Origin of the sequence: Amorphoplanes friuliensis DSM 7358, assembly GCF_000494755.1 — a bacterium.
Taxonomy (GTDB): domain Bacteria; phylum Actinomycetota; class Actinomycetes; order Mycobacteriales; family Micromonosporaceae; genus Actinoplanes; species Actinoplanes friuliensis.
In genome coordinates this window covers 2797890-2854633 of sequence record NC_022657.1, presented here as the reverse complement: position 1 = coordinate 2854633, position 56744 = coordinate 2797890, and the positions used below count along the sequence as shown (strand labels likewise).

Here is a 56744-nt window from a genome sequence, read left to right as displayed (position 1 = left end):
CGCTCGACGAGGGCGGTCAGACCGAACGCCAGCAACGGAACAGCGAAGGCGACCTCGTGAAAATCGAAGTCAACCGCTGACTGCAGACCCCAGGACATCCCGTACGCCGTCCCGGCACTCAATCCGCCCGAGCGGCCGGCCAGGCGGATGGCGAGCCGGGTGATCGGTATCGACGACGCCGCGATCAGGGCGGCTTGCGCGACGAGAAGGGTGACCGGGCCGGGAAAGAGCCGGTAGAGCGGGGCCAGGACGGCGAGGACCGGATGGAAGTGGTCGCCCAGGAGGTTGAAGCCGGGCGCTTTGATCGTCGACACGGGTGCGCCGAGGCCGGCGTAGCCACGCACCGCCTGCTCGAAGATGCCGAGGTCGTAGCCGCTGGTCTGCAGCCGCAGGTGCCGGTGGATCGACCAGCACGCGTAGGCCAGGAACAGTGCGGCAGCCAGTAGGTACGGCGCGGTGGTGCTCTTTGTGGTGACGGTACGGGCGTGGACAACGGCTGCGGGCATGCGGCGAGGTTCGAGCACCGCGGCTGAACCGCCGCTTAAGCAACCTGAAGCAGCTTCAGGTGAGCGGCGCCCAGGGAAGTTCAGCGATGAGACAGGCACCGTCGTCGGAGCCTGCGGCGTACAGGGTGCCGCCGTGGCGTACGGCGATGTCGCGGGCGATCGCCAGGCCGAGCCCGGCGCCGCCGTGGCCACGGTCGCGGGCCTCGTCGACACGGGCGAACCGCTCGAAGATCCGTTCCTGGTCCGCCGGCGGGATGCCCGGCCCGTCGTCGCGGACCTCCACACGGACGAGGCCGGGCTCGACTTTTGCGACGGTCACAGTGATGCGCTCACGGGCGTACCGGGAAGCGTTGCTCATAAGGTTGTTCAGCAGCCTGGTCAGTTCCTCCTCGCGCCCGGTCACCAGCGCGGGCCCGGACGCCACTACGGTGAAACGCTCGTCCGGCGGCACACGGTAGCGCCGTTCTCCGACCAGTTCGTCGGCGATCGCGGCGAGGTCGACCGGCTTCCCGCGAGCCGGTGCCGTCCTTTCCAGGCGTGCGAGCAGAAGCAGGTCGTCGGTGAGCCGCTGCAACCTCTCGATGCCGGCGCCCAGCACCTTCAGGTCGGCAACGCCACCGTGCGCGGCGGCGACCTCGACGGTGTTGCGCAGCCCGGCGAGAGGACTTCGCAGCTCGTGCGCCCCGTCGGCGACAAACCGGCGTTGCCGCTCGGCCGCCTCGGCGAGCCGGTCCAGGGTCGCGTTCATGGTGTCGGCCAGGCGGGCGATCTCGTCGCCGGTGCGCGGCCGGCGCACCCGGCTGCTCATGTCGGCGGCGGTGATGCGTGCCAGCTCGGCGCGCATCCCCTCCACCGGGCGCAGCGCACGTCCGGCGGCCCACCAGGCGACCGCGGCGACGAACAGGACGGCGACCGGGAGGCCACCGCGCAGCCAGCGGTCGACCGGGGCCAGGGCAGCCTCCGTGTCGAGCGGGGAGACGAGCACGTAGACGGTTGCGTCGGCGTCCTGGGACTCGGGAGCCCTCGGGACGTTGTAGGTCACCAGGGTGACCTCGCGACCGTCGAGCCGCCCTGGTCCACCGCTGCGGGCGGGTTGCAGGAGCACCTCGGCGTGGCCGAACAGGTCCTCGTCCGGCTCTGGTGGAGTTGCGGGGAAGGCCAGACCACTTTCCCGTGCGTAGTAGGCCAGTTGCCCCTGGGCCAGCAGCACTGTGCCGTGGCTGTCGACCACGGCGAAGCTGACGCCCAGACCGAAATACGGGAACTCGTACCACTGGGCAAAATCGTAGTCTTCCGAGCCGTAGGCCAGCGTGCCCCCGCTCGCGTTGGCCCGCGCCGCCGGCGTCTTGTACGTCGAGGCGATGGCCGGGGCCCGTGACTGCGCAACCGCGACGGATCCCGACACACTGTTCGCGGAGATCTCATGGCGTAACCAGAACGCCCCGCCCCCGAGGCACAACGCAGCCGCCAGCGCCGCCGCAGCCGCAGCCCGGACACGAACCGCCGTCGGGCGCGGCAACCGCGGCCTAACCACGGCCGTCCACCAACCGGTAACCCACGCCGCGGACCGTCTCGATGCTCCGGACACCGAACGGCACATCGATACCCAGGCGCAATGCCCGGATGTAGACCTCCACGATGTTGACGTCACCGTCGTAGGCCGCGTCCCACACCTCGTCCAGGATCTCCGCCTTGCCGACCACCGCGTTCGCCCGGCGCGCCAGACAGGCCAGCACCGAGAACTGCTTGGCGGTCAGCGTGATCGCCGTCGACCCCCGCGAGCAGCGGCGCTGCGCCTGATCCACGACCAGATCGCCCACTCTCAGCAACGCCGGCGTGGGCTCCCCGCCCCGGCGCAGCAGGGCTCGGACGCGGGCCAGCAGGACGACGTACGAGAACGGCTTGGTCAGGTAGTCGTCAGCCCCGGTGTCCAGGGCCTCCGCCTCGTCGTACTCACCATCCTTGGCCGTGAGCACCAGCACCGGCGTGGCGACCTTCGACTCCCTGAGCCGGGCGCACACCAGAAACCCGTTCAGGCGGGGCAGCATCAGGTCGAGGATGATGGCCTGATAGCCCTCGGTCAGGGCGTACTCGAGCCCGGTGACCCCGTCGTGAGCCACATCGACGGTGTAACCCTCCGCCACCAGACCCCGGCGCAGCGACTCGGCCAGTTCCCGCTCGTCTTCCACCACCAGCAGTCGCACCCTGGCCATCCTGCCAGCACCGGGCCTCCAGCTCCTGAAGCAAACTTCAGGTTCGGTACGGGCGTGGGTCAGGCTTGTCCGGCGCGCTGGGCGCCGGTGACGGCGGAGGCGCCGAGGTCGGGCTTGGCCAGCGACCGGCCCGTGGCGGCAGCATCCGACCAGGTCGCCGTGTCGGTGACGGCGGCGAAGTTCGAGTTGAGCAGGGCCATCAGCGTGGTGTGGATCGTCTTGGCGTCGGCGAAACCGGCGTCGTTGGCGATGTTGATCGCACCGGTGGCGTCGGCGAGCACCTCGGCGGCCAGTCCGTGGGTCTCGGCCTCGGCGGCGGAGGCGAGCACACAGTTGTTGGTCATGTAGCCGACGAGAGTGATGGTGTCGATGTCGCGTTCCTGCAGCCAGGCGAGCAGGTCGGTGCCGGCGAAGACGGTGCCGTACTGCTTGACGATGGACTTCCATCCGCCGGTGTTGCGGCTTTCGACCTCCGGATGCAGCTGGAAGCCCGGCTGGGTGGGGTTGAACACGGGTGCGTCCTCCCCCATGGTGTGCTGGACCGCGACGACGGGGATGCCCGCGGCGGTGGCCGCGTCGATCGCTCGCGTGATCTGGATCAGCGAGTCGGCGTGCGGCGGGTACTGGATCTCCAGCGGACCGCTGAAGTACTCCTGCTGCACGTCGATGACGATGAGGGCGCGGCGCGGGTCGGTCATGATCGTGAGCTCCTCGAGGTGGGGTGCCGCCGCGGCGGTGGGCGACATGTCGAGTCTGCGGGCCGCGAGCCTTGCCGACCATTGGCACAGGTGCAGCGTTACGATGAAATCGTGCCAACTTCCGGGGGTGCGCTGCGCATCGCTGTCTACGCCTTCGACGGCGTCACGATGTTCCATCTCTCCGTGCCGCAGCTCGTCTTCGACGAGGTCAGGCGGCAAGGGCTGGGTCAGTGGACGACAGTGCTCTTCGCCGACCGCGCCGGCTCCGTCCGCACCGCTGAGGGGTACCGGATCGGCGACGTCCAGGGTCCCGAGGTCACCGAGGAGGCCGACATCGTGGTCGTCCCCTCCTGGTTCGAGGACGGTCGCGTCGCTGGTGCGCAATTTCGGCGCATCCTGACGACAGCCCATGACCGCGGCGCCACGGTCGCCGGACTGTGCCTCGGGGCCGTCGCCGTCGCCGATGCCGGGCTGCTGTCGCGGCGTACCGCGGTGACGCACTGGCAGGCCGTCGACATGCTGGCGGCGCGTCACCGCGACATCGGCGTGAACGCTTCCGTGTTGTACATCGACCACGGCGACGTGCTGACCTCCGCCGGCACCGCCTCGGCCATCGACGCCTGCCTGCACCTGGTACGCGTCAGGCTCGGCGCCGCGGCAGCCAACCGGGTCGCCCGCAGCCTCGTGGTGGCCCCTCACCGCGAAGGCGGGCAAGCGCAGTACATCGAGCGGCCGCTACCCGCGCACCTGGCGAACGATCCGATCGCCGTCGTGATCGAGTGGGCGTTGCTGCATCTGGCCGAGCCCCTGCCGGTCGAACGACTGGCCGAGGTGGCGCATCTGAGCCGGCGTACCTTCATCCGGGCGTTCCAGGCCTCCACAGGTGTCACGCCCGCAGTGTGGGTGAAACAGCAGCGCCTCGACGAAGCCCGGCGACTGCTGGAAACGACCGACCTCGCGATCGACCAGGTCGCTGACGCCTGCGGCTTCGGCAGCACCGTCACCCTGCGGCAGAGCTTCGCCGCCGCCTTCGACACCTCGCCGTCGGAATACCGCCGGCGCTTCGACGCCCGTACCGGGGCCGGCAACCGGTAGGCCGGAATTCTGGTCCAAGAACGGCTCGATGGTGAGGGCTCAACGCGGGGGCGTTGCTGCCCTGCGGGCCCGGTTCGCAGCGATCAGTTCGTCGAGCGATTCCAGCGTCGTGGTGAGCCCGCCGATGTGCGTGACAAGCTTGTCGCGCTCTTCCACCAGACGCTCGAACGCATGGTCGGACGCGGCCTGGCTCGGCGACACGAGGCACGGCAGCACGCTGAGGATCGTCTCGCTGGACAGGCCCGCCGCGTAGAGCCGCTGAAGGTAGGCGACCCGGTCGACCTCGTCCTCGGTGTAGTGCCGGTGGCCGCCCGCACTTCGCCTGCTGCCGAGCAGTCCCTGCTCCTCGTAGTACCGCAACGAGCGGGTGCTCACGCCGGTGCGCGCAGCCAGGTCCCCGATCCGCATCAGGCTCTCCCAGTGTTTGCTGTCACGAACTCTTGAACTTCACATCCATGTGAAGTTTTAGCGTTCTCGTATGACTTACGCAGACCTGCCGGCCCTCAGGGTCGACGTCCAGCACGGCGTGGCCACGGTCACGCTCGACCACCCGCCGCTCAACCTCCTCGACCGTACGCTGATCACCTCACTGCTGAGTTTCGTGGCGCGGGTCGGCGACGACGACACAGTCCAGGTGATCGTCTTCGACAGTGCCGACCCGGAGTTCTTCATCGCGCACGGTGACATGGCCTTCCTCACCGACCCGTCCGCACTGGCGCCCGACGACAGCCTGCCGCCCGGCATCAGCAACCCTCTCCAGCTCCTGCACGAGCAGATCCGGGCGTTGCGGCAGGTCACCATCGGCAAGCTCGCAGGCTTCGCCCGCGGCGGCGGCAACGAACTGCTCATGGCGCTGGACATGCGTTTCGCGGCGATCGGCCGGTCCGGTCAGGCGCAGCCGGAAACGCTGATGGGCATCTACCCGGGCGGCGGTGGCACGCAGTACATGACCTCGCTCATCGGGCGCCCGCGGGCCCTGGAACTCATCCTCGGCGGTGAACTGGTCGGCGCGGAGCTGGCCGAGCGGTACGGGCTGATCAACCGCGCGGTGCCGGCGGACGAGCTCGACACCTTCGTCACCACACTGGCGCGCCGTGTCGCGGCGCTCGGGCCGACCATCATCGAGGTGGTCAAGACCGCGGTCGGGGCGGCCGACTACACCCGGCCCGACATCTCGGCGGAGAGCGCCCAGGTGGCCCGCCTCTCGTTCCCGGAGGTGTCGGCGCTGGCCCATCGGCTGCTCGCGGCCGGCGTGCAGACCCGAGCGGGCGAGCAGCAGCTCGAGAAAATCCTCAACGAGGTCCTGACGTCGTGACGGGCCGCCGGTCGGCTCTACTTCGCCCAGACGGTGCCGCGAGCCTCGTATTCCAGGATGGTCTCCACGCGTACGGCCACAGCCGCGCCGATCTCGCGGCGGACCAGGTGCAGTGCCAGCTCCAGGCCCGAGGTGACGCCGGCGGAGGTGACCAGATCACCGTCGTCCACCACGCGGGCGTCGATCACCTCTCCCCCGCGAGCGGCCAGCTCCTCCTTCGCGCCGGTGTGCGTGGTGCACGGGCGTCCGGCGGTCAGTCCGGCCTCGGCCAGCAGAATGGCACCGGTGCACAGTGAGGTGACCAGCACTCCGTCCTTCACCGCGGCGGCGAGCTTGCGGGGCAGGTCACCGTCGGCGATCTCGGCCCAGATGCCGGGTCCGGTACGCCGGGCGAAGCCACCGCCGGGTACGACGATCAGGTCGGCCTCGCCCGGCGACCAGCCATTCGCGACGGTGACCTGCGTGCCGAACGCCGCAGTGACAACGCGCGGCGCGCCGCTGGTCACGTAGCCGACGCGCACCGCTCCGGAGCTCTGACGACCGGCGAGGGAGAACACCTCATAAGGGCCGACAAAATCCTGTTCCTCCACGCCGTCGAACAGCACGATCTGGACCCGCATCGGATGCTCCGGCGACCATCCCTTGGTGGCGGCCCGGGCCGGCGCCCCCAACCCGGCTGCGGCGGCTGTTCCGGCCAGGGCCGATCCGAGCAGACTTCTGCGTTGCATCGTGACTCCCCACTATCGGCATATGGAGGTAAGTCGATGGCGGGAGCCGGAAAGTGCCCGGCCGGTTCCACCTTTTGTGACGGGAAGCCGGCCTCAGCTCTTCGCACGCTCTGGAGTGATGCGCAGCGTCACGATCTGGAACGGCCGGAACTCGAGTTCGATGCTGTCCGGGGAGTGCCACTTCTGCTCGTCGACAGGACGCTCGAGGAGGTCGGTCGACCAGGCGGTGGTGAAGGCGAAGCCCGGCCGGATCAGCGAGCGCACCCGTGTTCCCGCTGCCTCGTAGAGCCGCACGATGAGGTCGCCGGAACGGTCCTCCGCCAGCTTGACCGCTTCCACGTACACCGACGGCGCCGAGATACTCACGACGGGCTCGACGCCGTGGTCGGCGTTGTCCACGGCACGGGCCGGAAGATTCATGCGGTAGCCCGCGGACGCCGCGTGGAGGACGTCGGCAGCAACACCGAGCGAGGTACGCAGCACATGAACACCCTGGTCGGCTTCGGGGTCCGGGTACTTCGGCGCCCGCAGCAGCGACTCACGGACCAGCGTGGTGGTCCCCCCGTCGTCGCGGACCGACCGCGTGATGTCGTGGCCGTAGGTGGACCCGTTGGCGACCACGGCGCCGAAGCCGCCCTCCGACACGTGCACCCACCGGTGCGCGACCGTCTCGAAGCGGGCGTGGTCCCAGGTGGTGTTGACGAAGGTCGGCCTCAGGACGTGACCGAACTGGATCTCCGAGGCGGCCTGGTCGGCCCGCAGGTCGAGGGGGAACGCCAGCTTGAGCAGCTTCTCCTGCTCGTGCCAGTCCACGGTTGTCTCGATCTGCACCTCGGCGTCACTTCCGGCCAGCCGGTACCGCTGGACCACGGAGGAGTTGCCGTAACTGTGCCGTACCAGCAGGTCCCGGTCGGTGATCTCGACGGAGTCCGGGGTCCGCAGCTCGGTCACCGACCGCTGGTAGGAGCGGTCGATGTCCCACGCCTCGAACATGGCGGGGATGTCCCGGAAGATCTGCAGCACCGACGCTGCCTCGCCCGGCGCGATCAGGTCCCGGCCGGTGTTCCGGTCGACGAACGAGACGAGGAGACCGGTCGTGTCGAAACGCACGACAACACGGTCGTTCTGCAGCACATAACCGGAGTCGGTCCGCTCCGGGGCCACCGCCGGCCCCGGAGCGCCGGCAACCGTGGCGCCCAGGGCCGTGACGGCATCCGCGATCACGGGGGCGGCATTGAAGACGACCGTCTCCGTACCGTGGCCGGCCAGGGCCCGCTGGGCGGTGCCGATGAGCTCCTCCAGCCGGACGGCGACCTGCCGGTAGTGCTCCTCGGCCTCGTCGTGCACCCAGGCGATCGCCGATCCCGGCAGGATGTCGTGGAACTGTTGCAGCAGCACCGTCTGCCAGATCGATTCGAGCTCACCGTACGGGTAGTCGATCAGCCCGCGGACCGCGGCGGTGGCGCTCCAGAGCTCGGCTTCACGCAGGAGGTGTTCGCTGCGCCGGTTGCCCAGCTTGGTTCTGGCCTGGCTCGTGTACGTGCCGCGGTGCGCCTCGAGGTACATCTCGCCGTACCAGACGGCGGGCTCGGGCAAAGTCCGCCGGGCCTCGGCGAAGAACTGCGACGGTGAGCCGAGCGTGACGCGCGGGGCGCCCTCCAGGTCACCGTTGCGGCGGGCTGCCCCGAGCATCTCGGGGGTAGGGCCTCCCCCGCCGTCGGACCAGCCGAACAGGGTCAGCGAGACGTTCGAAGCGCCCCGTTCGGCGTACTGGCGCTGGGCTTTGGCCAGATCGGCGGCGCCGAGGTCGGAGCCGTAGGTGTCGTTGGGCGGGAAGTGCGTGAAGATCCGGCTGCCGTCGAGGCCCTCCCACAGGAAGGTGTGATGCGGCATCCGGTTGGTGTCGTTCCAGGACAACTTCTGGGTCAGAAAGCTGTCGGTACCCGCTGACAGGGCGATCTGCGGGAACGCCGCGGTGAAGCCGAACGAGTCCGGCAGCCACGCCTCGCTCGACAGGATGCCGAACTCCCGGAGGAAGAAGTTCTGCCCGAGCAGGAACTGGCGCACCAGAGCCTCTCCGCCGGGCATGTTCGCGTCGCTCTCGACCCACATGCCACCGACCGGAACAAACCGTCCCTCGTGGACCCGCTCGCGAATACGCTCGAACAGCTCCGGATAGAACTGCTTGACCCAGGCGAACTGCTGGGCGCTGGAGGCGGCGAAGACAAAGCCGGGGTCGGCGTCCATCAGCGTCAGCACGTTCGAGAAGGTGCGCGCGGCCTTGCGAACGGTCTCCCGGGTCGGCCACAACCACGCCGAGTCGAGATGCGCGTGGCCCACTGCCACGATCGAGTGGGCGCTCGGGTGGGCGGGTGAGGCCAGGACGTCGCTCAGCACGCTGCGGGCCGGCGTGACCGTGGTGGCGATGTCGTCCGGGTCGAGGATGTCGCACATCCGCTCGAGGGCATGGCGGATCGCCGCCCGGCGCGGCGACGCCGGGTCGAGCTGGCCCAGCAGCCCCATGAGAACGGAGACGTCCTGGAGCAGCGCGTCCACCGCGAGATCCCGTTCGACCAGGGCGACCTGGCGCAAGGTGTAGATGGGGTCGGTACCCGCCGTCGCCGGGTCACCCAGGTGGAGCACGTCCGCCCTGCGCGGCGAGGCGAATCCGGACGGCAGTGGTGCACCCCCGGCCGCCGAGGCGAGCGTCGTGACGAAGAAGTGCTCGAGCATGTTCGGGTTCGACGCGGCCTCGACGTAGAAGTCGATCTCCGCACCACCGGCCGGGTCGACGTCCACCACGTGGTTGAACGGCTCGATGCCCTTCACGATCGAGCCGTCGGGCCGGTACACCAGCGCTTCCGCCTGGAAAGCCGGCAGCAGTCCGCTGAAGCCGATGTCCACGAGCAACTGGACCGTGGTGCCGTCGTGTCCCCAGTCCTCCGGCACCTGCCCGGTGACGTGGAACCACGTCGTGCCCCACGGCCTGCTCCAGCGGTCGCCGGCCGAGAACGGCTGGAAGGACTGGCTGACGGCTTCCGCGAACGGGACGGGCTCGCCGGGCACTTCCCAGGCCGTCACCGTGAGAGGGGCGACGCGGCGGAAAAGGCGCGGACCGAGCCGGGTGCTCACCAGGTTGCCGATGCGCATTTGCGCCTGGGTGTCGTTGTCATGCATGGCTGAAAAGTAACACTGAAAAGTTCCAACCGGAACTTTCTTACCTCACTAGAGTTTCCGCAGAGACACCGGGCGACAGGAGGGGGCGAAAATGCCGAACGAGGCGACGCAGAAAGCTTCGTCGGTCTCCGGCACGGGATCCCGCGGGCGCTACCCCAAGGGAATCCTCCGCCGCCAGCAGATCCTCGACCGCACCATCGAGGTCTACGCCGACCTCGGACTCGAAGGCACCTCGTTGCGCGCGATCGGCGACGCCATCGGGGTCAGCCACGCCGCCCTCCGGCGCTACTTCGACACCCGCGAGGAACTCTTCCTCGAAGTTCTGCGCGAGAAGGACCGCCAGGCCCTGGCCGAGGCCCACGAGACCGGGATGGATCGCAAACCGGGGTTCGCGACCATGGCGGCGAACTACGCACTGCGGGCACCGGGGCTGATGGCCCTGCGGCACAGCATGGTGGCGCGGGCACTGGAACCGGGCAACGAGCACTCGCTCGAGTTCTTCCGCGCCCGGTACCGGACGATCCGGCAGGAAGCCAGGGTCATGCTCGAGTTCGCCCGCGAGCGCGGAGCCGTCCGCGACGACATCCCGCTCGACACGGCGGCCGCCCTCCTGATCGCCGCCCTCGACGGTCTGTCCACCCAGTCACTGCTCGACCCCGAGGCCGACATGTACGCCGGCATGGGACTGCTCGAGCACCTGCTCTCGACGGCCGAACCGACGACCTGAGCGCGGCCTGAGCTGCGCGGCACCTCCCGGAAGGATGTCCGACAAGAAAAGTTCCACCCGGAACAATTCGGTGTTACGGTTCGACCACGCGGCGGTAACTGCCGTGTCACCTCAGGTCAGAGGACTCAACGTGGACGAATCGAACAGCACCCCAGTCCTTACCAGCGCCGGCCCGCCCGCCCCGCTCAACGCCGCCGCCGCGGGATCCCGGTACGCCTTCGTGGCGATCCCGCTCGCCCTGCTGGGCTGGGCGATCGCCCTGGTGCCGCCGCTGTCCATCACGATCGCCCTGCGGCTGCGCGAACTCGACCTCGACCGGTCCGCGGCGAATCTCGGCATCGTCCTCGGCGTGGGAGCCCTGTTCTCCTTCATCACCAACCCGCTCGCCGGACGCCTGTCCGACCGCACCACCAGCCGCTTCGGCATGCGCAAACCATGGATCTTCGGCGGCGCCGTCATCGGCTACCTCGGCATCGCCGTCATCGCGTACGCACCGAACGTGGCGCTCGTCGTCATCGGCTGGAGCATCGCGCAGATCGGGCTGAACTTCTGCCTCGCCGCCCTGATCGCCATGCTGCCGGACCAGGTTTCGCCCGACAGCCGGGGCCGGGTCGCGTCGTTCATCAGCCTCGCCCAGAACGTCGGCGGCGTGGGGGCCGCCTTTCTCGTGCAGCTCTTCCCGATCGGCGCACTGCAGGGCCTGGTCCCCAGCCTCGTCGGTGTCGTGCTGATGCTCGCGGTCGTCGCGCCGATCAAGGACCGGGTCCGCACGGAGCGGCCGACCGAGCGGTTCGACCTCAAGACCCTGTTCGGCTCGTTCGTCTTCAACCCGCGCCGCTATCCCGACCTCGGCTGGGCCTGGCTGACGCGGTTCTTCCTCAACACCACGCAGTTCACGGCCACCAGCTATCTCACGTACTTCCTCATCGCCGAGTTCGACGTCAGTGACGCCGACGCGCCGACGATGGTCTTCAAGGCCGTACTGGTCAACGCGATCGGCCTGCTCATCGTCACCCCGATTCTCGGCTGGCTCTCCGACAAACTCGGCCGCCGCAAGCCGTTCGTCATCCTTTCCTCGCTGATCGCCACCGCCGGTCTGATCGTCATCGCGTTGTCCTCGACGATCCCGATGCTGCTGCTGGGCGAACTGATCCTCGGCGCGGGAGTCGGAGCCTTCTTCGCCGTCGAGCTCGCCCTCATCGCCGACGTGCTGCCGAACGAGGAGACCGCGGGCAAGGATCTCGGCGTGGCCAACCTGGCCCAGTCGCTGCCCCAGTCGCTGATCCCGATCGCGGCCCCCTCGGTCATCGGCGCCTTCGGCTACCCCGGGCTCTTCCTCGGCGGCGCCCTGTTCGGCATCCTCGGCGCCCTCGGCGTGACGCGCGTCCGCAAGGTCCGCTGACCCTCCGGCGGTCGCCCGCTCCCGTACACGGACAGGGCGGCCGCCGGCCGGGCTCAAGCCACGGCTTTCCCGTGCCGGATCAGGTCGCCCGCGATCCAGCCGATCGCCATGCTCGGGGCAACCGTGTTGCCGGTCGTCAGCGTCGGCATCACCGATGCGTCGGCGACCCGGAGCCGCTGCGTCCCGCGTACCCGCAGGTCGTCGTCCACCGCCCCCTCGGGACCGAGCGCGCACGTACCGACCTGGTGGTTCCCGGCAAAGCCGTGCTCGAGCACGTACCGCAGGACGCTGTCGTCGTCCGAGACCTGCGGACCGGGGGCCGTCTCACTCGCGGCGGAGGCGAACGGATCCGCCTCGAGGATCTGCCGGACCCGGCGGAAAGCGGCGACGGTGAGGTCGCGGTCGTGACCGGTGGACAGGTACCCCGGCACCAGCCGCGGCGGGTGGTGCGCGCTCGGACCGGTGAGGTGGATCGACCCGGTGCTGGTCGGCGCGTGCGGATAGAACCCCACCGTGACGCCGTCGCCCGCGTCCGCCCCGGCGGAGGTGCCGTCGTGACCGGACACCGAGACCGGGGTGAACAGCACCTCCATGTCGGGGCCGGCCACTGCGGGGCTCGAGCGCAGCACCGCGAGGACGGTGGTGCCACCGTGGGCCAGCGCACCGGAGCGCCGGAGCAGGTACCTCGCGGTGGTGCGCAGCCGCGCGGCCGGCGTCACCAGCTCCCGGTTGCGCCCCGGGACACCGCGCAGCCGCAACGCGAACACGGCACCCCGATGTTGCCGCAGGTTCTCCCCGACCGCCGGGTTGGCCGCAACCATCGGTACGCCCCCGGCCGCCAGCACGTCCGGGTCGCCCACGCCGCTGCGCTCCAGCAGCAGCGGGCTCTCCATGGTGCCCGCGCACACGATGACCTCACGGCGGGCCGTGAACCGGGCCTCCCCGTCGGGGGTCATCACCTCGACACCGGTCGCCGTCGTACCGTCGAAGATGATCCGCCGCACCTCACAGTGGAGTTCGAGCCGAAGGTTCGGCCGCCGCGTCGCCCGGTGGAGATAGGCGCGGGCCGCACTCATCCGGGTCCCGCCGGCCACCGACAACGGCGCGTACGCGACCCGCTCGTGACCGGAACCGTTCAGGTCCTCGAACGCGCTGATCCCCTGCTGCACCAGCGTCCGGATCCACAGCTCGCACGAACACGCGGCAGGCCGGGTCGGCGCTGAGCCGGTCGGCCAGCACCGACCCGGCGGCACCGCTGCCGACGATGATGTAGTCCGCGGTGTCGTCCATGTCAGTTGCCCTTCGGGGCGCGACCGAGACGGACGGCCGCGATCAGGAAGAAGATCGCGCCGGGAATGGCATAGGCGACCGCGTTGGTCAGCATCGGGTCGGCGGCGGAGGCAGCCACGAGGAAAGAACCTCCGGCGAGCACCGAGAGGCCGCCGCTGATGATCATCGGCCACTGGCCGCCCATCGCGCGGCGCGTGACCGCCACGATGAGCTGGATCGCGCCGGCCACGATCGCCCAGGCACCCCACACCCGCAACACCGCCGGGATGCCCGAGGAGCCGGCGACGGCCAGAGCGCCCGCCGCGAACGTACCGACCGCGACATTGAGGTACAGCAGCGCAGGCGATCGGGTGGCTGCCGACGACTGAGCGTCGACGACCGTAGCGGCCACATCGACCAGGGGATAGAGCACAAAGAGCGTCACGACCAGCGGATGAAGATCACCGGCGATCGCGAGCATCACGCCGGCCCAGACAACGGCGAACGCAAAACGGAAAAAGTACAGCCGTCGCAGGGTTGCGGCCGTCGTCGAGATGTCGGGCACGACAAGAGTGGTCATGGCAGATCCTTCCGCCTAAGATAGAACGAACGTTCTGTACCACCATGACCCGGCGGCAGGGGGACTGGCAAGACCGAACGTTCTCCTCGTATGAACGGCCAATTTCCGGCGTGTGATCAAGCTGCTCGTGACAAGCGTCACCCCAGTAGATACTGTGTAGCGTACGTTACATACAGGAGGTCACATGGCCGAAAACTCCGCCTCGGGAGGGCCCGCGGCCAGGCCCGTGCTCGTGCTGCTGCACGGCGGCGGACCGGGGGTCGACGCGGCCGGCAACTGGCGCACCGTCCTGCCCCGGCTCGCCGAGCGCTTCGAGTGCGTCACGCCCGACCTGCTCGGCTTCGGTACGCAGATCGGCCCGGCCCCCGACCGGGAGTGGCCGCACGGCCCCGCGGCCTGGGCACAGGAGCGCGCCGACCAGATCCTGCGGCTGCTCGACAGCCAGGGCCGGCGCCAGGTCCATCTGCTGGGCAATTCGGCTGCCGGCGGAGCGGCCGCTCTGGCGTTGATCGCTTCCGCGCCGGAGCGCGTCGACCGGGCCGTGGTGATGGGCGGTGCGGGCACCGGTCCCCTGCCGGCCCGGGTGCCGTTCTACGACGAGCCGACCCGCGACTCGATGCGGGCCACGCTGGGCCGCCTGGTCGCCGACGAGAAAGACCATCTGGAGCTGCTCGCCCAGCTCACCGACATCCGGTACGAGCAGGCGCTGCGCCCGGGGGCCGAAGCGGCGTTCCGCGCCATGTTCGACGCCGGCCCCGGTCATCCCGCACCGGTCGACCCCGCTGCCGTCACCCGCCCGGTCCTCGCCCTGCACGGAGAACGCGACCGGGTCGCACCCACCGACGTGTCGGAGCGCCTGGTAGCAGCCCTGCCACAGGCCCGGCTGGAGGTGGTGGCCGGCGCCGGCCACTGGATCCACGTCGACCGCCCCGACGAGTTCTGCGACAACGTAGAGAGGTTCCTTCTGTCATGAGGCACGCAGGTGACCACCCGGAGAAGGTCGGCGTCCTCATCGTCGGCGCGGGACCGACCGGACTGACCCTGGGTATCGATCTGGCCCAGCGCGGGGTGCCGTGCCTGATCGTCGAGGCCACCACCGAGCGGCCGGTCAACCCACGGTGCAACACCACTTCGGCACGCTCGATGGAGATCTTCCGTCGGCTGGGAGTCGCCGACGGCATCCGCCGGGCCGGGCTTCCCCTGGACTACCCGACCTCGATCCAGTACCGCACGACGCTGCGCGGCACCGAACTCTTCCGCCTGACGTTCCCCTCGTCCGGTGAGGTGCTCGACGGCGCCGGCCGGGCGGACTGGCCCACACCGGAACCCCAGCACCGGATCTCCCAGCTCTATCTGGAGCCGATCCTGGAGGAGCACGCCCGCCGGACGACCGGTCTGACCCTGGAACGCGACTGCCGGCTGGTCGAGCTGCGGCCACACGCGGACCACGTCGAGGCGGTTGTCGAATCCGGCGGGCAGACCCGGGTGCTGCACTGCGACTACGTCGTCGGCTGCGACGGGGCGCACAGTGCCGTACGCCGCGGCCTCGGCGTGCGCTACCAGGGGGTCGAGGCGATCCAGAAGTTCGTGTCGACGTACCTGCGGTCGGCCGACCTGGGCCGCCTCGCCGCACGCGATCCGGCCTGGACCTACTGGATGTTCGGCCGCGTGCAGTCGTCGCTGATCGCTATCGACGGCGGGGACCGCTGGCTCCATCACGTCGCCTTCGCCCCGGACCACGACACCGACGCTGAGGACCCCGGGAAGCTCCTCGATGAGGCCTTGGGCGGTCCGGTGGAGCACGAGGTGCTGGGTGTGGTCAGGTGGACCGGTCGGCAGCTGGTGGCCGAGCGCTACCAGGACGACCGGGTGTTCCTGGCCGGCGATGCCGCGCACATCTGGATCCCGGTCGGCGGATTCGGGATGAACACCGGGATCCAGGACGCCGCCACGCTCGGGTGGATGCTCGCGGCGGTGTACCGGGGCTGGGCGCCGCCGGAACTGCTGCGCGCCTACGAGCTGGAGCGCAAGCCGGTCGGGGAACAGTTCGCCGGCGCCGTGGGCCGGGCCGCACGGGCCTCGCTGGCCGAGGTCTCGCCCGACATCCACATTCCGGGCGAGGCCGGCGACCGGGCCCGGCACGAGTTCGCCCACCGGCTGGCGACGACCGAACCGCACCGCTACTCCCCCGACGGCTTCAGCTTCGGCTACCACTACGCGCACTCGCCGCTCGTGCTCGACGGCGGCGAACAGCCCGCGATCGAGATGGGCGTCTACGACCGCCGGGCCCGCCCGGGTTTTCGGCTCCCGCACACCTGGCTGCCCGACGGAACGCCGGTCCTCGACGCGCTCGGCCGGGAGTTCACGCTCCTGCGGACCGCCGGCGGTGACGCCGATGCCTTCAAGGCCGCGGCAGCCGCACTCGGCATACCGCTGACCGTGCTCGATCTGGGCTCACGGTGGCCCGAGCGCTACCCCGCCGACTTCATCCTTGTCCGCCCCGACCAGCACGTTGCCTGGATGGGAGACGCCGCGACCCGGCCCGGGGACGTCCTCGCCGCTGCGACCGGCCGGCTTCTCGTCTCTCCGGCGTCCTGACAGCAACAGGAGAACCACATGGCATACGCACTAGGAATCGACGTGGGCGGCACGTTCACCGACGCTGTCGCCTCGGACGGCGCCGACCGCATCGTGTCGGCGAAGACGCCCACCACCCCGCCCCAGCGCGAGATCGGCGTGCTGCGGGCGCTCGAGGAGCTGGCCCATGAGCTCGGCATCGACGTGCCGCAGCTGCTGTCGGAGACCGACTTCATCGCCCACGGCACCACCGCCTCGATCAACGCTCTCGTACAGGGAACGGTCGCCGACGTCGGGCTGATCGCCACCAAGGGCCACCGCGACTCGATCTACATCATGAACGCCGAGGGCCGGACGCTCGGCCGGTCGGCGCACGAGATCCAGGACACCCTCCGGCAGCGCAAGCCGGCGCCGCTGATCCCGAAGAACCGCGCCCTGGAGGTCACCGAGCGCATCGACTACGCCGGCAACGTGCTCGTGCCACTGGACGAGGACGAGGTCCGGCAGGTCGCCCGGACCCTGGTCGACCAGGGCGTCGAGGCGATCGCGGTCTGCCTGCTGTGGTCGTTCAAGAATCCGGCGCACGAGCAGCGGATCCGTGAGCTCATCCACGAGATCGCGCCGGAGCTGTACGTCACGCTCTCCTCCGACGTCAGCCCGCGCATCCGCGAGTTCGCCCGTGCCTCCACCACGATCATGAACGCGCAGATCGGGCCACGACTGCGTAGCTACCTGACACCGCTGCAACAGCAGCTCGAGGACGGCGGTCTGCAGGGACCACTGCTGGTCATGCAGAGCGAAGGCGGCACGATCACCGCCGACCGCGCGCCTGAACACGCCATCACCACGGTCGGGTCGGTGCTGTCCGGCGGGGTGATCGGGGGCCAGCGCCTGGCCGCACAGCTCGGGCACCGCAACGTCATCACGACCGACGTCGGCGGCACCACGTTCCTGGCCGGGCTGATCGTCGACGGCGAGCCGGTGATGGCTCCCGGCTCGATCGTCAACCAGTTCCCGATCAACGCCGCCACCATCCGGGTGCACACCATCGGTTCCGGCGGTGGCGCGCTCGCCTCGGTGGACAGCGGCGGCAATCTGCGCCTCGGGCCGCAGAGCGCCGAGGCGGTCCCCGGACCGGCCTGTTACGGCAACGGCGGCACCCGGCCGACCAACACCGACGCCAACCTGGTGCTGGGCATCCTCGGCGAGCGCGGACTGCTCGGCGGACGCAAGCCGCTGCGGATGGACCTCGCCCGCCAGGCCATCGGCGAACACGTCGCCGAGCCGCTCGGCCTTACGGTCGAAGAGGCAGCAATCGCCATCTACGAGGTGCAGAACGCTCAAGCGAGCGACCTGCTGCGCCGGGCCGTGGTCCAGGCCGGCTACGACCCCCGGGACTTCGTCGCGTACGCCTTCGGCGGTGCCGGCCCCGCGCACTGCGCCGGATACTGCCAGGACCTGGGCGTCCGCGAGGTGGTCGTGCCACTCGGCCCGGTCGCCTCGGCTTTCTCCGCGTACGGGCTGGCGGCCTCGGACGTCGTGGTGAGCGTCGAGCTCTCGGACCCGTCGGCGTTCCCGGTCGGCCGGGAGGTTCTCGAGGCGCACTTCGACCGGCTGCAGGCGGAGCTCGATCGCGCGCTGGACCGGCAGAAGGTGAAGTTCTCCGAGGTCACGATGTATCGCGAGATCGACCTGCGCTATTCGATGCAGGTCTACGAACTCGCCGTCCCGGTGCCCGACGGGGCCTTCACCGAGCACACCGGCCAGGAGATCCTCGACCGCTTCGAGCAGCAGTACGAGCGGATCAACGGCTCGGGCGCCGGCTACCGCGAAGCGGGCGTCCAGGCCATCACCTACCGCATGCGCGCGAAGGCGAGCCTCGGCTTCTCCGTCGTCCTGCCCACGATCGACGCCGCGGACGGACCGGACCCCGCGGCGGCGCTGCTCACCCACCGCCCGGTGTGCCTGGACTCCCAGATCGGCTACGTACCGACACCCGTCTACGACTACGCCCGGCTGCGCGCCGGGCACCGGATCACCGGCCCGGCGGTCGTCGAGGTGCCGACCACGGTCGTGGTGATCCCGGCCGGCGTCCTCGGAGTCGTCGACCGCCTCGGCAATCTTGTCATGAGCTACCAGTGAGGACCCCCGCCATGCGAACCACCATTCCCGGGTCGGAGATGTTCACCAGTCGCCCGATGCCCCGCGCGGAACTCCTGCGGCGGATCTCACCGAAGCTGTCCCTGCACCAGATCGACGACGAACGGACCGGTGACGTCGGGGCGCTGACCTACGAGGTCGTCCGCCACCGTCTGTGGGCCATCACCCAGGAGATGGGCGAGACCCTGCGCCGGATGTCGGGCTCGCACGTCGTCACCGAGTCCAACGACTACAACTTCTCGATCTGTGACGAGGTCGGCGAGCAGGTGCAGGTCGGCACGTACAACATCGGTCTGATCGGATCGATGGACCTGGCCATCTTCTGGACCCTGCAGCACCGCAGCGACAACCCGGGGATCGCCGAGGGCGACATGTTCCTGTGCAACGACCCGTGGATCGGCGGCGGGCTGCACCAGAACGACGCCGCGATCCTGGCGCCGATCTTCTACGAGGGACAGCTGTTCGGCTGGACGACCGCCATCGCGCATCAGGTGGACCTGGGCGGGTCACGACCGGGTTCCTTCAGCCCGTCGGCCCAGGACGTGTTCGCCGAGTCGGTACCCACCCCGCCCATCAAGGTCGTCCGGGACGGGGTGCTGCAACGCGATGTCGCCGACGCGTGGGTCCGGCGCTCCCGGCTGCCGCACCTGGTCGGGCTCGACCTGCGCGCCAAGATCGCAGCGAACAAGAACGCCGCGGACGGCATCCTGCGGCTGATCCACAAGTACGGCGCCGACACCGTCAAGGCGGTCATGCGGCGGATGATGAACGACGCCGAGAGCCGGTTGCGCGACAAGCTGAGCGGGCTGCCCGACGGCACCTGGTCGGCGGTGGGATACCAGGAGCAGTCGCAGACCGGCGACCGCGGGTTGCACGCCATCAAGGTGGCAATGACCAAGCAGGACGACCGGCTCGTCTTCGACTTCCGGGGAACGGCGGAGCAGACCGGCATCATCAACTGCCCGTATCCGGGTCTGCGCGCCGGCATCGTGTTCACCCTGCTGCCCCTGCTGGCCGGGGACATCCCCTGGGCCGCCGGTGGTCTCATGCGGTGCTTCGAGATCGTCACCGACGAGCACACCATCACCAACGCCTCCTTCCCGGCCGCAGTCGGCAAGGGACCGTTCGGCCCGGCCTGGGGTGCCGGCAACCTCGTCGCCGAGGTGCTGGCGAAGATGCTGGACGCCGAGCCCGATCACCGCCGGGACGTCCAGTCGATCTGCAACGGCACCACCGATCTCTGTGTGGTCTCCGGTGTGGATGTCCGTGAGGGCAACCGGAAGGGCTTCATCACACCGATCTTCGACGTCATGGCCGGCGGGTACGGCGCCCAGGTGCACTACGACGGCGTCGACACGGGCGGCCGATTGATCATCCCCTCGGCCCGGGCACCCGATGTCGAGATGACCGAGTACCTCTACCCGCTGGTCGCCCTCTGGCGCCGGGAGCAGACCGACTCCGGCGGGCCCGGTCGGCAACGCGGCGGGATGAGCGGTTCCGTCTGCTACGTCCAGCACCCGGACCAGTCCGAGCCGATGTCGCTGGTCGTCTCCGGCACCGGGAAGGTGGCGAACCAGAACGTCGGCCTGGCCGGCGGCTACCCCGGCAACTCCCAGCTCGATCTGGTCGTCCGGGGCATCGACCGGCCGCAGCTCGCCGGGGCGCGGACCATTCCCGCCGGACTCGACGACCTGGGCGGCCGGACCGAGGTGCTGCCGTGCGAGGGCGAGTCCCGCCTCGGCCCCGGCGACGCTCTGTACCTGCACTGGCAGGCGGGCGGGGGCTACGGCGATCCGCTGCTGCGCGAGGCCGAGAGCGTCCGTGAGGACGTCCTGCAGTTCCGGGTCTCGCCGGCGGCCGCGCGCGACGTCTACGGTGTCGCCCTGCGGGACGACCTCGCGGTCGACGTGGCCGCCACCCAGCGCTCCCGCCAGGATCTGCGGCTCCAGCGGCAGACCGACGCGGGCCTCGCCCGGTCCGGTGCGCGGCCGGTCCTGGATCAGCCGATCCCCGGCGACGCCCGCCGGCTCGACGACAACCTCGCCGTCGTGGCGACGGCGGCCGGCGCCTCCGTCGCCTGCGTCCACTGCGACCTGGTGATCGGCCCGCTGCAGGACGAGATCTACCTGACGTTGCTGGCCCGCCGGGACGCACCCCTACCGGAGGCGGGCCCGCAGATCTGGCCGGACCCGTCGGCCTACACCGACACCGAGATCGTGTTCCGCCAGTTGTTCTGCCCGGGTTGCCTGACCGCCGTCTACTCCCGGGTCGTTCCGGTCGATCACCCGCTGCCCGACGACGTGTTCCGGTCGTTCGCATGACGGCCGGGCCGGGCCGGGCGCTGCTGCGCATCGAGGGGCTGACCAAGTCCTTCGGCGCCACCCGGGCGCTGGACGACGTCAGCGTCACGATCCACTCCGGTGAGGTGCTCGCGGTGGTCGGGCACAACGGGTCGGGCAAGTCGACGCTGGTCAAGATCATGGCCGGCTTCCACACCGCGGACCACGGAACGATCGACCCGCGCAGCGAGGTGGGCCCGCCGACCGAACTGCGCTTCATCCATCAGGACCTCGGGCTGGTCGAGACGTTGTCGACCCGGGAGAACCTGGGGCTCGGCAGCGGCCGCGACGGGCCACCGTGGTTGCCGCTGCGCAAGGCGGCCGAGCGGCGGCTGGCCCGGGAGCTCACCGCCCAGTTCGGTGTGGACCTCGACGTCGACGCCCTGGTGCAGCAGCTGTCGCCGGCGGAACGGACGATCGTCGCGATCGCCCGGGCCCTGCGCGGCTGGGACCAGGACAGGAACATGCTGCTGGTGCTGGACGAGCCGACCGCGGCACTGCACGGCGCGGAGGTCGACCGGTTGATGGCGGTGGTCCGCCGGGTCGCCGAGCGCGGAGCCGGTGTGCTGTTCATCTCGCACCGGCTGGACGAGGTACTGGGCGTTGCCGACACCGTCCTGGCCCTGCGCAACGGCCGCGTGGTCGGCAACGTGCGCGGCGCCGAGGTGGACTACGCCGGGCTGGTGGAACTGGTCGCCGGCGGATCGGTCGCCGCGCTGGATCGCCGGGACACCGGCACCGGAGATCCCGTCCTCCGGGTACGAGGTCTGGCCGGCCGCTCGATCGTGGACCTGGACGTCACCGTCGACGCCGGGGAGATCGTCGGGGTGGCCGGGATCCTGGGATCGGGCCGTGACGAGGTCTGCTCGCTGATCTTCGGCGGCCGGCGGCGCAGCTCCGGGACGGTCGAACTGGCCGATCATCCGCTGGCCCCCGGCGACCTGCAGGAGTCGATTCGTCACGGCGCGGCCTTCGTACCGGGCGACCGGCACCAGGACGGCGCCGTGATGACGATGACCGCCACCGAGAACCTGATGGCGGTGCGGATCCCGGGCACTGAGAGCCGCTGGCGCCGCCTGCGGAAGAAGCACGAGGCCGACGAGGCGGCGAAGTGGTTCGCCACCTGCGGCGTGGTGCCGGCCCAGCCCTCGATGGACCTGTCGCAGTTCAGCGGCGGCAACCAGCAGAAGGTGGTGCTGGCGAAATGGCTGCGCACACGACCGCGGCTGCTGCTCCTGGAAGAACCCACCCAAGGCGTCGACGTCGGCGCCAAGGCGGTGATCCACCGGTTGATCGCCGAGACGGCCGGCGCGGGGACCGGCGTGCTCGTCGCGTCCTCCGAGGCCAAGGAGCTCGCCGAGCTGTGCGACCGCGTCCTCGTGCTGGCCGACGGGGTGGTCACCGCCGTGCTGGCCGGCGCGGAGCTGACAGAGACCCGGATCCTGCAGGCGAGTGTGCCCGCATGACCGCAACGGACACAGGAGAGCGCGACCGCATGACCACCATCAGCCCCCCGGCACCCCGCAGCGCCTGGCACGGCCTGCGCGATGCTCTGGCCTTCCGCAACATCAGCGCGATCTACATCTTCGTCGTGATGGTCGTCCTGTTCTCGATCCTCGCGCCGGACACCTTCCCCACCGTGGACACCGTCCGGATCATCCTGACCGACCAGGCGCTGACCGCAATCCTGGCCATCGGCCTGGTCGCCCCGCTCGCCGCCGGGGCGTTCGACCTCTCGATCGGCTCTCAGCTGGGCCTCGCCGCGATCGTGGTCGCCTGGCTGCTGGCCCACCAGGACTTCGGGCTCTGGACCGCGATCGCGGCCACCCTCGCCGTCGGCGTCGTCGTCGGCCTGATCAACGGCCTGCTCATCGTCAAGGCCGGGATCAGCTCCTTCATCACCACGCTGGGCATGAGTTCGGTGGTGCTGGCGGCGATCGCCTGGATCTCCGACGACGCCCAGATCCTCGACCTGGGCAGCGACTTCCAGCAGATCGCCACCTACGAGATCTTCGGCATCTCGACGTCGGTCTACCTGATGCTCGTGCTCGGCGTCGTCGTCTGGTACGTGCTCGACAACACCCACCTCGGACGGGTGGTCTACGCGACCGGGGGCAACGCCGGCGCGGCGCGGCTGTCCGGCGTACGCACCGACGTCGTCGTGGTGGCGAGCATGGTGGCCTGCGCGGTGCTCGCCGCGGTGGCGGGCATCCTGCTCAGCTCGTCACTGGCGACCGGCGACCCGACCGTCGGGCCCGGCTACATGCTGCCCGCGTTCGCCGCGGTGTTCCTCGGCTCCACCCAGTTCCGCAACGGACGCTTCAACGTGCTCGGGACGGTGGTCGCGGTGTACGTCCTCGCGACCGGCGTCAAGGGGCTTCAGCTGGCCGGTGCGCCGGTGTGGATCCCCGAGCTCTTCAACGGTGTCGCCCTGCTGCTGGCGGTGGCGATCACCCGGCTGCGGAAGTCCTCCCGCCGCCCCGCTGCCTGACCCTCTCGTTCCCCCTCCTCCGACACGAAGGACGACCCCCCATGAGAACACCCACTTTTGCGCTGGCCGGCACGGCACTGATAACGACGCTCGCCCTCCTGACCGGGTGCGGAGGTCAGGAGGATCAGGCCTCCGCGGCGATCCCGGCGGAGGCGAAGCAGAAGGCCCAGGCCCTCATCACTCCCCTGACCGGTAAGCCCGGCGCCTTCCCCATCACCGAACCGCTGAAGAACCGGGTGCCCGCCGGGACGCGGATCGCCTATGTCGACAACGGCAACGCCCTGGTGTCGCTGATCTACAAGCTGATGCAGCCCGCGGCGGCCAAGCTGGGCGTCGATCTGTACGCGGTGCGCGCCGGCACCTCGGCGAGCGGTGTGCAGAGCGCGTTCAGCACCGTCGTTCAGCAGCGTCCCGCCGCGGTCATCAACACCGCCATCGACCCCGCGCTCTGGAACAACCAGCGCAAGGAACTGGTGGCTGCGGGCATCCCGGTGATCTCGCTGGGGACGGTCGCCGGCGCGGACTCCGGGCTCGTGCAGCCCAACGGCGAGGCCGCCTTCGAGAGACAGGGTCGCCTGCAGGCCGCTTTCCTGGTCGCCACCAACGACAAGGCGGTCGACGCGGTCCTCTACGTGCACAACGAACTGGCCTACGGAACCGCGGTCCGGCGCGGCTTCGAGGAGGGACTGAAGGAGCTGTGCCCGGACTGCAGCGCCCGGGTCGTGCAGATCCCCATCGCCGAGGTCGGCAACAAGGCGCCCGAGCGCATCGTGAGCGACTTGCGGGCGAACACCGGCACCGACGCGATCGCCTTCCAGTCGTCCGCGGTTGCCACCGGGCTGCCCGCCCGGCTCAAGGTCGCCGGCCTGGAGAAGATCCAGATCGTCGGCGCGAACCCGCTGCCGACCAACCTTCAGTACCTCAAGGACAAGCAGGCGACCGTGGAACTCGGTGCGGATCTGAACACGCTGGCGTGGACCGCCATCGACACGGCCGCCCGTCTGATCACCAAGCAGCAGCCGCAGCAGAACGTGCTCGACGGCGAGGCTCTGGTGCAGCAGTTCCTGCGACCGGAGGACATCACCTTCGACCCGTCGCGCGGTTTCTCGGCGTACCCGGACGTGGCCGAGCGGTTCGCGGCGCTGTGGGGCTAGTACCATTCCGTAGGCCCACCGGCGCCGCAGGCCGGGTCGGCTGCAGACCTACGATGATCGGATGACCAAGGGTGATGGTGCGTTGAGCAGCCGCGACGTGATTCTCGCGGCTGCTCGCACGCTGATCGCGAGCCGAGGTTACGACGGCATGCTGATCTCCGAACTTTCCTCGATGTCCGGGCTTCCCGCCAGTTCGATCTACTACCACTTCGGGAGCAAGCTGGGCGTTCTGGGCGCGTTGCTGGAACGGACCTTCGAGGAGCTGCACGCGTCGTTCCCGAGCCCGTCGTCGTTCGACGGGCACGAGCCGATCGAGCGCTTCGAGCTCTGGTTCACGGCGGCCTGCGCGGCCCTCGACCAGCGCCCCGACTATCTGCGACTGCTGCTGGCCGTCTCGGTCGGCTCGCACTCGGAGACCGGCCCGGTGCGGGAGACCGTCCGGCGCATCCGCGACTACGGGCTCGCTTCCTGGGTGAGCGCCCTGACGCCGATCTTCGCACCGGCCGGCGGCGACCAGGACAAGGACTTCATCCATCACCTGGCTGTCATGGGCCGGGCCATGACCGACGGCCTGTCGGTGGGCACGAGCTACGAGGGCGTGACCCACAGCGCCCACGTGGCGCCGTTCGTCGCCCTCATCCGCAGCACGGCCGCTCAACGGCAGGCGCAGACCCGCTGAGGGTCCGGCCCGGCCTCAGGTGGCGCTCCAGGCTCCGTCCAGCACCAGGCGCGTGCCGTTGACGTACGACGCCTCCGGCGAGCACAGGTAAGCCACGGCTCCGGCGACCTCGTCGGGTTCGATGAGTCGCTTGATCGCCGACCTGGTCAGCATCACGTCCGAGATCACCCGGTCGGCGGACAGGCCGTGCACCCGCGCCTGGTCCTCGATCTGTTTCTCCACCAGCGGGGTACGCACGTACCCCGGAGAGACGCAGTTGCTGGTCACGCCCTTGCCTGCGCCCTCGACCGCGATGACCTTCGACAGGCCCTCGAGACCGTGCTTCGCGCTGACGTACGCGGACTTGTAGGCGCTGGCCCGGATGCCGTGGACGCTGGAGATGTGCACGATGCGGCCCCAGCCCTTCCTGTACATCGACGGCAGGACCGCGCGGCTGAGCAGGAAAGGTGCCTCGAGCATCAGCCGGAGCATGAAGGAGAAGCGCTCGGGGCTGAACTCCTCGACCGGGGCAACGTGCTGCACACCGGCGTTGTTGACGAGGATGTCGGCCTCCAGCGTGAGATCCGCCAGCTCGGCCGTGCGGCTCAGGTCGCAGGACAGCACCTCGCCACCGATGCGGTCCGCCACCTCGGCGGCACCGGCCGCGTCGATGTCACACACCACGACCCGCGCCCCGAGGGACGCGAGCCGCGCCGCGACCGCCGCGCCGATGCCACCGGCGGCACCGGTCACGACGGCGCGGCGTCCGGTCAGGTCGCCGGTCACGACTGCGCCGGGCTCGCGAACGGGTTGGTCCCGGCGTGCCGGTGACCCCACACACTGGGAGTGCCGAAGTCGTGCGGGACGTAGTCGTCGCCGACCTCGATGGCGCCGTACCCGATCTCGAGATGGAATCCGCTGGGATTCTTGACGTAGAACGAGATCGCCTTGTCGTTCATGTGCCGGCCGAGGCTGATCGAGACCGGCACGTCGTTGGCCTGGGCGCGGTCGAACGCGCGACCGATGTCGTCGATCGACCCGTGCTCGATCTCGAGGTGGTGGAGCGACGCGGTCTCGGCCGTACCCAGCGCGATGCTGTGGTGGGTGTTGTTGCAGCGGAAGAAGAACAGGCCGGGTGCCCGGTAGTCGGTCAGCCGGAACTCGAGCACCGACTCGTACAGATCGCGCAGCTCGGACAGCTTCGGGCTGGGCAGCACCAGGTGGCCGAGCCCGGTGACCCCCGGTGTCGCGTCCGCGGGCCGGCGAGGGTGCGGCGTGCGCTTCTCACCGAGCGCGAGCTCGACCCGGAAGCCGACCGGGTCGGTGAACCAGCGCAGCCCGACGGCACCCCGGGTCGCTGCTTCGTCGGCCGTCGCTTCCCGCACGTCGAAACCGGCGGCGGTCAGCCGGCCGGTCAGCCGGTCGAGCTCGGCAGGGGCGTCGACGATCCATCCGATGTGACGCGGGCTGTCCTCAGCCGACTGGTACAGGGCCAGCCGGTACTTGAACTCGTCCAGCTGGAGCAGAACGACCTCCTCGGATCCGGCCTTCTCCCGGGTGTTCCCGACCCCGAGGGTGCCGTCGAACAGGTCAACCCAGGCAGCGACGTCCGTGACGTTGAGTCCGACGTACCCCAGCTTGCTGATTCCCACGTTTACCTCACGTTCGACGTGGCGGAGGGGTCTCCGCCGGACAGAAATTCGCGGACGATGTGGTTGAACTCGGCAGCCCGCTCGTACTGCACCCAGTGGCGGCAGTGCGGCAGGACCCGCAGCTCGGCGTCGGGGATGTCGTTGAGGATGCGGGCGGCCCAGGTCAGCGGCACGGTCTGGTCCTCACGGCCCCAGATCAGCAACGTGCGGGCACGGATGCGGGGCAGATCCGGGGTCAGGTCGCCGAAGTTCGGTGGGATCGGCAGTTCCGGGTGGACCGCCAGACTGGACCGGTAGCGCTCGTCGATCAGGGCGTCGGTGGCCAGCGCCTGGTCGTAGACCATCAGGCGGACGAACTCGGCCATCGCCTCCCGGGACGGCTTCTCTGCCGCCATGTATCCGAACAGGTGCTCCAGACCGACCGGCCACGGCGGCGCGTCCGGCGGCAACACGCCGCCGGGAGCCATCAGCACGAGCCGACCGACCCGATCCGGCTCGGTGATCGCCAGCCGCATCGCGACCCCGCCGCCGTAGGAATTGCCGACCAGGTGGGCCCGCTCGATGCCCAGGGCTGTCATCACCCGGCTGACGGTCTTCGCGGCGTGGAACAGCAGCGGCTCATCGGTCGTGCGTGGGCTGCGTCCCCAGCCCGGCAGATCCAGCGCGATGTTGCGGTGGTCGGCGAAGGCCGGCAGGTTGCCACCGAAGTTGCTCATGCCGGTCGCGCCCGGCCCGGAGCCGTGCAACCAGATCACCGCGGGTCCGGTACCGGATTCGGTGTAGGCCACTTCGGTGTCGCCCAGGTCAACGGAAGTCGTCATGCGTCATCTCCGGCGTCTGTATGTAGCGCTCACTATAATCGTGAGAATTCGTCCGCCACAAGGAACTGCCCGGGTCTGAACGGAACGACCTCGACACCGCCTCCGGCAGAGAATCCGGGAAATACGCGATCCCGCTGAACAGAACCGGCCGGCCGCACGTTGTCGGGTGTGAAGCGCCGGCAAGGTCGCCGGCCGGCGCCCGGAACCCGCCCCCTCCGGAAGCGCCCGGCCCTCCCCCGGGCCGGGCGCTTCACTTCGGTTGTGACAATCATTACCGTTAATGCAAGACCGAACGTTCTTTCGCTATCATGAGAGGCATGCCGACCACCACCACGACCCGTCCGTCCGAGGCACGCACCCGGCTCCTGACCACAGCGAGCCGCATCTTCTACTCGGAGGGGATCCACTCGGTCGGCGTCGATCGGATCATCGCTCAGGCCCAGGTCACCCGGGCCACGTTCTACCGCCACTTCCCCGGCAAGGAGGATCTGGTCGTCGCCTACCTGCAGGGAGCCGATCAGGCCATCCGCGACCAGGTGGCGTCGATCATTGCCGAGGGCCGGCCGGCCGCCGACACCGTGCAGGCCGTGGCCGCCTGGATCGCCCACGGGATCCGCTCCGACGGCTTCCGCGGCTGCGCCTTCCTCAATGCAGCGGCCGAGCACCACGATCCCGCGCACCCGGTGCACCGAGCCGTCCTGGCACACCGGCAGTGGTTCCTCGACACGATCCACACGCTGATGGCGGACATCGACCGGACCAAGTCCGAGGCCGCCGCGCAGCACTTCGTCATGCTCCGCGACGGCGCGATGGCCGCCGGTTGCCTGTTCGACCCCGAGCTGATCTGCGACACCTTCCTCCGCGGCGTCGAAGGACTTGTCCTGACCCACGGAGCACGCCGGACGTCCTGAGCATGGCGAGGCCGGAGTTCAGGCGTAGGAGAAGGCGCCCTGGCGGTATCGGGACAGGATGCTCGTAGCCACTTCCTCCGGAGTCCCCGTGGGCTCGATGATCAGGTGCCGGGCATCGATGGGGGCCTGGACGAACTGTTGGTGCATGTGTCGCGTGCCTGGCTCGTCGTCACGATTGCCCTCCCGGGTGGTGACGTCCTGCACGCAGCGTTCCACCGACGGCAGCAGGACGCTCGGTGAGAGACGCGAAGAAACGATGGAGCTCACGGTCGACTTCCCGGCCCCGGGTGGCCCGGCGATGACGAGCAGGGTGGACATGCGGCCATGTGTATCCGCCTCGCACGGCGTTATCAAGGCAGTATCGGAGGCGCGGCCGATGATGTGAACCGACCTCTAAGGCAGGTCGACGACCTCGTGCAGCCGCAACCGCCGGTTGAAGGAGGCGGCCACCCGTGCGACCGTCCTGCGCGGCAGCAGACGCGCAGCCCAGGTCATGAGCCGGTTGACACCGCGGCCGGGGTAGGAGGCAGCGCGGCGCCGGGCGTAGTCGTCGAGGGTCTGGGACGCGACGGTGGCCGGGGTGTCGGCGGCGGACGGGTCGATCGTGGCCGTGGTGCCGTCGAAGAAGCCGGTCGCCACCGCACCGGGATGCGCGGCCATGACATGGACGCCGGTGCCGCGCAGCTCCTCCGCCAGGGCCTCGCTGAACGAGAGCACAAACGCCTTGGTGGCGGCATAGCTGGCCTGATAGGGCAACGGTTGGAAGGCCGCGGTGGAGGACACGTTGATGATCCCGCCGGAGCCGCGCGCGGCCATGTCACCGCCGATCGCGTGGGTCAGGGCGAGCAGACCGCTGATGTTGAGCCCGACCGTACGCAGCTGGGGCTCGAGCGGACGACTCAGGAACGGGCCCGCACTGCCGGCCCCGGCGTTGTTGAGCAGCAGGTCGACGCGCAGATCACGCTGGGCCAGTTCGCGCAGGACCCGCCCGGGCCCGTCCGCACCGGCGAGATCGGCGGTGATCACCTCGGGTTCCGCCCCGCCGTGGGTCTGCTGGATCTCCCGGGCGAGTTCACGCAGGTCGCTTTCGGTGCGGGACAACAGGATCAGCCGCGCTCCCCGGCGGGCGAGCTCCAGCGCGTACGCCCGCCCGAGCCCTTTGGACGCACCGGTGACCAGTGCGGTGATCCCTTGAAAGCCGTCTTCCACGTGCGCCTCCGATAGTTCAAGTCTTGAAGCACGAGGCTAACACGGTACTTCAAGACTTGAAGCATCGATAGGATGACGACATGACCGCATCCGAGCTGACCGCGGCCGTCACCGCGACCTACGACATCTGGATGCGGACCGTCGACCTGACCGGGCCGGCCCTGGCCAGGCACCGCCTGACATCGGCGACCTTCCAGGCGCTGTGGGTGATCGACCCCGACGAACCGCCACCCTCGATGAAGGTGGTGGCCGAGCGCCTGCACTGCAACGCCTCGAACCTGACCTTCATGGCCAACCAGCTGATCGACCGCGGGCTGGTGGAGCGGGTGACGGATCCGGCCGACCGCCGGTTCCGCGGGCTCCACCTGACGGCCAAGGGCCGCCAGGTGCGCGCCGAGGTGGTTCAGGCCGCCCTGGCCGGCAATCCGCTGGCGAGATTGGACGAGGGCGACCTACGGCAGCTCGTCACCCTGCTGAACCGCGCCCTCGATTCACCGCTCGGTGAAGGCTGAACCCGCCGGCACGGCGAATTCACCGCGCCGGCCGACGACCCAGCTGCGGAACGTGCGGGGCTTGTGCCCGGTGACGTCCCGGACCGCGCCGGTGACCCGCTCCTGGCTGCCGGTGGCGATGATCCGGTCCAGCGCCGCCAGCCGCTCGGCCACCGCCGCCGGCACGAACCTTCCCAGGTACGCCTGCAGATCCGGCCTCGACATGTTCCGGTGCCGTAGCGGCAAGCCCGTCACGTCGGCGATGACCCCGGCCACCTCGTCGTACGTCAGGGCCTCCGGACCCGTCAGCACCAGGTCCGTGTTCGGCGACACGTCGCCCACCAGCAGGATCGCGGCCACCTCGGCGATGTCACCCGCATCGATCAACGCCACGGAAGCGCCGTCCGTCGAGGTGGTCAGGACACCGTCCTCGCGGATGCTCACCGCATGCGGATGGGTGGCGGTCAGGACGTTCTGCATGAACCAGGTGGGCCGCAGCACCGCCCACTCCGGGAAGTAGTCCGGGATCAGGCGGTGCACCCGGCCCACCCCGGGCGCTCCGGGAGCGGCCGGCGACGCACTGAGCAGTACCGCTCGCCGCACCCCCGCACTACGGGCCGCGGCGAGAAACGGGGTCATGACCTCGGCCGGTTCCGGATCACCCGCGGGCGGCACCAGATAGACGGCGCGGGCGCCGGCGAGGGCCGCAGCGAAGGACTCCGGCTGGTACCAGTCGAACCCGGTCGCCCGCCGCGACGCCGCGGTCACCTCGTGACCCCGGGTCCGGAGCGACTCCGCGACCAGGCTGCCGGTCGTACCGAGGGCGGCGGTGACCAGAACGCGGGTCATGCCGGATCCCCCGCGACACGCAGGACGATCTTGCCTCGGGTGCGGCCCAGCTCGATTTCACGGTGGGCGTCCGCGACCTCCGCGAGCGGCAGAACCTTGGCGACCTCGACGGTGACGCTGCCGTCATCGATCAGCGCGGCGATGCGGGCCAGCGCCGGCGCGTCGGGCTCGACCAGGAAGGGCGAGACCCGGACCCCGGCGGCCTTCCCCGCCGCGGCCAGTTCCGGCGAGACCCCGGCCGGTACGGCGACCAGCAGCCCACCCGGGCGCAGCGTCTCGATCGACCTGGTGCTGGTGGCGTCGAACGCGTCGCCGACCAGCTCGAGCACCACGTCGACGTCGCTGACCTCCTTCTCGAAGCGGCAGGCGGTGTAGTCGATGACCTCGTCGGCGCCCAGCTCGGCGACCCACTGCTGGTTGCGCGGGCCGGCCACCGCGATCACGTACGCCCCCAGGTGCTTGGCGAACTGGACCGCGAGATGGCCCACACCACCGGCCGCCGCGGTGATCAGCACCCGCTGGCCGGGCTGTACGCCGATGGTGTCGACCAGCGCCTGCCACGCGGTCAGTCCGGCCAGGGGCACCGCCGCAGCCTCCTCGAACGAAGCCGCGGCCGGCATGCAGGCGAACTGGCGCGCCGGCGCGGTGACGTACTCGGCGTAAGCACCGGCCGCACGCGGGAACCAGGGCATGCCGTAGACCTTGTCGCCGGGAGCGAGCGTGGTGACGCCGAAGCCGATCTCCTCCACGACGCCGGCCACGTCCCAGCCCAGGATGAACGGGGGCTCGCCCAGGACGCCGGCCATACCGGTGCCACCGCGGGTCTTCCAGTCGACGGGGTTGATGCCCGCGGCGTGCACCCGGACGAGCACCTCGGTGGGAAGCGGGGCCGGACGCTCGACGCGCTCGACGACGAGCGTCTCCGGGCCGCCGAAAGCGTGCTGACGGACCGCGTTCATCATGTTGTTGTCACTCATGATCACAAGTCTCGATCGACGAGCCCGCTCCAGACAGTGGCTCGAATGACTTCTTCCGTAAGATTCGCGCCATGTCGGTGCTGATCCCCGGCGCTCTCACCGCGAGTAGGTGACCGGCAGCTGCCGGGAACAGTCGGTCCCGGGAAATGCCATACGGATGACGACGGGCCCGCGCGTGCCCTTTTCTGCGTGCGGCCGGCGCCCGGGAGGTCAGGCGGGCCGGAGGATCCCGTCCACTAGCGCGTCGATCAGGTCATCGGTGATGACGGACGCAATCAGTGCACAGTAGACGATCGGTCCCGTCAGGGCGTCCATCGCGGCGTCCGCATCGAGGCGCGGGGAGAACTCGCCGGCCTGGACACCGCGGGCGAGCATGTCGCGTTCCTGGGCGCGGCGGGGCTCGAGATAACGCTCCTGCAGCTTCTCGGCGACGCCGGGACGATGCTGGGCCTCGGCCAGGAGCGCGAGGTAGACCCGGCCGGCCGGGTCTCCGGTGAGGAACCGCGCGAAGTCGCGCAGATAGTCGCGGACGAGGTCGGCGGTGGGGTGCTCCATCGGGACGCGAACCATCTTGTCGCTGTCCTCGATGAGCGTGTCGAGCAGGATCTCGACCTTCGAGGGCCACCACCGGTAGATCGTCTGTTTGGCCACCCCGGCCCGCCGCGCGATCGCCTCGATCGTCAGCGCGGCGAACCCGTTCTCGGCCAGGAGGTCGTCGGCGGCGTGCAGCACAGCCAGCCGTGCCGCCTCGTCGCGCCGGTTGCCGGGATGCGGCCTGCGGGGCGTCTCACTCGCAGCGGGCATGCGGGCACGATAACCCGGTCGCTGGTGAGACGCAACGTAGCGTCTACCCTGCGGCCAGGGCCGAATAGACCAGTTGACCCAGCTGCTGCCTCAACGGGTAGGTGCTGGACGGCATGAGCTGGGTGAAGAACAGAGCCGTCACCCGGTCCACCGGGTCCACCCAGAACGTCGTACTGGCCAGCCCGCCCCAGGAGAACTCGCCGGCATTGTTCGAGGAGCGACCGGGCACGGGATCCTGGGTCACGGCGAAGCCGAGACCGAAACCCACGCCCTCCAGAGACGTCTCGGCGAAACCACCCGTCGACAGCGCGGCCAGGTCCTGGCCGCCGGGCAGGTGGTTGCGGGTCATCAGCCGCACCGTGCGGCTGCCGAGAACCCGCCGGCCGTCGAGTTCACCGCCGTTCAACAACATCTGCGTGAAGCGGTGGTAGTCGGCGGCTGTGCAGATCAGCCCATGGCCGCCGGCCCGCAGCTCCGGCGGCCGGAGCGCCTGCCAGGCCGGTTCCTCGGCCGGCACCGGGCGCCCGGTGGTCGGGTCGGCGGCGTACAGCGTGGCCAGCCGCGTCGCATCCGGTGCCGTCACCCAGCGCCGCACACCGGTCATCTTCAGGGGGGTGAGAACGCGCTCCGTCAGTACGGTGTCGAAATCCTGGCCGGCCACCACCTCGACAAGACGTGCCAGCACGTCCGTGGCGACGGAGTAGCCCCAGGCGGTGCCCGGCTGGAACAACAGCGGCATCTGCGCGTACCGATCCACCGTGGTGGCAAGATCCAACGCCGGGTCCGTCACGTCGAGGCCGGCGTTGCGGTAAAGCTGGTCGACCACCGAGGTGTGCATGAAACCGTAGGTGAGTCCGGCCGTGTGGCTCAACAGATGCCAGACCCTGATGGGCTCCGCGGCGGGCACCGTGTACGGCTTGAGTGCGGAACCGCGGTCGTACACGCGCATGTCGGCGAAGGCCGGCAACCACCGGCTGATCTCGTCGGTCAGCTGGAATCTGCCCTCCTCCCACAGCGTCATCGCCGCGACCGACGTGATCGGCTTGGTCATCGAGAAGATGCGCCACAGCGTGTCGGCCTCGACCGGCGTGCCGGCGGCCAGGTCCCGCTGCCCGTAGACGCTGCTGTGGGCCACCCGGCCGTGGCGGGTCACCACGATCTGCCATCCGGGGAGCAGCCCGTCGTCGACATAGCGCCGGAAATGCCGGTCGATGGCCGCCATCCGGTCGCCGACGAAGCCGAGAGCTGCCGGATCCTCCTCCACCTCCACTCCGCTCACCGCGCCGGTGAGGGCGGGAAGGGCGGGTCCGGTCGGCACACCGTGCCCGGCGCCGGTGGCTTCCCGGTCAGCAGGTAATGGCTCACCTGTGTGTCCACGCAGGCGTTGCCCTGCAGGTGAAAGGCAACATGACCCCATCCCGCGTACGACAGCAGCCGCGAATTGGGGAGCAGCCGGGCCGCGCCCACGGCACCCGCGTACGGGGTGGCCGGGTCGAAGTAGTTGCCGACGATCAGCACCGTCGCCGCCGTGCGTGCCCGTCCACGGACCGTGATAGCTGTCCTGGCCGGCGCTCGCCGGCCAGGAGCGGCACTGACTCCACACCCAGTTGTAGATCCGGGCGAAGTAGCCGTACTCCCGCTCGGCGCGATCCGCGGCGTCCTGCCAGACCGCGAAGGACCGGGGGTTGACCGTGTCGGAACAGGCCACGCCCGGCTTGCCTTCTCCCTCGTTCGGGTACTCCTCCGGCACCGCCTTGATGCTCACCCGTGGTCCCGTCGACTCCAGTTGGCTCTCCAGGCCGGCCAGAAAGCGGGCGAGGGCGGGCCAGCCGGCCGCGTTGAAGATCGCGCCCAGGGCGGTGCCGATCAGATCGTTGTACCGGAAAGTGCGCGTCGCACCCGTTGACGGATCGACGATGTCCACCGGACCGGCCCTGAGCCGGTCGGCCAGTCGTGCGAAGCGGGCGCTCGAGCGTCCCGAGAAGTCGCAGGCGGAACCGGCGGCGTCACAGACCCGGAAGAACTCCGCCAACGTCCGGCCCGCTCCCCTGGCGGCAGCCATCCGGGAAGCAGTCGGCGTGGTCCGCGCCGCGCCGGCGGGCCCTCGAGTGGCCACGACCGGATCGATCACCCCGTCGATGACCAGGGCCCGGAAGTTGTCCGGGAACAGATTGGCGTAGGTCTGCCCGAGCAGCGAGCCGTAGGAATACCCGAGGTAGGTGAGCTTGCGGTCGCCGAGGGCGATCCGGAGCCGTTCGAGGTCCCGGGCGACCTCCGCGCTCGACATGTGGTCGACGATCGGGGCACCGCGCTCGGTGCACGCGGCTGACATCTTGTCGTCCGCCTGCCGCCAGACGTTCTCCTCGGCCGGCGTCTCCGGGTAGTGGAACGGCGCGCGGTCCGCACCGGCCTGCTCGGCCGATTCGTAACAACGCAGGGCGGTGCTGCCGGCCAGACCGCGGGAATCAAAGCCGACGAGGTCGAAGCGGGCCTGCAGCTCGGCCGGCAGGTCGCCGAAGTTGGTCCGGGCGAACGCGACCCCGGAGAGACCGGGTCCGCCGGGGTTGACGAGCAGGGATCCGAGGCGCCGCTGCGGATCGGTGGCCCGCATCCGCGTCAGCGCGATGGTGATCTGCTCGCCGCGGGGCCTGTCGTGGTCGAGGGGTACGGAGACCGAGGCGCAGTCGAAGCCGGCAGCGCACGGTGTCCACCGGACCGAGCCCGGGCCGGCCGATGCGGGAGCCGGTGACAGGGTGAGCAGCAGAGCGACGACGACGCCGCCCGCGGCAGCCCGGCGGATCACGGCTGGGCCGGTTCGGGCACGGACCCGTCGGCAGCGGTGGGTGTGCCGCTGCCCGCCTTCTCCCGCCGGATCACCACGGCCAGCACCGGCACCAGCCCGAGACCGGCACAGGCCGCCGCCGCGATCACGTAGTACGGGGCGAACAGACTGCCGGTGGCGTCCTCGATCCGGCCGTAGACGAAGGGTCCGACGAAGCCGCCGGTGATACCGAGCATGTTGATGAACGCCAGACCCGCGGCCGCGAGCAGCCCCGACATCCGCGACATGGCGACCGACCAGAACAGCGGCAGCGTGCCGAGGGCGAAGAAGCTGGACAGGAAGATCAGCACGACGCGCCAGACCGCATCGGTCGACAGCAGGAAGCCGGTCATGATGAGCAGCGTGGCGGCCGCACAGATGCCGATGAGCAGCACCTCATGGCCGTACCGGCGGTTGAGCCACGGGAAGAGCAGCACCCCGGCCAGGCCCGCGAGGCCACCGCTGCCGGCCACCACCCCGATCAGGAACGAGCTCTCGAGGCCGAGCGCCTGCAGCACGGCGGGAAAGTTGAAGCCCACGCCGGAACTGATGGCCTGGTTGACGAAGTAGATCGCGGCGAGCACGAGGATCACCGGCCGGCCGAAGGCCAGGCGCAGGTTGCCGCGCACCCGGGTCGCCGAGGGGGCGTCGTTGCCGACGGCCCGCTCGGACAGGACCGCCGCCTCCTGCGGTGTCAGCCACTTCGCGTCGCGTGGCCGGTCGGGCAAGGTGAACCAGACCAGGCCGCCGACCAGGATGGTGACGATCCCCTCGATGAGGAACATCCACTGCCAGCCGTGCAGGCCCCCGGCGCCGTCGAGTTCCATGAGGGCCCCGCCCACGGGCGAGCCGATGAAGATGGCGATGCAGGGCGCGGTGTAGATGAGGCCCACCATCGTCACGCGGTGCTTCTGGGAGAACCAGAGCGTCACCATGTACATCAGAGCCGGGAACAGACCGGCCTCGGCGGCACCGAGCAGCAGGCGCAGAACGTAGAACGACGCCTCGTTGGACACGAACATCATGGCGGCGGACACCGCACCCCAGGTGATCGCGATCCGGGTGATCCACACCCGCGGGCCGACCCGGTACAGGACCAGATTGCTCGGCACCTCGAGCAACGCGTAACTGGCGAAGAACAGACCCGCGCCGAGGCCGTAGGCCGCCGCGCTGATCCCGACGTCGGCCTCCAGCGCCGTCTTCGCGAGGGCGACGTTCGTGCGGTCGACGTAGGACATGAAGTAGGCGAGACCGATGATCGGGAGCAGCCGGACCATCGCCTTCCGGGTGGCCGGCTCGTGCTCTGCAGCCGTTGCTTCCGTCATGCGAAGCCTCCGAGTAAGCTCGCTGATCAGGCATACTACTCGGTATTACGTTATGACCATCGATGTCTTGTGTCAACGGTCACAGTCGTGATCGGAGACGATAGGCTGGCCGCGGACCAGGAGGTGCCGGTTTGAGCGCGACCCCGGAGGTGGCCGCCGACGCCCGCGCGAAGATCCTCGACGCGGCAGCCGAGGCCTTCATGCGCACCGGCTTCGCCGGCACCACGATCGACGACATCGCCCGCGACGTCCGGGCCACCAAGGGCCTGATCTATTACCACTTCCGATCCAAGTTCGACATCTTCCTGGCGGTCTACGGCGAAGGCATGCGCCGCGTCCGCGAGCGCGTCGAGCCGCACTCCACCGGAGCCGGGACCGCCCGCGACCGCCTGGTGGCCATGTCGATCGCCCACCTGCTCAATCTGATGGAGGCCCTGGCCTACCACCACGTCGTCCACCAGGCGGTGCGGGGCGAGGTGTCCGCGGCACTGAAGGCACGCCAGATCGAAGCGCTGAAGGACCTGAACCGCCTCCGCCGCGACTACGAGCAGATGTTCCACAGCGCGGTCGTCGCGGGCATCGAGGACGGCTCGCTGCGCCCGGTCGACGCGGGCCTGGCCGCCCGGGTCCTGCTCAGCAACCTCAACGCCGTCGACATGTGGTACCGCCGCATCGACGGCCAGAACGCCGACGATCTGCACGACCTCGCCGTACAGATCGTCGATCTGCTGGTCGGCGGCCTCGCCACTCCTCTTCCCTGAGGTCCGCAGGACCGGCCGCGGTCAGCGGCGGGCCTGGATCTTCAGGTCGCCGCGGGTCTGTACGCGAATGTGGTCACTGGCGAGCATCGCGTGGGGGAAGCCGAGGTCGATGGCGCTGACCTCGTTCAGCCGGGCCAGATGCGACGGGGTGAGGTCGACCTCCAGGGCTCCCAGATTCTCCCGCAGCTGCTCGGTGGTGCGGGCCCCGATCACCGGCGCTGTCACCGCCGGGTTCTGCAGAGTCCAGGCGAGCCCGACCTGAGCCGGCGTGCGGCCCAACTCCCCCGCTACCTCTTTGACCACCTCCACGATGGCCAGGCTGCGCTCGGTCACTCCCCCGAGGGCAACGTTGAAGTTCTTGCGAACGCTTCCACTGCCGTCGGTGGGCGGGGTGGTCAGGTCCTCGCGGCTGTACTTGCCGGTGAGCACCCCTCCCGCCAGCGGCGACCACAGAACGGTGCCCAGCCCCAGTTCCTGCGCCATCGGGATGAGGTCACGCTCACCGGTCCGCTCCACCAGGTTGTATTCCAGCTGCAGCGCCACGAGCGGCGACCAGCCCCGCAGCTCGGCGATCGCCTGCATGCGGGAGATCTGCCAGGCCGGAGTGTTGGAGATGGCCACGTACAGGACCTTGCCCTGCCGTACCAGGTCGTCCAGTCCGCGGAGGATCTCCTCCACCGGGGTGGTCGGGTCCCACACGTGCAGGTAGAGCAGGTCGATGTAATCGGTGTTCAACTGCCGCAGGCTGGTCTCGACCGCCCCGGACAGGCTCTTGCGGCTCGCGCCACCGGAGTTGGGATCGCCGGGCCGGCGCAGGGTCGTGTATTTCGTGGCCAGCACCAGGCTGTCGCGCCGGTCCCGGGCGAACTCACCGAGCATGCGCTCCGACGTGCCGTTGGTGTAGGTGACCGCCGTGTCGATGAAGTTCCCGCCCCGCTCGACGTACAGGTCGAACAACTTGCGGGCCTCGTCCTGCTCCGCCCCCCAGCCCCATTCGTTGCCGAAGGTGGCCGCGCCGAGCGCGAGCGGCGAGACCCGCAGACCGGAACGTCCCAGCTGCCGGTAGGTATCCAGAGTGAGTGACATGGTTGTCTCCTGTGGTTGTGATTTCGGACGTTCGAGAGGGTGTGCGCCGGGACCCGGGTATCACGCGCCGAGGCCGTAGCCGCCGGCCACGACGACGTCCTGACCCGTGACGTAGCCGGCGGCCGCCGAGGCCAGGAAGGCGACGACCTCCGCGATCTCCTGGCCGGTCCCGAACCGCTCGAACGGGATGCCGGCGCGCATGGCGTCCCGGCCGCTCTCGGGAACTCCCAGCTTGTCCAGCAGTGGTGTCTCGGTCGCCCCCGGACTCACGGCGTTGACGCGGATCCTGCGCGGAGCCAGTTCGAGCGCGAGCGAGGGCACCATGGCCAGCAGTGCTCCACGGGTCGCCGCCCCTACCGTGGCGCCGGGACTTCCCCGACGGGCTCCGATGCCCACGGTGAGAACGATCGATCCGCCGTCGTTCATGAGCGGCAGCGCCTTCTGAAGGGTGAAGAACTGGCCCTTGAAGTTGACGTCAGCCTGTTCGTCGAAGGACTCCTCCGTGACCCCGCCCACCGGTGCCGGGCAGAAGATCCCGGCGTTGAGGAACAGCAGGTCGAGGGAGCCGAAACGGTCGGACACCATCGTGACGAGCGCGTCGGTGTCGGCCAGGTCGCGGGCGTCGGAGCGGACGACGAGGACGTCGCCGGGGAGCTCGCGTCTCGCCCGTGCCAGAGAATCAGGGTTCTGGCCGGTGACTGCGACCCGGTAGCCACGGGTGTGCAGCAGTTCGGCGGTCGCCCGCCCGATTCCGGTAGTGCCCCCGGTGATGAGCGCTGCGGGCATGGATTGCCTTCCGTCGGTAAGCGGGGAGGTCCCCGTTTTTCTCACCGTACACTAAACGGGGAAGCCCCCGTTTCGCCACTGCCGTCGACCCGAACCAGCGATTGTGAAAGCCATGACTCCTCGATCGACCGCCCTGCGGGCCGACGCCCAGCGCAACCGCGGACACCTGATCGCCACCGCCGCCGAGGCCTTCGCCTCCGGGCAGACCATCTCGCTGGACGCGATCGCCAAACGCGCGGGCGTGGGCAACGCCACCCTCTACCGCCACTTCCCCACCCGGGAGGACCTGGTCGAAGAGGTCTACCGGGACCAGATCCGCCCGCTGCGCGACGACGCGCAAGCCCTCCTGGCCACCGAGCAACCCGCGCAGGCCCTGCACGCCTGGATGCGCCGCTTCGCCGAGTGGGCGGGCGAACGGCGCGGCATCTGCGAGGCGCTGGTCGCCATGAGCGCCTCCGGACGCTTCGGCACGGGACCGGTCTGCGACGAGGTCCAGCAGATTCTGGGAATGGTGCTCGCGGCCGGCGCCGAGGCGGGGGAACTGCGCAGCGACATCGATCCGGTCGACGTCGGCGGCATCCTGGCCGGCGTGCTGTCCGTCGCCGGCGGAACCGACCAGCGCCCCCAGCTCGACCGCATGCTCACCATCGTCGTCGACGGACTCAGGGCACGCTGAGCATCCGGCGCGCCGGCGACCCGAGCCGCCGCGATCCGCGGGATCACACCGCTACTCATGACCGACAGGAAAGGCGTCCCGCCGGCCGACCGGTCCTGAGGAACGGGGCCGGACGGCAAGGAGCCGGCCGGGGAAGGTTCTCCCCGACCGGCTCCCGTGCAGACGCAGACGTCAGTTGGCCTTCGCAGCCCGGCCCAGCCGGAAGGCGGCGATGAGGAAGAAGATGGCGCCCGGAATCGCGTAACCGGCCGCGTTGGTCAGCATGGGGTTGTCCGCCGAAGCGCCGGCCACGAACGAACCACCGGCCAGCACCGAGATGGCACCGCTGATGATCATCGGCCACTGACCACCCATCCGGCGGCGGCTCACCCCGACGAACAGCTGCACCAGACCCGCCACGATCGCCCAGGCACCCCAGACCCGCAGCATCGCCGGGATACCCGACGCCGCAGCCGCACCCAGGCCGATCGCCGTGATCAGGCTGACCACGATGTTGACGTACAGCAGCGTCTGCGAACCCGACGACCGCGACGACCGCAGGTCGTAAACAGCCGCACCCACGTCGAACAACGGGTACAGCACGAACAACGTCACCGTGAGCGGACCGATCTCCTTGGCGGTCGCGATCGTCACCACCGCCCACACGATGGCAAACGCAGCCCGGACGAAGTACAGCCGCCGCAGGGCGGCAGCGGTCTGGGAGATACCCGGCGAGGCAGCAACAGTGCTCACGGTGAACCTTTCAGGAGCGGAGGAGATGGAACGTTCTATGCGTCTCAGAATGACAACGCCGCTCCGCTTTGTCAAGAAGGAACGTTCTATCCGCTATTCTTGGATCATGGAGCACAACGACCCCCCGGGCCGGCCCTCGGAAGCACGGGCGCGGCTGCTGGAAACAGCCATCAAAGTCTTCTACGCCAACGGCATCCACTCGGTCGGCATCGACCGCATCGTCGCCGAGGCACAGGTGACCCGGGCAACCCTCTATCGGCACTTCTCCGGCAAGGAGGAGCTCGTTCTCGCGTACCTGAAGGAGGCCGACCGGGCGATCCGCAGCCAGGCGGACCAGGCCGGAGCCGACGGGGCCGCAGCCGCCGATGTTGTTCGCGCCCTGAGCAGATCCATCGCCCGCGACATCGCGTCCCCCGGCTTCCGGGGGTGCGCTTTCCTCAACGCCGTCGCCGAATACCCCGACCCCGGCTCACCGGTGCACCAGACCGTCCTGGCCCACCGGCGTTGGTTCCAGGAAACCGTCACCGAGCTGCTGGGTCGCATCCGGCAGGCCCCCGCTGACACCGCCGCCCGCCACTTCGTGATGATGCGCGACGGTGCCATGGCTGCCGGCTGCCTGCTCGACCCGACGATGGTCGGGGACACCTTCCTGCAGGGAGTCGAGGGCCTGCTGCAGGTCTATGCCGCCGGCGACTACAGCGGTCCGGCAAACGCCTGAACCCGGAGACTTCGCACCACCACACGGCGAAGTGATTCAGCGCTGGCGGATGCCGGTCACGCGGTGCCCGGAGGACGCCGCGACGGCGACGGCGTCGATCAGCCGGGAGTTGTGCAGCGCCTCGGCGAAACCCGGGACCGAATGCGAGCCGGTGCGGATGTCGCGGGCCAGGAGCGCGTACAGCTCGCCGACGTTGAGCGCGGGCCCGGCCGTACCCGGGGCGGCGGGCTTGTCAGGCTCGTCGAAGTCGGCACTCGAGCTCAGGGTCAGGTCGCCGCCCTGGACGCCGAAGAGGGTGCCGCCGGTGAGGTTGAGCCAGCCGTCGCTGCCCCGCAGTTCGAACCGGAAAGCTGCCTCGTCGGGGGCCACACCACCGATGATATCGGCGGCAATCACGGTGCCGGTGGCCACCTTGGCCAGGACACCGGCGTGGTCGGGGACCTCCCGGGTGGTCGTCGCTCCGGTGTCGGCCAGGGTGGGGTGAGGCCAGAAAATCTCCGTGCGGGCGTCGACCTCGGTGATGTCACCCAGCAGTGCCTCGATGATGTCGAGAGTGTGGCCCGTGGTGATGGTGAGCAGGTTGGCACCGGACGCGGCTTGCTCGAAGTACTCGTACGGCGATGCCGTCACCGGCCCGAACCCGCTCGAGGTGGACACGACGCGAGCACTGAGCGGCCGGCCGATCCGGCCCTCCGCGATGATCTGCGCCGCGCGGCGAACAGACGGGTTGAGGCGGCCCTGCAGTCCGATGGCGGTGTGGCCCGTCCCGGCCGAAGCCGCGAGTTCCCGCGTTTCCTCGAGCGAGGCACCCAGAGGCGCCTCGCAGTAGACGGCCTTGCCGGCGTCGATCGCGGCACGGACCAGGTCGCGGTGGGCCGGAACGCGGACGGCCACGGTGACGACGTCCACCGAGTCGTCACGGATCATGGCGAACGGGTCGGCGAACCACTTCGGGGCGCCGAATGCCGCTGCGGCTTCCCGGGCGCTGTCCTCACGGCGGGTCGCCACGGCCGACAGCGTGACGGCATCGAGGTGCTGGATGGCCGGGATGTGGGAGAACCGGGCCCAGCTGGCCCGGGTGTCCGCGCCGATGATGCCGACCCGGATGGCGTTGTCCGACACGCTGAATCTCCTGATGTTGGTTTGGTGTCCGGCCGGGCTCGGTCACGGTGACCGGTGCCGGGCCCGAACGGCTCAGGACACGAGCAAACGCCGACTCCACCGGGGCAACCAGGGCGACTTCAGCCTGGTCACGTCTTGACCAGGCTCGAGCCGGACCGGCCTCCTACGATGGAGAAATGGCGACGCGGAGCACGCTCAACACGGCCCTGAGCCGCTTCCTGCGATCACGTCGCGACGCGCTCACACCGGCACAGGCCGGCATGGTTCCCTTCCCGGGGCCTCGGCGTGTGCCAGGCCTGCGCAAGGAAGAGCTCGCCGTGCTGGCCGGGATCAGCCCGGACCATTACAGCCGGCTCGAACAGGGCCGCCAGACCACGTTGAGCGACGAGATGTGCAACGCGCTCGCCCGGGCCCTGCGCCTCGACGACGTCGAGCGCCGGCACCTCAGAGCGCTGGCCCGACCAGCGTCCCCGCGTGGCGAGTGGGAGACGCCCCAGCGGGCCGAGCCGGGCCTGCTGCGGATTCTCGCCGCCCTGGACCACCTGCCCGGTCTGCTGCTCGGCCGGCGCAGCGAGATCCTGGCCCGCAACCTCCTGCTCGACGCCGTCCTCGGGGTCTCGCTGCCGATCGGCGCGGCCTTCGTTCGCTGGCTGCTGCTGGACCCCGCCGCCCGCGAGCGCATCGTCAACTGGGACGAGTTCGGCGCGGCCGCCGTCGGCGGACTGCGTTTCGAAACGGGTCGGCATCCGCACGACCGCCGGCTGTCCGCCCTGATCAAGCAGCTGCGATCACACTCCGACGAGGTTGCGCGGTGGTGGGACGACCAGACCGTGACCGACCAGACCTCGCTCACCAAACGCCTGGCCCATCCGGCGGCGGGCCGGCTCGAGTTCGCCATCGAGACCGTCACGCTGCCGCACTGCCCGGACCAGCGGCTGGTCGTCTACACCGTGGCGCCGGATTCACCGACCGCGGACGTCCTTCCCCTGCTCAGCGGTTGGGGCGCGGACGCCCTGATCGGCGGACCGCACCCGTCGATCTGACGCCCCGGGGGCCTGCGCGGTGCCTGGTTTATCGGGCCGGTGCTTGGAAGGTGCGGCGGTAGCGCTGGGGCGTGACGCCCAGCACCGCGTGCATGTGCTGACGGAGCAGCGTCGCGCTGCCGAAGCCGGCTTCGGTGGCGATCCGCTCCACCGGCAGGTCGGTGCTTTCCAGCAGACTCCGCGCTCGATCGACGCGCTGCGAGATGAGCCACTGCAACGGTGTCACACCGACCTCGGCGACGAAGCGTCGGCTGAACGTACGCTTGGTCATCGTCGCGTGCTCGGCCAGGTCGGCCAGGGTGAGTGGCTCGTCGAGCCGGGCCAGGGCCCATGCCTGGGTCGGACCGGTGCCCACCGAGGAGCCGGGCGGAGTCGGGTGCGTGATGAACTGGGCCTGACCGCCGTCGCGCCACGGGGCCACCACACATCGGCGGGCGGCCTCGTTGGCGACCGTCGCGCCGTGGTCGGAACGGACGATGTGGACGAACAGATCGATCCCCGCCGCCGCACCGGCGGAGGTCAGGACCCGGCCCGCATCAACGAAGAGGACGTCCGGGCGGACCTCGACCGCCGGGAACAGCGCGGCGAACCGGTCGCTCAAGGCCCAGTGGGTGGTGGCCGCCAGTCCGTCGAGCAGGCCGGCGGCCGCGAGGACGAACGCCGACGTACACGTGCTCACCACACGGATCTCCGGTCGCAGCGACCGCAACACTGCGGTCACCTCAGGGTCGGGCTCCCCCGCCGTGAGCATGGCGGTGGACGGTTCCTGGGTGGCGACCACGACCGTGTCGGCCTCGGCGAGCACGCTGCGATCGCGTGGCACCTGGATCGAGAACCCGGCATTGGTGGAGACCGGTTCACCGTCCAGCGAGCACGTGACGACCTCGTAGAGCGGCTCGCCTCCGGCACCCTGCGCCTCGCTCAACACCCGGGCGGGGATGCCAAGATCGAACGGGATGACGGCGTCGAGGGCGAGCACGGCTACACGATGGGGCATGGCGCGAATCTTACGCACCATATGGTTCAAGACAAAGCGATGGCCCACTCGCCGAGGCGAGTGGGCCATCGCGGCGGGACTACCGCGCGGCTTGCTCGATGATCTTGGTGACGGCGTCGGGGCGGCTCAGCATGACCGCGTGCGAGGCGTCGACCTCGGTGATCCGGGCGTGGGCACGCGTCGCCATGAATCGCTGCAGTTCGGGGTTGATGGCGTGGTCCTTGCGCGTGAGCAGGTCCCACGACGGGATGCTGCGAAAGCCCTCGACCGCGCTGGGGTCGGTGACCGCGTTGGTGTTGGCCGGGCGCTGTGCGGCGGCAAGGTTGGCGGCGGCGTCCTTGTCCAGGTCGCCGGCGAACGCGGTACGGAACTGGGCCGGGTCGATGGTGACCTCGGTACCGCCGGGAACCTGGGTCGAGACCAGCGGCAGCGCCGGGGTGGACTTCGCGGCGAGTTCACCGATGGTCTCGCCCTTGGCCGGGATGAAGCCGGCGATGTAGACCAGCGACTTGACGTCCGGGACAGCGGTCGCGGCGTTGGTGATCACCGCGCCGCCGTAGGAGTGCCCGACCAGCACCTTGGGTCCCTTGATGGTGGCCAGGTAGCTGGTGACGTAGGCGGTGTCGCTGGTCAGACCCTGCAGTGGGTTCGCGATGGCCCGCACCTGGTAGCCGTCGTGCCGCAGCCGCTGCATGACCGGGTTCCAGCTCGAGGAGTCCGCCCAGGCGCCGTGCACCAGCACGATTGTCGGCTTCGGACTCGGGGCGGGCTTGCCGGTGCTCATCGCCATGGCCGGGACGGCGGCCGCACCGAGCAGAGCGAGCGTGGTCGCGCCCACCACGGCGGCACGACGGGAGAAGGTGATTCGCATGACAGATCAGTCCTTTCGAGGAACTTGAGAGACGTACAAAGGGCGGGAAGTCGTCAGCGGCCGTAGGTCTCCAGCAGGCGCAGCCAGATCTCGCTGACGGTCGGGTATGCCGGCACGGCGTGCCACAGGCGGTCCAGGGGAACCTCGCCGACGATGGCGATGGTCGCGGCGTGGATCAGCTCGGCGATGTCCGGACCGACGAGGGTGAAACCGACGATCACCCGGCGGTCCTCGTCCACGACCATCCGGGCCTGCCCCTGATAGTCGTGCTGGTACAGCGCGGAACCCGCGACCGCCCCCAGGTTGTAGTCGACGACCCGGGTGCGCAGTCCCGCCGCCTCGGCGGCAGCCGCGGTCAGCCCGACCGAGGCCACTTCCGGATCGGTGAACACGACCTGCGGCACGGCCCGCTCGTCCGCCGTGGCCACGTGCCGGCCCCAGCGGCCGTCGTGGACCTCCTCGCCCTGGGCGCGCGCCACGATGACGTCGCCCACTGCCCGGGCCTGGTACTTGCCCTGATGGGTCAGCAGCGCCCGCCGGTTCACATCACCAGCGGCATACAGCCAGCCGTCACCGTCGACGACACGCAGGGTGTCGTCGACCGTCAGCCAGGCGCCGGGCTCGAGGCCGACGTTGTCCAGGCCGATGTCCAGGGTGTTGGGCGTACGCCCGATCGCCACGAGGACCTGGTCGGCCTCGATCCGCTCGCCGTCGGTGAGGGTGAGATGCACCGTGCCGTCACTGTCGCGAGCCACCGACGCGGTTTCGGCACCGACGCGCACCGACACACCCGCTTCCTGCAGCGACTTGGTGACGAGCTCACCGGCGAACGGCTCCGCCAGGTGCAGGACTCCGTCACGGGCCAGCACCGTCACCACCGATCCGAGGCTCGCGTACGCCGTAGCCATCTCCGTGGCCACCACACCTCCACCGATGATGGCGAGCCGGCCGGGGACCTCGCTCGCGGCAGCCGCATCCCGGCTGGTCCACGGCTGCGACTCCCGCAGGCCCGGGATGTCCGGCAGCAGTGCGCTGCTGCCGGTCGCCACGACCACCGCGTGGCGCGCCGTGAGGGTTTCCACCACGCCGTCGGTGCCGGTCACCTCGACGACGCGGTCTCCGGTGATCCGGCCCTGACCACGGTGCAGCGCGATGCCGGCCGACTCCAGCCAGGACACCTGACCGTCGTCCTTCCAGTGCGAGGCGAACGAGTCCCGGCGACGCAGCACGGCCCTCGCGTCCAGGTCACCGGTCACCGCCTCCCGGGCACCGGGCAGCCGGCGGGCCGCCCGCAGCGCGGAGGCGCTGCGCAGCAGTGCCTTGGTCGGCATGCACGCCCAGTACGAGCACTCACCACCGACCAGTTCCCGCTCCACGATCGCGGCGGTCAAACCACCCTGCACCACCCGGTCGGCGACGTTCTCCCCGACCGCTCCGGCGCCGATGACGATGACGTCGTACGAAGTGTTTGCCATTTCAGGTGCCCTTCGGTGACCTGCGCGTCCCACGGCTGGAACGCCGCTGGTGCAGAACGAACGTTCTACTGGGACAACCATGACGCCATTGATCGCACTTGTCAAGACCGAACGTTCTATCCGTTGGGTGTGCGTCGCCGATATCGGACAGAACGTTCTATCGGCTACTCTGAGGCCATGGGCCGCCGGAAGAACGCGTCATGATCCGCACCCTCATCGCCGGGGACCAGCCGCTGCTGCGTACCGGCGTCCGGACGATCCTCGCCACGCAGCCGGACCTGGTTGTCGTCGGCGAAGCTCAGAACCGCCGGGAAGCGGTCGAGCAGAGCCAGAATCTGCGCCCGGACGTCGTGCTCGTCGACGTACGCCCGCCGATGCTCGAAGGAATGGCAACGATCCGCCAGCTCGTCGGCGCCGGACGCGACGCCGATCGCCCGGGCGTACTGATGCTCACCGCCATCGACACCGAGGACCACGTCCACGCGGCGCTGCACGCGGGAGTCAGCGGCATCCTGGTCGAGGACTGCGACGCCGAGGAATTGATCAGGGCAGTTCACGCGGTGGCCCGGCGTCAGGTGGTCCTGTCATCCGGCATCACCGAACGCCTCATCACGAACTTTCTCGCAACTCACCCCCGACTCCCCCACACAGGGCTGGGCGTCCTCGACGTGCTCACCTCGCGGGAACAGGAGGTACTCCGGCTGCTGTCGACGGGCCGGTCCAACGCCGAGATCGCGTCCCACCTGTTCATCTCGGACCAGACCGCCAAGACCCACGTACGCCGGGTGCTGAACAAGCTCAAGCTGCGTGACCGGGTGCACGCCGTCGTCTTCGGCTACGAGAACGGTGTGGTCGTACCGGGACAGCGCCGGCCCTAAGGGGTGTCGTCCCGCTCGAGGAACTCGCGGACGGTGCGCAACGCGTAGAAGGCCCGGGACCGGATGGTGCCGTGCGGGACGCCCATGTCGGCCGCCACCTCGCTCACCGGGGCGTCGCGGTAGTACAGGTGGACCAGCACGGCTCGATGCTCCGGGGTGAGCCGCCGCAAGGCGTCGTCGACCGTTCGCCGGGTCAGCGCCCGGTCGAGGGTGTCATCGGCCATCGGGAACTGTGTGAGGTCGTCCCAGTCGAACTCCGACGGGCGGGCCAGGCGGGCGCGGACCGCGTCGATCGTCAGATTGCGGGCCACCGTGAACAACCACCGCCGCACGGACTCGGCACCGGAAGGCAGCTCGTCCACCTTGCGCCAGGCCCGGAGCATGGTCTCCTGGAGCAGATCCTCGGCCGACTCCGGCTGGTCGTAGGTGAGACGTCGCAGGTAACGCAGCAGCGCACCGGCGTTCGCGTCGTAGACCACGCGGAGGCGTTGCTCGCGCGCCCGGAACACGGTTCCGGAGTTCTCCAGGACCGGTGCACTCACAAAGTCCACCACTTTTCGGAGGAACGGGCCCGGGACGGTTCACCGGGAAGAAGGTCTTGACTCATCGACCACGGTATTGGCGGATACCAGCTATGCCGTCACGCTCTGGAGGTATCGGGCATACCTCGCCGGGGGTATTTCCGGGGCATCGATGCTTCCCGTAGCGGGCTCACCACAGAACCGGTGAACATCTCGCGGCGGCCGACCGTCGCAACAGGCGTGACGAATTCCGTGAAACCGAAACAGGGTTCGCCGTCGCGGTGGCGGCACGCCGGGGCGAGCGCACTGACGGCCGCGGGGCTGCTGATCGCGGGCGCGACGCCCGCACAGGCAGCGACCGACCGCACGCCGGCGACCAACGGGCTGGCCTCACTGGTCAGCCTGTCCGCCGAACGACTCCTGCTCGCCGACAAGGTGGCCGCGGCGAAGTTCGGCACCACCACACCGATCGAGGACCCGGTCCGTGAACAGCAGGTCCTGGATCAGGCGGCCGGGCTGGCCACCGAGGCGGGCGTCGACACCGAGGACACCGTCGCGTTCTTCCGGGCCCAGATCGAGATGAGCAAGGTGGTGCAACGCCGGCTGTACGACCTGTGGACACGCCATCCGGAACTGGCCCCGGCCGAACGTCCCGACCTGGCCACGGAGGTACGCCCGCAGCTGGACCGCATCACCGTCGCGTTCATCGGCCAGCTGGCCGCCTCGGACGATCTCCGCGGGCCGACGCTGCGGTGTGTCTTCTCCCTGATCGGCGCGGAGGCCGCAGCCGAGCGGCGCTTCCACCTCGATGCCCAGCACGAGAATGCACTGCGAGGCGCGGTGCGACCGTTGTGCGCGGCCTGACCGCCGGCTGACCGGGGCCCGCCATCGCGGGTGGTCTCGCGCACTTCGGGAGTCTCCCGGTCGTCGACATCGACGGCGACACCGCGTGACAGTGATCCCCTGGTCCATCCGCTGCGCGGCCGCGCCACGGCCGAGGCGATCCCCGGCGCCACCTTGGTGATGGTCCCCGGCATGGGGCACGACCTGCCCGAAGGCGCGTGGCCCACGATCGCCGACGCCATCGTGGCCAACGCCGCCCGGGTCTGACCTACCGCGCGCCGGTCGCCGGATGCTGCGACGCTTTCTCGTCGGGCCCGGTGGCCCTGCCGTTGAACCTCGCGAGCAGCCCGGTCAGGGTGCTCACGTCACTCTGCGGCCAACTGCTGAGCCGGTCCCGGAGCCGCAGGTCCCGGGCGTCCCTGGCCTCGTTGATGCGGTGGTGGCCCTCCTCGGTGAGGGCCACCAGATGGGCCCGGCCGTCGCCGGGGACCGGAACGCGTACCACCAGGCCGAGCGATTCCAGCGGCTGGATCTGACGGGTGATGGTCGAGGTGCCGACGCCGATGTGCTCGGCCAGGTCGGTGGGCCGGTGCGGGCCGTGATCACCCAGCCGGACCAGCAACCCGTACGCGGTGTCGGTGAGATCGGTGTGCGAGTCACGGCTGAGCCGTACCGATGCGGCCTGATGCCGGCGGACCAGGATGGCGATCTCCCGCTCGAGAGCCGCGATCGCCGACGCGTCACGGCTCATCGCGGACCACGTTGGAGGTACGCAGCGGCACTTCCCGGATGAACAGGATGCAGACCAGCGCGATCAGGGCCAGCGGTGCCGCGTACAGGAAAAGGTTGCCGGTTGCGTGACCGAACGCGCCCTCGACCACGACCCGGACCGGTGCGGGCAGATCGGCCGGTCGCGGGGACGAGCCACCGCTGACCGCCGGCACGCCGAGGGCGGCCAGCCCGTCGGAGGTGTACCGGCTGACCTGGCCGGCGAGCACGGCTCCGAGGGCCGAGACGCCGATCGTGCCGCCGAGGGTGCGGAAGAACGCCACCGAGGAACTGGCCGAGCCGAGTTCGCTCGGGTTCACGGAGTTCTGCACGGCCAGGACCAGGTTCTGCAACGTCGTGCCCAGGCCCAGACCGAGCAGACCCATACCGATCGACAGCTGCCAGTACGCTGTGCCGTCGCGGGTCAGGCCGAGCACCCCGAGCCCCAGGGTGATCAGCAGCGAGCCGGCGACCAGCACCGGCTTCCAGCGGCCGGTGGTGGTGATGATCCGGCCACCGATCGTGGAGGCCACGGCGAGGCTCAGGATCAGGGGCAGAGCCAGAAGACCGGAGCGGGTGGCCGACTGACCCTCGGCCACCTGGAAGTACTGGCTCAGAAAGGTCGACGCGGCGTACAGGGCGATGCCGATGACCAGGCTGGCCCCGATCGCCAGCACGATGGTGCGGGAGCGGAACAGCCACAACGGCAGCACGGGGTCCTTGGCCCGCCGCTCGACCAGGACGAAGACCAGCGACAGCAGCACGGTGCCGCCGAGCATGACCGCGGTCTGCCAGGAGAGCCAGGCGTACTTGTCGCCGGCGAACGTCACCCACAGCAGCAGCAGCGACGCGGCGGCCGTCAGCAGCGTGGTGCCGGCCCAGTCGATCCGCGCCGGGCGCTTGGCCACCGGCAGGTGCAGGGTCTTCTGCAGGACGACCAGGGCCGCGACCGCGAACGGCACACCGACGAAGAAGCACCACCGCCAGCCGAGCCAGCCGGTGTCCACGATGAACCCGCCGAGCAGCGGCCCGGCGCTGGTTCCCACCGCGAGCACCGCACCGAAGTAACCGGAATAGCGGCCCAGTTCCCGCGGCGGGATCATCGTCGCGATGATCACCTGGATCAGCGCAAGCAGGCCGCCGGCACCGATGCCCTGGACCGCCCGGGCCGCGATGAGCAGGGCCGGGTCCGAAGCCAGGCCCGACAGGACCGAGCCGGCCGTGAAGATGGTCAGGCCGAGCTGGATGAGCAGTTTCTTGCTGACCAGGTCGGCCAGCTTGCCCCAGACCGGGGCGGACACGGTCATGGCCAGCAGCGTCGCGATGATGATCCAGGTGTAGACGCTCTGTCCGGCATGCAGGTCCGCCACGATCGCCGGTAGTGCGTTGGTGACGATCGTCGACGACAGGATCGCGACGAAGATGCCGAGGTACAGGCCGGACAGTGCCTGCCGGATCTGCGCACGGGTCATCGGCGCGGGCCCGGCCGGAGCGGGGGCGTCGTTCAGCACGGTCATCGGTCCTCCCCGAGGGTGCCGGTCCGCATCAGCGGCCGTAGGTTTCCAGCAGGCGTAGCCAGATCTCGCTGACGGTGGGGTACGCCGGGACCGCGTGCCACAGCCGGTCCAGAGGGACTTCCCCGACGATCGCGATCGTCGCTGCGTGGATGAGCTCGGCGACATCCGGGCCGACCAGCGTGAGCCCGACGATCACCTTGCCGTCCTCGTCGACGACCATCCGGGCCTGACCCTGATAACCCTCGGAGTGCAACGCCGCACCGGCCACCGCGCCCAGGTTGTAGTCGACCACCCGGATCCGCAGCCCGGCCGCCTCGGCCGCCGCCGCGGTCAGACCCACCGAGGCCACCTCCGGATCGGTGAACACCACCTGGGGTACCGCGCGCGCGTCGGCCGTGGCCACGTGCCGGCCCCAGCTACCGTCGTCGACCTTCTCGCCCTTGGCCCGGGCCACGATCACGTCACCGACCGCGCGGGCCTGGTACTTGCCCTGATGGGTCAGCAGCGCCCGCCGGTTCACATCCCCGGCGGCGTACAGCCACTGGCCGCCTCCGGCGACCCGCATCGTGTCGTCGACTGCCAGCCAGGCGCCGGGCGCCAGTCCGACCCGGTCCAGACCGAGGTCCCCGGTGTTCGGCGTACGACCGACCGCGACCAGCACCTCGTCGGCCTCGATCCGCTCACCGTCAGCGGTCTCGATGTGGACGGCGCCGGCCTGGTCACGCTTGACCGAAACAGCTTCCGTGCCCAGCCGCACCGACACACCGGCCTCGCGCAGCGACGCGGTGACCCGCTCGCCGGCGAACGGCTCCGCGGCCGGCAGAACGCCATGACGAGCCAGCAGCGTGACCGAGGACCCCAGGGTGGAGTACGCGGTTGCCATCTCCGTGGCCACCACACCGGCGCCGATCACCACCAGCCGGCCCGGCACCTCCTTCGCCGCGGCCGCCTCACGACTGGTCCACGGCTGCGACTCCCGCAGGCCCGGAACGTCCGGCAGCAGCGCGCTGCTGCCGGTCGCCACGACCACCGCGTGGCGCGCGGTGAGCGTGACCACGGCACCGCCGGCACCGGTCACCTCGACCACCCGGTCACCGGCGAGGCGCCCCTGACCACGGTGCAACACGATCCCGGCCGACTCCAGCCACGACACCTGGCCGTCGTCCTGCCAGTTCGACGCGAACTCGTCCCGGCGGCCCAGCACCGCTGCCACATCGAGCGCACCGGTCACCGCCTCCCGGGCACCCGGCAGCTGACGAGCCGCCCGGAGCGCGGACCCGCTGCGCAGCAACGCCTTGGTCGGCATGCACGCCCAGTACGAGCACTCACCACCGACGAGTTCCCGCTCCACGATCGCAGCGGTCAGACCGCCCTGCACCACCCGATCGGCGACGTTCTCCCCGACCGGTCCTGCCCCGATGACGATCACGTCGTACTCGATGGAAGTCATGTCAGTTTCCCTTCGCGGCGCGGCCGAGCCGCAGCGCTGAGATGAGGAAGAAGACGCCACCCGCGATGGCGTAGCCCGCCGCGTTCGCCAGCGTCGGGTTGTCGGCACCGGCCGACGCGAGGAACGACCCACCGACCAGCACCGACAGGCCACCACTGATGATCATGGGCCACTGGCCGCCCAGCTTGCGGCGCCTGATGCCCACGATCAGCTGGACCGCCCCGGCGACGATCGCCCAGGCACCCCACACCCGCAGTACCGCGGGGATACCGGATGCGGCGGCAGCGCCCACACCGATGGCGGTGATCAGGCTGACCGCGATGTTCACGTACAGCAGGGCGGGCGAGCCGGACGTGCGTGACGAACGCGCGTCGACGATCGCCGCACCCGCGTCGAACAGCGGGTACAGCACCAGCAGGACGGCCGCGAGCGGGCCGATCTCCTTGGCCGTCGTGAACAGCAGCACCGCCCAGACGAGGGCGAAGGCGAAGCGGACGAAGTACAGCTGCCGCAGAGCGGACGCGGTCTTCGAGAGACCGGGCGAAGTCGCGATGGTGGTCATGGCTGATCCCTTCTGAACAGAACGAACGTTCTATTCAGTCACCATCCTCTGCCCGGCGACCACTGTCAAGACGGAACGTTCTACCCTGCCCGTGACGAAGGTCTCGCGTCGTCAGGACTCCGGGCGTACCCGGCGGGTGGCGTGGAGAGAACCCAGCAGAAGGAGCGCCTCAGCGCTCGGGCTCGCGGGCGCGGCCTGGTAGACGACGAGGATCTGCCCGGTGGCCCCGCGCACGTCGAAGGACTGGGAGACGAGCGCGAGCGGCCCGACATCGGGGTGGACCAGCTCGGTGGCTTCCTGAGCTTTGCCGTAGACGGCCTGCGACGACCACAAGGCAGCGAAGGTGTCGCTCTCCTCCTCCAGCGAACACACCAGCCCCCGCAGACGCGGATAGCCCGGATCGAGCCCGTGAGCATGGCGCAGCCCGGCCACGACCGACTCGGCGAAGCGTTCCCAGCGGACGAAGAACTGCCGGGCCGCCGGGTCGAGGAACGTCATCCGGGCCAGGTTGTCCACCGCCTCGAACGGGGAGAACAACGCCTCGGCCAGGGCGTTGACCGCCACGAAGTCCTTCGCCGGGTTCAGCACGAAGGCCGGAGCTCCCGCGTTGCCGTCGAGCAGATGCTGCAGCGGCCCGCTGACCTTCTCCCGCGGGGGCCGGCGGATCTCCAGCACCGTGCCGGCCAGCCGGTACAGGTGCTCGCGGGCCTGGTCGTCCATCCGCAGGGCACCACTGATCGCCTCCAGGATCTGCGGGGACGGGCTCCGCTCGCGGCCCTGCTCCAGACGGGCGTAGTAGTCGCTGTTCATGCCGGCCAGCACGGCGACCTCCTCCCGCCGCAGCCCGGCGACCCGCCGTCTGCCGTACGAAGGGAGGCCCACGTCATCGGGGCGCAGCCGGGAGCGGTGCGCGCGGAGGAACTCGCCGAGGTCGTTGCCGGTCACCGTTCGAGGCTAGGCCGGAACCCGCCGGCGTGCCTGGGTACGGCGTACCCAGGAAAGGACCGTCCTGGTGGCGGCCGGCCGCAAGGCACAGGCTCGATGCATGACCAACACAGCCAGGACTTTTCTGATCACCGGGGTCAGCAGCGGCCTCGGCCGCGCCTTCGCCGTCGCCGCCCTGGCGGCCGGCCACACCGTCGTCGGCACCGTCCGTAAGGACGCCGACGCGGCGGACTTCAGCGCTGTCCAACCCCAACGCGCGCACGCCCGTGTCCTCGACGTCACCGACGACGACGCCGTCCTCGCCGTCGTGGGCGAGGTCGAGCAGACCGTCGGCCCGATCGACGTGCTGATCGCCAACGCCGGTTACGGCCTGGAAGGCACCTTCGAGGAGACCCCGCTGTCCGCCCTGCGGGCCCAGTTCGACGTCAACGTCTTCGGGGCGGCCGCCACCATCCAGGCCGTCCTGCCGTTCATGCGCGCCCGTCGCCGCGGTCACATCCTGGCCGTGACCTCGATGGGCGGGCTGGCCGGCTTCCCGGGCGTCTCCGCCTACTGCGGCAGCAAGTACGCGCTCGAGGGCATCCTGGAATCCGTCGGCAAGGAGGTCGCCGCCCTCGGCATCCACGTCACCGCGGTCGAGCCCGGATCGTTCCGGACCGACTGGGCCGGACGGTCGATGACCCGGGCTCCGCGCTCGATCGCGGACTACGACGACCTGTTCGATCCGATCCGGGAGGCTCGCCAGGAAGCCAGCGGCCGGCAACTCGGTGACCCCGCCCGCGCTGCGGCCGCCGTCCTGCACATCCTCGACGTGCCCGAGCCGCCGCACCACCTCGTTCTCGGCTCCGACGCCCTGCGGGTGATCCGGGCGGGCCGCGACGCCGTCGACCAGGACCTGGCCACCTGGCGGGAACTCTCCCTCTCCACCGACTTCCCTCAGGACCGGTAGGCCCAGCTCAGCGCGGCAGCGGGATCGCGCTGAACACTTCGGACGGGTCGAAGTGGGCCTTGAGCGAGCGCAGGCGACCGGCGTTGCCGCCGAAGCCGAACTCGATCTGGTCCACGGCGTCCGCGGCCAGCAGGTTGGGGTAGCCGCCGGGCAGCGCGTACGGCTTCAGGGCTGCGTCGAGGTCTCGGGTCCACTGCTGCTGCACCGGCGACTCGTGCTCGTCGGTCCAGACCGAGATGATCTCGATCATGTGGTGAGGATCCCGCGTACCGAACGCGGTGGCTTGCGGCGCGACCCTGGTCGCGGCGCCCTGGAAGGGGTGCAGGGACACCGCGGTCAGCGGTGAGGGCTTGCGGGCGACGTGGTCGGCCAGCGCCTCGGCCACGTCCTCGGAGAGCACCGGCACCGAACGCGTCCGGATCTCCACGTGCCGCCCGTACGGGAACATCGCGCCCAGCTCAGCCGCCCCGTCGGCGAGACGCTTCTCGCCGATCTGGGCCATCAGGGGTGTGCCCAGCCGGGCCAGCGCCTGCACCGGGCCGTCGCCGGCCAGACCGGCTGCCAGCGGGCCGCACCAGGTCGGTGACAGCAGGACCACGGGAGCCCCGTCGGGCCCGCTGAGCAGCGCGGTCTGCACCGAGAGCTCGTCGGGCATCTCGGCGTGCAGCTCGCGCAGGCCTTTCAGGACCTGGGTGGCCTGGTCGAACGGGTAGATCACGGCGCCGCCCACCACCGACGGCACCCGGTGGACGTCGAACTGGGCCTCCACCACCACGCCGAAGTTGCCGCCACCGCCCCGGAGCGCCCAGAGCAGATCCGGATCGGCGTTCACCACGGACCCGTCGGCCAGGACCACGGTGGCCGCGACCAGGTTGTCGGCGGCCAGTCCGAACCGCCCGCTGAGCGGCCCGTATCCGCCGCCGATCGCCAGGCCGACAAAACCCACCGAGTCGGTCGTACCGGTCACCGCAACCAGCCCCGCATCGCCGGTGGCCCGCAGGACATCGCCGATGCCGGCGCCGCCGCCGACGATCGCCCGGCCCTTCTCCGCGTCGACGCGGACACTGCTCAGGCCGGACAGATCCAGGGTCAGGC

The 56744-nt window shown here is 70.0% G+C and carries 55 protein-coding genes and 2 pseudogenes (2 of these 57 cut by a window edge); 22 read left to right on the top strand and 35 right to left on the bottom strand.

Annotated elements, in window-relative coordinates; all coding sequences use genetic code 11:
- The 4 genes from AFR_RS13255 to AFR_RS13240 all read right to left on the bottom strand — a co-directional run.
- Positions 1-506, bottom strand: partial view of a DUF2079 domain-containing protein gene (locus AFR_RS13255; RefSeq protein ID WP_023360977.1) — the beginning only. The gene continues 892 nt to the left of window position 1, outside the view; only the first 506 of its 1398 coding nucleotides appear in the window; it begins with the start codon at positions 504-506; the stop codon falls past the left edge of the window.
- A 55-nt stretch (positions 507-561) separates the two neighbouring features.
- The gene (locus tag AFR_RS13250) at positions 562-1911 is read right to left on the bottom strand and encodes a sensor histidine kinase (protein ID WP_023360976.1); all 1350 of its coding nucleotides are present in this window, start codon (positions 1909-1911) and stop codon (positions 562-564) included.
- 121 nt (positions 1912-2032) lie between these two features.
- Complete coding sequence (locus AFR_RS13245; RefSeq protein WP_023360975.1) at positions 2033-2710, bottom strand: response regulator transcription factor; 678 nt, start codon at positions 2708-2710, stop codon at positions 2033-2035.
- A 68-nt stretch (positions 2711-2778) separates the two neighbouring features.
- Positions 2779-3465: an isochorismatase family protein gene (locus tag AFR_RS13240; protein ID WP_023360974.1), complete on the bottom strand. Its 687-nt coding sequence runs from the start codon at positions 3463-3465 to the stop codon at positions 2779-2781.
- A gap of 63 nt (positions 3466-3528) precedes the next feature.
- On the opposite strand from AFR_RS13240, the gene AFR_RS13235 reads away from it, so the two are divergent.
- Positions 3529-4512, top strand: coding sequence for a GlxA family transcriptional regulator (locus tag AFR_RS13235; RefSeq protein WP_023360973.1), 984 nt, complete (start codon positions 3529-3531; stop codon positions 4510-4512).
- 39 nt (positions 4513-4551) lie between these two features.
- Here AFR_RS13235 and AFR_RS13230 read toward each other — a convergent pair whose 3' ends face one another.
- Positions 4552-4920, bottom strand: coding sequence for a MerR family transcriptional regulator (locus AFR_RS13230; RefSeq protein WP_023360972.1), 369 nt, complete (start codon positions 4918-4920; stop codon positions 4552-4554).
- A gap of 70 nt (positions 4921-4990) precedes the next feature.
- Here AFR_RS13230 and AFR_RS13225 point away from each other — a divergent pair, with 70 nt between their 5' ends.
- Positions 4991-5827, top strand: coding sequence for an enoyl-CoA hydratase/isomerase family protein (locus tag AFR_RS13225; protein ID WP_023360971.1), 837 nt, complete (start codon positions 4991-4993; stop codon positions 5825-5827).
- Between the two features lie 17 nt (positions 5828-5844).
- On the opposite strand, the gene AFR_RS13220 is transcribed toward AFR_RS13225, so the two are convergent.
- Together AFR_RS13220 and AFR_RS13215 are read right to left on the bottom strand one after the other, a co-directional pair.
- Positions 5845-6555, bottom strand: coding sequence for a DJ-1/PfpI family protein (locus tag AFR_RS13220; protein ID WP_041840832.1), 711 nt, complete (start codon positions 6553-6555; stop codon positions 5845-5847).
- Positions 6556-6648: 93 nt separating this feature from the next.
- Positions 6649-9732 carry an alpha-mannosidase gene (locus AFR_RS13215; protein WP_041840831.1) on the bottom strand — a complete coding sequence of 1028 codons (3084 nt, stop codon included), beginning with the start codon at positions 9730-9732 and terminating at the stop codon, positions 6649-6651.
- 91 nt (positions 9733-9823) lie between these two features.
- On the opposite strand from AFR_RS13215, the gene AFR_RS13210 reads away from it, so the two are divergent.
- Positions 9824-10459, top strand: coding sequence for a TetR/AcrR family transcriptional regulator (locus AFR_RS13210; protein WP_023360968.1), 636 nt, complete (start codon positions 9824-9826; stop codon positions 10457-10459).
- A gap of 130 nt (positions 10460-10589) precedes the next feature.
- Positions 10590-11861: an MFS transporter gene (locus tag AFR_RS13205; RefSeq protein WP_023360967.1), complete on the top strand. Its 1272-nt coding sequence runs from the start codon at positions 10590-10592 to the stop codon at positions 11859-11861.
- Between the two features lie 53 nt (positions 11862-11914).
- Here AFR_RS13205 and AFR_RS46070 read toward each other — a convergent pair whose 3' ends face one another.
- Together AFR_RS46070 and AFR_RS13195 are read right to left on the bottom strand one after the other, a co-directional pair.
- Positions 11915-13114 carry a GMC family oxidoreductase gene (locus AFR_RS46070; protein ID WP_274519508.1) on the bottom strand — a complete coding sequence of 400 codons (1200 nt, stop codon included), beginning with the start codon at positions 13112-13114 and terminating at the stop codon, positions 11915-11917.
- Between the two features lie 38 nt (positions 13115-13152).
- Positions 13153-13710, bottom strand: a complete 558-nt coding sequence (locus AFR_RS13195) for a hypothetical protein (RefSeq protein WP_023360965.1) — start codon at positions 13708-13710, stop codon at positions 13153-13155.
- A 184-nt stretch (positions 13711-13894) separates the two neighbouring features.
- On the opposite strand from AFR_RS13195, the gene AFR_RS13190 reads away from it, so the two are divergent.
- The 8 genes from AFR_RS13190 to AFR_RS13155 all read left to right on the top strand — a co-directional run bounded on the left by AFR_RS13190 (position 13895) and on the right by AFR_RS13155 (position 25110).
- On the top strand, positions 13895-14683 hold the full coding sequence (locus AFR_RS13190) for an alpha/beta fold hydrolase (RefSeq protein ID WP_052359380.1): 789 nt from the start codon (positions 13895-13897) through the stop codon (positions 14681-14683).
- Entirely contained in the window at positions 14680-16308 is a 1629-nt protein-coding gene (locus AFR_RS13185; protein ID WP_023360963.1) for an FAD-dependent monooxygenase, read from the top strand. Before AFR_RS13190 ends, AFR_RS13185 begins: the two co-directional genes overlap by 4 nt.
- Positions 16309-16326: 18 nt before the next feature.
- Complete coding sequence (locus tag AFR_RS13180; RefSeq protein WP_041840830.1) at positions 16327-18429, top strand: hydantoinase/oxoprolinase family protein; 2103 nt, start codon at positions 16327-16329, stop codon at positions 18427-18429.
- Between the two features lie 11 nt (positions 18430-18440).
- Entirely contained in the window at positions 18441-20768 is a 2328-nt protein-coding gene (locus AFR_RS13175) for a hydantoinase B/oxoprolinase family protein (protein ID WP_023360961.1), read from the top strand.
- Complete coding sequence (locus tag AFR_RS13170; RefSeq protein ID WP_023360960.1) at positions 20765-22252, top strand: sugar ABC transporter ATP-binding protein; 1488 nt, start codon at positions 20765-20767, stop codon at positions 22250-22252. Before AFR_RS13175 ends, AFR_RS13170 begins: the two co-directional genes overlap by 4 nt.
- A gap of 29 nt (positions 22253-22281) precedes the next feature.
- Complete coding sequence (locus tag AFR_RS13165; protein WP_023360959.1) at positions 22282-23277, top strand: ABC transporter permease; 996 nt, start codon at positions 22282-22284, stop codon at positions 23275-23277.
- 41 nt (positions 23278-23318) lie between these two features.
- Positions 23319-24431, top strand: a complete 1113-nt coding sequence (locus AFR_RS13160) for a sugar ABC transporter substrate-binding protein (RefSeq protein WP_023360958.1) — start codon at positions 23319-23321, stop codon at positions 24429-24431.
- Between the two features lie 61 nt (positions 24432-24492).
- Positions 24493-25110 (top strand): TetR/AcrR family transcriptional regulator, encoded by a 618-nt coding sequence (locus tag AFR_RS13155; RefSeq protein WP_023360957.1) that lies wholly within the window; start codon positions 24493-24495, stop codon positions 25108-25110.
- 15 nt (positions 25111-25125) lie between these two features.
- Here AFR_RS13155 and AFR_RS13150 read toward each other — a convergent pair whose 3' ends face one another.
- The 3 genes from AFR_RS13150 to AFR_RS13140 are packed head-to-tail and all read right to left on the bottom strand — an operon-like array spanning position 25126 to position 27562.
- The gene (locus AFR_RS13150) at positions 25126-25875 is read right to left on the bottom strand and encodes a 3-hydroxybutyrate dehydrogenase (protein WP_023360956.1); all 750 of its coding nucleotides are present in this window, start codon (positions 25873-25875) and stop codon (positions 25126-25128) included.
- Positions 25872-26741 (bottom strand): VOC family protein, encoded by an 870-nt coding sequence (locus tag AFR_RS13145; RefSeq protein ID WP_023360955.1) that lies wholly within the window; start codon positions 26739-26741, stop codon positions 25872-25874. The genes AFR_RS13150 and AFR_RS13145 overlap by 4 nt, the downstream gene beginning before the upstream one ends.
- Positions 26742-26743: 2 nt before the next feature.
- Positions 26744-27562, bottom strand: coding sequence for an alpha/beta fold hydrolase (locus AFR_RS13140; RefSeq protein ID WP_023360954.1), 819 nt, complete (start codon positions 27560-27562; stop codon positions 26744-26746).
- A gap of 317 nt (positions 27563-27879) precedes the next feature.
- Between AFR_RS13140 and AFR_RS13135 the strand changes: the two genes are divergently transcribed.
- Positions 27880-28473, top strand: a complete 594-nt coding sequence (locus AFR_RS13135; RefSeq protein WP_023360953.1) for a TetR/AcrR family transcriptional regulator — start codon at positions 27880-27882, stop codon at positions 28471-28473.
- 18 nt (positions 28474-28491) lie between these two features.
- Here the strand turns inward: AFR_RS13135 and AFR_RS13130 are convergent, their stop codons facing one another.
- Entirely contained in the window at positions 28492-28791 is a 300-nt protein-coding gene (locus AFR_RS13130; RefSeq protein ID WP_023360952.1) for a DEAD/DEAH box helicase family protein, read from the bottom strand.
- A 75-nt stretch (positions 28792-28866) separates the two neighbouring features.
- Positions 28867-29682, bottom strand: coding sequence for an SDR family NAD(P)-dependent oxidoreductase (locus AFR_RS13125; RefSeq protein WP_023360951.1), 816 nt, complete (start codon positions 29680-29682; stop codon positions 28867-28869).
- 80 nt (positions 29683-29762) lie between these two features.
- On the opposite strand from AFR_RS13125, the gene AFR_RS13120 reads away from it, so the two are divergent.
- Positions 29763-30194, top strand: coding sequence for a MarR family winged helix-turn-helix transcriptional regulator (locus tag AFR_RS13120; protein WP_023360950.1), 432 nt, complete (start codon positions 29763-29765; stop codon positions 30192-30194).
- Here AFR_RS13120 and AFR_RS13115 read toward each other — a convergent pair.
- From AFR_RS13115 to AFR_RS13095, 7 genes and pseudogenes are all read right to left on the bottom strand, one after another.
- Complete coding sequence (locus tag AFR_RS13115) at positions 30174-31022, bottom strand: Rossmann-fold NAD(P)-binding domain-containing protein (RefSeq protein ID WP_023360949.1); 849 nt, start codon at positions 31020-31022, stop codon at positions 30174-30176. The genes AFR_RS13120 and AFR_RS13115 overlap by 21 nt on opposite strands.
- Complete coding sequence (locus tag AFR_RS13110) at positions 31019-31999, bottom strand: NADP-dependent oxidoreductase (RefSeq protein WP_041842124.1); 981 nt, start codon at positions 31997-31999, stop codon at positions 31019-31021. Before AFR_RS13110 ends, AFR_RS13115 begins: the two co-directional genes overlap by 4 nt.
- A 210-nt stretch (positions 32000-32209) precedes the next feature.
- Complete coding sequence (locus AFR_RS13105) at positions 32210-32803, bottom strand: TetR/AcrR family transcriptional regulator (RefSeq protein WP_041840829.1); 594 nt, start codon at positions 32801-32803, stop codon at positions 32210-32212.
- Positions 32804-32846: 43 nt separating this feature from the next.
- Positions 32847-33956 (bottom strand): annotated as a pseudogene (locus tag AFR_RS48700) (serine hydrolase domain-containing protein); the annotation flags it as partial.
- A 122-nt stretch (positions 33957-34078) separates the two neighbouring features.
- Positions 34079-34321, bottom strand: a complete 243-nt coding sequence (locus tag AFR_RS48695; RefSeq protein WP_369076482.1) for an alpha/beta hydrolase — start codon at positions 34319-34321, stop codon at positions 34079-34081.
- Between the two features lie 649 nt (positions 34322-34970).
- Positions 34971-35414: pseudogene (locus AFR_RS48690) on the bottom strand (alpha/beta fold hydrolase); the annotation flags it as partial.
- A gap of 188 nt (positions 35415-35602) precedes the next feature.
- Complete coding sequence (locus AFR_RS13095) at positions 35603-36949, bottom strand: MFS transporter (protein ID WP_023360945.1); 1347 nt, start codon at positions 36947-36949, stop codon at positions 35603-35605.
- 131 nt (positions 36950-37080) lie between these two features.
- On the opposite strand from AFR_RS13095, the gene AFR_RS13090 reads away from it, so the two are divergent.
- Positions 37081-37710, top strand: a complete 630-nt coding sequence (locus AFR_RS13090; RefSeq protein ID WP_023360944.1) for a TetR family transcriptional regulator — start codon at positions 37081-37083, stop codon at positions 37708-37710.
- A gap of 21 nt (positions 37711-37731) precedes the next feature.
- Here the strand turns inward: AFR_RS13090 and AFR_RS13085 are convergent, their stop codons facing one another.
- Both AFR_RS13085 and AFR_RS13080 read right to left on the bottom strand, forming a co-directional pair.
- Positions 37732-38796, bottom strand: a complete 1065-nt coding sequence (locus AFR_RS13085) for an aldo/keto reductase (RefSeq protein WP_023360943.1) — start codon at positions 38794-38796, stop codon at positions 37732-37734.
- A gap of 60 nt (positions 38797-38856) precedes the next feature.
- A complete protein-coding gene (locus AFR_RS13080) occupies positions 38857-39582 on the bottom strand; it encodes an SDR family oxidoreductase (protein WP_023360942.1) in 726 nt (241 codons plus the stop codon).
- A 112-nt stretch (positions 39583-39694) separates the two neighbouring features.
- Between AFR_RS13080 and AFR_RS13075 the strand changes: the two genes are divergently transcribed.
- Positions 39695-40258, top strand: coding sequence for a TetR/AcrR family transcriptional regulator (locus tag AFR_RS13075; RefSeq protein ID WP_023360941.1), 564 nt, complete (start codon positions 39695-39697; stop codon positions 40256-40258).
- 171 nt (positions 40259-40429) lie between these two features.
- On the opposite strand, the gene AFR_RS13070 is transcribed toward AFR_RS13075, so the two are convergent.
- Entirely contained in the window at positions 40430-40990 is a 561-nt protein-coding gene (locus tag AFR_RS13070; protein WP_023360940.1) for a hypothetical protein, read from the bottom strand.
- A gap of 106 nt (positions 40991-41096) precedes the next feature.
- Between AFR_RS13070 and AFR_RS13065 the strand changes: the two genes are divergently transcribed.
- Positions 41097-41708, top strand: a complete 612-nt coding sequence (locus AFR_RS13065; RefSeq protein WP_023360939.1) for a TetR/AcrR family transcriptional regulator — start codon at positions 41097-41099, stop codon at positions 41706-41708.
- Positions 41709-41744: 36 nt separating this feature from the next.
- Here AFR_RS13065 and AFR_RS13060 read toward each other — a convergent pair whose 3' ends face one another.
- A complete protein-coding gene (locus AFR_RS13060; protein WP_023360938.1) occupies positions 41745-42830 on the bottom strand; it encodes a Gfo/Idh/MocA family protein in 1086 nt (361 codons plus the stop codon).
- Between the two features lie 176 nt (positions 42831-43006).
- Here AFR_RS13060 and AFR_RS13055 point away from each other — a divergent pair, with 176 nt between their 5' ends.
- Positions 43007-43873, top strand: a complete 867-nt coding sequence (locus AFR_RS13055) for a helix-turn-helix transcriptional regulator (RefSeq protein ID WP_023360937.1) — start codon at positions 43007-43009, stop codon at positions 43871-43873.
- A gap of 28 nt (positions 43874-43901) precedes the next feature.
- Here AFR_RS13055 and AFR_RS13050 read toward each other — a convergent pair whose 3' ends face one another.
- The 3 genes from AFR_RS13050 to AFR_RS13040 all read right to left on the bottom strand — a co-directional run bounded on the left by AFR_RS13050 (position 43902) and on the right by AFR_RS13040 (position 47216).
- Positions 43902-44870 carry a GlxA family transcriptional regulator gene (locus tag AFR_RS13050; RefSeq protein WP_023360936.1) on the bottom strand — a complete coding sequence of 323 codons (969 nt, stop codon included), beginning with the start codon at positions 44868-44870 and terminating at the stop codon, positions 43902-43904.
- 79 nt (positions 44871-44949) lie between these two features.
- Complete coding sequence (locus AFR_RS13045; RefSeq protein ID WP_023360935.1) at positions 44950-45741, bottom strand: alpha/beta fold hydrolase; 792 nt, start codon at positions 45739-45741, stop codon at positions 44950-44952.
- 53 nt (positions 45742-45794) lie between these two features.
- Positions 45795-47216 carry a dihydrolipoyl dehydrogenase family protein gene (locus AFR_RS13040; protein ID WP_023360934.1) on the bottom strand — a complete coding sequence of 474 codons (1422 nt, stop codon included), beginning with the start codon at positions 47214-47216 and terminating at the stop codon, positions 45795-45797.
- A 200-nt stretch (positions 47217-47416) separates the two neighbouring features.
- On the opposite strand from AFR_RS13040, the gene AFR_RS13035 reads away from it, so the two are divergent.
- Positions 47417-48094 (top strand): LuxR C-terminal-related transcriptional regulator, encoded by a 678-nt coding sequence (locus AFR_RS13035; protein ID WP_023360933.1) that lies wholly within the window; start codon positions 47417-47419, stop codon positions 48092-48094.
- On the opposite strand, the gene AFR_RS13030 is transcribed toward AFR_RS13035, so the two are convergent.
- Complete coding sequence (locus AFR_RS13030) at positions 48091-48636, bottom strand: sigma-70 family RNA polymerase sigma factor (protein WP_052359703.1); 546 nt, start codon at positions 48634-48636, stop codon at positions 48091-48093. The two genes, AFR_RS13035 and AFR_RS13030, sit on opposite strands and share 4 nt — an antisense overlap.
- Positions 48637-48855: 219 nt before the next feature.
- On the opposite strand from AFR_RS13030, the gene aroQ reads away from it, so the two are divergent.
- Both aroQ and AFR_RS13020 read left to right on the top strand, forming a co-directional pair.
- Positions 48856-49479: a gamma subclass chorismate mutase AroQ gene (gene aroQ, locus AFR_RS13025; RefSeq protein ID WP_202963994.1), complete on the top strand. Its 624-nt coding sequence runs from the start codon at positions 48856-48858 to the stop codon at positions 49477-49479.
- 30 nt (positions 49480-49509) lie between these two features.
- Positions 49510-49725 (top strand): alpha/beta fold hydrolase, encoded by a 216-nt coding sequence (locus AFR_RS13020; RefSeq protein ID WP_023360930.1) that lies wholly within the window; start codon positions 49510-49512, stop codon positions 49723-49725.
- Position 49726: 1 nt separating this feature from the next.
- On the opposite strand, the gene AFR_RS13015 is transcribed toward AFR_RS13020, so the two are convergent.
- The 5 genes from AFR_RS13015 to AFR_RS12995 all read right to left on the bottom strand — a co-directional run bounded on the left by AFR_RS13015 (position 49727) and on the right by AFR_RS12995 (position 54700).
- On the bottom strand, positions 49727-50209 hold the full coding sequence (locus AFR_RS13015; RefSeq protein ID WP_023360929.1) for a MarR family winged helix-turn-helix transcriptional regulator: 483 nt from the start codon (positions 50207-50209) through the stop codon (positions 49727-49729).
- Positions 50199-51743 carry an MFS transporter gene (locus AFR_RS13010; RefSeq protein WP_023360928.1) on the bottom strand — a complete coding sequence of 515 codons (1545 nt, stop codon included), beginning with the start codon at positions 51741-51743 and terminating at the stop codon, positions 50199-50201. Before AFR_RS13010 ends, AFR_RS13015 begins: the two co-directional genes overlap by 11 nt.
- A 28-nt stretch (positions 51744-51771) precedes the next feature.
- A complete protein-coding gene (locus tag AFR_RS13005; RefSeq protein WP_023360927.1) occupies positions 51772-53193 on the bottom strand; it encodes a dihydrolipoyl dehydrogenase family protein in 1422 nt (473 codons plus the stop codon).
- A 1-nt stretch (position 53194) separates the two neighbouring features.
- A complete protein-coding gene (locus AFR_RS13000) occupies positions 53195-53755 on the bottom strand; it encodes an integral membrane protein (protein WP_023360926.1) in 561 nt (186 codons plus the stop codon).
- Positions 53756-53866: 111 nt separating this feature from the next.
- Positions 53867-54700 carry a helix-turn-helix transcriptional regulator gene (locus AFR_RS12995; protein ID WP_023360925.1) on the bottom strand — a complete coding sequence of 278 codons (834 nt, stop codon included), beginning with the start codon at positions 54698-54700 and terminating at the stop codon, positions 53867-53869.
- Positions 54701-54800: 100 nt separating this feature from the next.
- On the opposite strand from AFR_RS12995, the gene AFR_RS12990 reads away from it, so the two are divergent.
- Positions 54801-55649 carry an oxidoreductase gene (locus tag AFR_RS12990; RefSeq protein WP_041840828.1) on the top strand — a complete coding sequence of 283 codons (849 nt, stop codon included), beginning with the start codon at positions 54801-54803 and terminating at the stop codon, positions 55647-55649.
- A gap of 7 nt (positions 55650-55656) precedes the next feature.
- Here the strand turns inward: AFR_RS12990 and AFR_RS12985 are convergent, their stop codons facing one another.
- On the bottom strand, positions 55657-56744 hold the 3' portion of the coding sequence (locus AFR_RS12985; protein ID WP_023360923.1) for an FAD-binding oxidoreductase. 274 nt of this gene lie beyond the right edge of the window; only the last 1088 of its 1362 coding nucleotides appear in the window; its start codon lies off the right edge, out of view; it ends in the stop codon at positions 55657-55659.

Coding starts and splice junctions, on each gene's coding strand:
- AFR_RS13000 (WP_023360926.1), bottom strand. CDS start 53,755: ATGACCACCATCGCGACTTCGCCCGGTCTCTCGAAGACCGCGTCCGCT.
- AFR_RS13170 (WP_023360960.1), top strand. CDS start 20,765: ATGACGGCCGGGCCGGGCCGGGCGCTGCTGCGCATCGAGGGGCTGACC.
- AFR_RS13035 (WP_023360933.1), top strand. CDS start 47,417: ATGATCCGCACCCTCATCGCCGGGGACCAGCCGCTGCTGCGTACCGGC.
- AFR_RS13010 (WP_023360928.1), bottom strand. CDS start 51,743: ATGACCGTGCTGAACGACGCCCCCGCTCCGGCCGGGCCCGCGCCGATG.
- AFR_RS13215 (WP_041840831.1), bottom strand. CDS start 9,732: ATGCATGACAACGACACCCAGGCGCAAATGCGCATCGGCAACCTGGTG.
- AFR_RS13195 (WP_023360965.1), bottom strand. CDS start 13,710: ATGACCACTCTTGTCGTGCCCGACATCTCGACGACGGCCGCAACCCTG.
- AFR_RS13180 (WP_041840830.1), top strand. CDS start 16,327: ATGGCATACGCACTAGGAATCGACGTGGGCGGCACGTTCACCGACGCT.
- AFR_RS13005 (WP_023360927.1), bottom strand. CDS start 53,193: ATGACTTCCATCGAGTACGACGTGATCGTCATCGGGGCAGGACCGGTC.
- AFR_RS12990 (WP_041840828.1), top strand. CDS start 54,801: ATGACCAACACAGCCAGGACTTTTCTGATCACCGGGGTCAGCAGCGGC.
- AFR_RS13220 (WP_041840832.1), bottom strand. CDS start 6,555: ATGCAACGCAGAAGTCTGCTCGGATCGGCCCTGGCCGGAACAGCCGCC.
- AFR_RS13240 (WP_023360974.1), bottom strand. CDS start 3,465: ATGTCGCCCACCGCCGCGGCGGCACCCCACCTCGAGGAGCTCACGATC.
- AFR_RS13015 (WP_023360929.1), bottom strand. CDS start 50,209: ATGAGCCGTGACGCGTCGGCGATCGCGGCTCTCGAGCGGGAGATCGCC.
- AFR_RS13115 (WP_023360949.1), bottom strand. CDS start 31,022: ATGACCCGCGTTCTGGTCACCGCCGCCCTCGGTACGACCGGCAGCCTG.
- AFR_RS13075 (WP_023360941.1), top strand. CDS start 39,695: ATGACTCCTCGATCGACCGCCCTGCGGGCCGACGCCCAGCGCAACCGC.
- AFR_RS13160 (WP_023360958.1), top strand. CDS start 23,319: ATGAGAACACCCACTTTTGCGCTGGCCGGCACGGCACTGATAACGACG.
- AFR_RS13185 (WP_023360963.1), top strand. CDS start 14,680: ATGAGGCACGCAGGTGACCACCCGGAGAAGGTCGGCGTCCTCATCGTC.
- AFR_RS13110 (WP_041842124.1), bottom strand. CDS start 31,999: ATGAGTGACAACAACATGATGAACGCGGTCCGTCAGCACGCTTTCGGC.
- AFR_RS13140 (WP_023360954.1), bottom strand. CDS start 27,562: ATGACGACTTCCGTTGACCTGGGCGACACCGAAGTGGCCTACACCGAA.
- AFR_RS13065 (WP_023360939.1), top strand. CDS start 41,097: ATGGAGCACAACGACCCCCCGGGCCGGCCCTCGGAAGCACGGGCGCGG.
- AFR_RS13055 (WP_023360937.1), top strand. CDS start 43,007: ATGGCGACGCGGAGCACGCTCAACACGGCCCTGAGCCGCTTCCTGCGA.
- AFR_RS13130 (WP_023360952.1), bottom strand. CDS start 28,791: ATGTCCACCCTGCTCGTCATCGCCGGGCCACCCGGGGCCGGGAAGTCG.
- AFR_RS13165 (WP_023360959.1), top strand. CDS start 22,282: ATGACCACCATCAGCCCCCCGGCACCCCGCAGCGCCTGGCACGGCCTG.
- AFR_RS13135 (WP_023360953.1), top strand. CDS start 27,880: ATGCCGACCACCACCACGACCCGTCCGTCCGAGGCACGCACCCGGCTC.
- AFR_RS13045 (WP_023360935.1), bottom strand. CDS start 45,741: ATGCGAATCACCTTCTCCCGTCGTGCCGCCGTGGTGGGCGCGACCACG.
- AFR_RS13225 (WP_023360971.1), top strand. CDS start 4,991: ATGACTTACGCAGACCTGCCGGCCCTCAGGGTCGACGTCCAGCACGGC.
- AFR_RS13175 (WP_023360961.1), top strand. CDS start 18,441: ATGCGAACCACCATTCCCGGGTCGGAGATGTTCACCAGTCGCCCGATG.
- AFR_RS13050 (WP_023360936.1), bottom strand. CDS start 44,870: ATGCCCCATCGTGTAGCCGTGCTCGCCCTCGACGCCGTCATCCCGTTC.
- AFR_RS13155 (WP_023360957.1), top strand. CDS start 24,493: ATGACCAAGGGTGATGGTGCGTTGAGCAGCCGCGACGTGATTCTCGCG.
- AFR_RS13095 (WP_023360945.1), bottom strand. CDS start 36,949: ATGACGGAAGCAACGGCTGCAGAGCACGAGCCGGCCACCCGGAAGGCG.
- AFR_RS13080 (WP_023360942.1), bottom strand. CDS start 39,582: ATGCCCGCAGCGCTCATCACCGGGGGCACTACCGGAATCGGGCGGGCG.
- AFR_RS13190 (WP_052359380.1), top strand. CDS start 13,895: ATGGCCGAAAACTCCGCCTCGGGAGGGCCCGCGGCCAGGCCCGTGCTC.
- AFR_RS13120 (WP_023360950.1), top strand. CDS start 29,763: ATGACCGCATCCGAGCTGACCGCGGCCGTCACCGCGACCTACGACATC.
- AFR_RS13210 (WP_023360968.1), top strand. CDS start 9,824: ATGCCGAACGAGGCGACGCAGAAAGCTTCGTCGGTCTCCGGCACGGGA.
- AFR_RS13230 (WP_023360972.1), bottom strand. CDS start 4,920: ATGCGGATCGGGGACCTGGCTGCGCGCACCGGCGTGAGCACCCGCTCG.
- AFR_RS13040 (WP_023360934.1), bottom strand. CDS start 47,216: ATGGCAAACACTTCGTACGACGTCATCGTCATCGGCGCCGGAGCGGTC.
- AFR_RS13105 (WP_041840829.1), bottom strand. CDS start 32,803: ATGCCCGCTGCGAGTGAGACGCCCCGCAGGCCGCATCCCGGCAACCGG.
- AFR_RS13085 (WP_023360943.1), bottom strand. CDS start 38,796: ATGTCACTCACTCTGGATACCTACCGGCAGCTGGGACGTTCCGGTCTG.